This window comes from Povalibacter sp., assembly GCF_036520495.1.
Classification (GTDB): Bacteria; Pseudomonadota; Gammaproteobacteria; order Steroidobacterales; family Steroidobacteraceae; genus Steroidobacter.
In genome coordinates this window covers 1-57671 of record NZ_DATDJO010000035.1, presented here as the reverse complement: position 1 = coordinate 57671, position 57671 = coordinate 1, and the positions used below count along the sequence as shown (strand labels likewise).

Here is a 57671-nt window from a genome sequence, read left to right as displayed (position 1 = left end):
GGCGTCGTGATGCGATCGGCGTGCAGCAAGGGATAGGAATTGCGCAGATAGGCCTCGGGATTCTTCCAGGGCGTGCCCAGTTCGGCCTCGTATTCGCGCACGTACATGTCCGTCCCGTAGCCGGCGAGGGCATTGCCGATGGACGCCCCGCTGGTGGCCGCCTTGAAGCGCGAGTCCCTGCTGATGACGTAGTCGGTGAGGATGCCGCCGTAGCTCCAGCCGCCGACGCCGAGGCGTTGCGGATCCGCGATGCCCTTGCTGACGGCGTAGTCCACGACGGCGAGCACATCGTCCGTGTCCTTGCCGCCCCACTCGGCCCAGATGGCGCGCGCAAAATCTTCACCGCGGCCAGAGCTGCCGCGTGGATTCGCGGCGACGACGACGTAGCCCTGCGATGCGAAGATCTGCCACATCGGCATGAACGAATTCGCGTACTGCGACACCGGTCCGCCGTGAATCTGCAGGATGGTGGGATAGCGCTTTCCCGCCACATAGTCGGGCGGCGTGACGAGGAAGCCGCTGATCTGCGTGCCGTCCTTCGACGTCGTGGAGATCTCCTCGACCGGCGCAAGTTGCAACGTCGCGAGCCACGCGTCGTTGTGTCGGGTGAGTTGCCGCGCTTTGCCGCCCTCGAATGCAAAGACCTCGGCTGGGCGATCCACCGTGCTGTCGACCAGCACGATGCGGTTCTTCGGCCCGATATCGAACTCGGTCGTCTCGCGTCGTCCGGCGAGCAGGCGTTCCAGTTTGCCGGTCGCGGCATTCACGCGCACCAGGTGCTGATTGCGATCGTCCTCGATGAAGGCGTAGATCGACTTGCCGTCCGTCGACCAGCGGGGCGAGATCAGATTGCGATCGATGTCGTTGCTGATGATCCGTGCCGGACCGTCGAGCGGCGCCACCATGAGATCCTGCTGTCCGTAGTAAATGAGCTTCGGATCGCGGTTGACCGAGAGCACCAGCGCGCGGCTGTCGGGCCGCCAGGACGGCGTCGTCATCCAGCCGGAATCGCCGGCATCGCCATGGAACACGGTGACCAGGCGCGGCTCGCTGCCGGCCTGCGGGGCGATGACATACAGGCCATTGTCGTTGCTGCGATCGGGATCGGCAGCGCGCTTGCTGACGAATGCGATCAGCGCACCGTCGGGCGACCAGGTCGGCAGATCCTCGTTGAACGTGCCGGGCGTCAGCACGTCGGCCTTACGTGAGGCGACGTCGAACACGTAGAGATGGCGACGCAACGCGCCGAGGTAGCCGGTCTCGTCTTCCTTGAAATAGAAACGATCGATGACGATCGGCGGCGGCGTCTTGTCCTTGTTCGCTTCGGTCGGACGATTGGGATCCTCGTCCATCACGATGAGCGCGATGCGTTTACCGTCTGGCGACCATTCGTAGTCGAGCACGTCGCCCTTGAACGAAGTGACCACCTGCGCCTCACCGCCGGCACGGTTCATCAGCCACAACTGATCGGGGTCGTCCTCACCGCCGCGCGCCGACAGAAATGCCAGGTACTGGCCGTCGGGACTCCAGCGTGGGGTGTGTTCGCTCTCCTGCGAATTCGTGAGCTGTACGCTGCGTTTGCCGTCCCAGTTCGTCATCCAGACATGCGTGGTGCGCTTGTCCTTGTCGAGGTTGGCGGTGCGCACGGTATGGGCAACCCACTCGCCGTCGGGCGAGAGCTGCGGATCGGATACATCATGGATACCGTTGATGTCTGCGGCTGTCATCGCCCGACGCGCGGCGTCTGCAGCCAGACCGCTGTTGGATACAAAGGTGAAGGTGATCAGCAAGCAGCAGAGGATGCGACAAAGCATGTTCTAGTTATCCTGATGCAGATTTCGATCGAGCCTGTCGCAGCGCGCGGGCCGAGTCAATCTCATCGGGCGCCCGGCCATGTCCAAACTTACCGTGACCGTTCCAGTTGCTTCGTCGCGGCAGCAAATGCGCAGCCAGCGGTTTTCAGATAGGTTCCTGCCTATCCATGGAGACATCAACCGGAGGACTCGCATGCGTTCATCGTTCTTCGCGGCAGTGATCGCCAGCACGCTGTTCGCGCCGGTGGTCTGGTCCGCCGACCATTGCAGGTCGCTCGCGGTTGCCGACTGGTTGCTCGGCACCTGGGTCGCCATCGCAGGCGACAAGACCGTTACCGAGACATGGAGCAGACTGAGCGACGCGACCTTCGAGGGCAAGGGCGTTACGACGAAGGGTGCATCCCGTGCGATCGTCGACGATGAAGCGCTGCGCCTGCTGCAGATGGCGAATGGTGTGTTCTATGTGTCGAAGGTTGCGCACAATCGACTGCCGGTGGCGTTCGAGCTGGCGGACTGTTCGCCGTCGCAACTGGTGTTCGAGAATCCGCAGCATGATTTCCCGCGTCGCCTCGAGTACGTGGCGAACAGCGCCGGTCAGATGACGGTGCGGGTCAGTGACGGCAAGGACAAGGGATTTACGCTGACGTTCAAACGTCAGCCGGAGAAAACATCGTGAGCATCGAAGCCGCAGGCACAAATCATTCGCCGGTTGTTGGTGCAGTAGTCGTCGAGACGCCGCGCCTGGTGCTGCGGCGGTTCACGCCAGAGGATGCGGCCTTCCTGCTCGGTCTGCTCAATGAGCCTTCGTTCATCGCCAACATTGGTGATCGCGGTTTGCGCACGATCGAGGATGCACGCCGCTTCATCGTCGAGGTGCCGATGGCGAGCTACGACAAGCACGGCCATGGCCACTTCCGGGTTGAGTTGAAGGAGACGGGCGCGGTCATCGGCACCTGCGGTCTGATCCGGCGCGACTACATCGGAGAAACGGACGTGGGATTTGCCTATCTGCCCGCGCACTGGGGAAAGGGCTATGCCTACGAAGCCGCCGTGGCAGTGATGGAGTTTGGCCGCACCACGCTGGGCCTGCAGCGGATCGTGGCCGTCGTGTCGCCTCACAACACCGCCTCCATTCGGGTGCTCGAAAAGCTTGGCCTGCGTTACTCGGGGCCGACGCAGCTGGCCGCGGATGCCGAGACCGTACATCTATATGTGTAGATGTGTGAGCTACGCCCGTGGCGATTCGACTGATACGCCGGGCCAGGCGATTTTCATCACTCATTATGTGACGCGATCCACCCCGTCCGTATTGCTTTGCGGCGAAATCGGCCAGTAGGCTACTTTCGACCGCACGATTCGCGACGGGTTGGGCGACTCCGCGACATCGTGCCAGAGGCAACCGTGCATCATTTGCTTGCGGTGTGGCTGCTGTATTGCACCGCCGGACTGTTCACCGTCGTTCACGCGACTGCCGCGCAGCCGGAGCTGACTCTGCAGATGCTCGCGTCCGGCGTCGATGCAAGCGCCGATGAAATCGTCAGCGGCGCCCTCGATTCACACCTCCATCCGTTCGATTTTCGCCAGGCCCGCCAGACCGGCGGCGTCTTCTGGCTCAAAGTGCAGCGCACGGACGGTCACGGTGATGCGGACAGGATGACGACGCTCAACGTCACCAGGAGCCGCCATTTCGATGTTCAGCCGTTTACGTTGCGCCAAGGACGCGGCGTGAAGCTGGCTCTTGCCACCGCGCTGCCGGGCTTTCGCGGTGCGACCGAACATGTGTTCCTCGTCCCTGACGGCCTGCAGGCGGCACAGCCGGTCTATCTGCGCGTCGAGCCGCAGCCGCTGCGAGGCAACGAAACGTTCAAGCTGCGGGCGTCGACGCTCGATGTGACGCTGGCGCGCGGCGCCGAGCACGCGCGCATGATCGCGCTGACGTTCGGCGCCCTGGTGGCCATGTCGCTGTCCGGCTTTCTGATCTGGTTCGTGCTCAAGGACAAGCTGCTGCTGCTGTATGCGTCGCTGTTCCTGTTACAGGCGTTGTACATGTCGTTCCTGTCGGGTGAGGCATTCGGCTGGCCGTTGCTGTGGCATCTCGTACCGGTCGCGTCGTATTCCTGGAACGTAACGGCGGCGTTCAGCGGAGCCGTCGCTTGCCTGTTCGTGCGGGAAATTGCGGATCTGAAAGATTTCTCGCCGCGCGTGTACGCCATCTTCGGCTGGCTCGCGTGGGTGTTCGCGGCGCTGGCGTTCGCCAATGTATTGCAGCTCGTCGGGCTCGGTCCGCGCGTCGCCGCGATCGGCAACCTGGTGTTCCTCGGTTCTGCAGTATTTACGCTGGTCGTGGCCTTCATGGCCTGGCGACGCAGCAACCGGGCGGCAGGCTGGTTCCTGCTGGCGTGGGGCCTGCTCGAGGCATTCACGATTGCGACCTCGCTGCGGTTGCTGTTCACCGATCCGGAAGGCGCCGAGTTGCTGCTGTTCTATGGACTGCCGCTGTCGATGGTCGGCGCCGCCGTGCTGATCGCACTGGGTGTGGCCGATCGGCTGCGCGATCAACGACTGGCGCTGAGCGATGCCGAGCGTCGGGCGCAGACCGATCCACTGACGGGCGTGCTGAATCGCCGTTCGCTGGTCGAACGACTCGATGCAGTCTGCCTGCGCGCACAGGCTCGCGGTCTGCCCATCGCGCTGCTGTTCATCGATCTGGATCACTTCAAACAGATCAACGATTCCTTCGGCCATCTCGCCGGTGATGCCTGCCTCAAGGCCATCATCGCCCCGATCCAGACGGAGCTGCGCCAGTCGGATGTGATCGGCCGCTACGGCGGCGAGGAATTCGTGGTCATCCTGTCGAGCGCCGATGCGTCGGCCGCGGAACCCATCGCCGAGCGTATCCGCAAGCGCGTCGCCGACGTGCGCGTCGATGGCTTCGGTCCGCCTATCCAGCTCACCTGCAGCATCGGTATCGCGACCAGCGATGTGCTCGACGTGTGGGGTGAACATCTGATCGCGCATGCCGATACCGCCGTCTACGCCGCGAAGCGCTCGGGGCGCAATCGCGTGCAGCTCGCACTGGCGGCGTAGAAGAGCGAGAGAAGAATTTCCACGGGGGACACGGGGACCACGGGGTCAGGAAATCGGACCGAGACTGGGCACTGCATCTTTCAGTCTCGCCCCGTGTCCCCTGTGTCCCCCGTGGAGATCTTCTTAATAGTCTTGCCTTGGCGAACTTCAGTGACTGAAGCAGGATGCTGCGCGGTGGCAATCAATAAGAACAGCAGGAGCGAGACGCCATGCAGGCGGATAAAGAACCTTCGTCGACGGGGATGACATGGACGTTGGCGATCGTGTTTGCCATCGTCGTCGCCGGGATCCAGGAGAATGCGGCAGGTTTCATCGTCGGCGCGATGCTCGGCGTGTTGCTGGCGCAGGTGCTGCATCTGCGCGCGCTTGCGAAAATTCACCGCGACCTGATCGAGTCTCTGCAGCGGCAACCGCCGCCGCAAGCGGTGCAGCCCGAGGCTGCGGAGGCGGTCGCGCCGGAACCTGCAAAAACGCGTCCCACGGAGCCGCGGCGCGCACCGATTTTCGATCGGACGCCGGATGCCGCTGTACCACCCGTGCGGACGGTGTCTGCGGAACCGATGCGGCCTGCAGTCGCGGCTACGGGACCGGCGCCAACAGTATCCAGACCGGCGCCTGCGCCGCGTCCGTTGCCCGAGCCGTCGTGGATCGAACTGCGCATCGGCGATTTCATCGAGTGGTTCAAAGGCGGCAATCCGCTCGCACGCATCGGCATCATCATTCTGTTCTTCGGTGCGGCGTTCCTGGCGAAGTACGCGGCAGAAAACAGCCTGTTGCCGATCGAGCTGCGTTTCACCGCTCTGGCGATCGGTGCGTTCGCGCTGCTGACCATCGGCTGGCGCCTCAAGGACAAACGGCCGGTCTACGCACAGCTGCTCCAGGGCGGCGGTATCGCAGGGCTGTATCTCACGGTCTTCGCGGCGAGCCGGCTGTATCCGCTGTTGCCGCTGGGGCTCGCCTTCGGTCTGCTGGTGGTGATTGCCATTACGGCGGGCGTGATCGCAGTTGCGCAGAATTCACTCTCGCTCGCCGTGATCGGTACCGCAGGCGGTTTTCTCGCGCCGATCATGGTGTCGACGGGCAGCGGCAATCACATCGGGCTGTTCACGTACTACGCGATTCTCAATCTCGGCATCTTCACCGTCGCGTGGTTCCGTACCTGGCGGGTTCTGAACGTACTGGGCTTCCTGTTCACGTTCACGATCACGAGTCTGTGGCGCGCTTCGGGCTACGAGTCGAACGATCTGTTCAGCGCCGATGCGTTCCTGATCCTGTTCTTCCTGCAGTACGTCGCGGTGTCGATCCTCAATTGCGTGCGGCAGCCGCCGGACCTCAAGGGTTATGTCTCGGGTTCACTGGTCTTCGGACTGCCCGTGGTCGCATTCACGCTGCACGCGACGTTGGTGTCGAAGATCGAATACGCCCTCGCGTGGAGTGCCCTGGCGCTCGGTGCGTTCTACCTGGTGCTGGGATGGACGCTGTGGCTGTCGCGTCGCGATCCGTTCCGTCTGCTGGTGGAGGCCTTCGCGGCGCTGGGCGTGATCTTCGCCAGCCTCGCTATTCCATTGGCGTTCGATACGCGCATGACCGCGGCGATGTGGGCGGTCGAAGGCGGGGGGCTTCTCTGGCTGGGTGTGCGGCAGCAGAGAAAACTGGCGCGTGCGTTCGGGGCCTTGCTGCAGGTCGCGGCCGGCGTGGGCTTTCTGCTGGGTCTGCCGAACGCTCACGGTTCACAGCCGGTGCTCAACAGTCTTTACATGGGCGCGCTGCTGCTGGGCGTGTCGGGCTTTCTGACCAGTTACTTGCTGCATAGGAATTGTGAGCGGCAGGCCGCGTACGAGACAGGAGGCGAGATCGTGTTCGCAGTGTGGGGCCTGGCGTGGTGGATGTTCGCCGGGTTGCATGAGATCGATCGTCATCTGTCGACGGCGGCGACAGGTGCGACGCTCGGCTACGCGGCGCTCACCGCCATGCTGCTGGCGACCATCGGCGCGAAAGCGAAGTGGCGTCTGTCCCACACGCTGGGCCTGTACCTGCCAGCAATCGCAGCGCTCGCCTGCCTGCTGTACTCGGCGGATGCCTCACATCCCTTCGCACGATGGGGCGAGTCGGGTTGGGTGGCCCTGTTCGCTGTCCATTACGGATTGCTGTACCTGCAGGATCGGCAGCGCCTCGACGCGAATGCCATCGGCGTGAATGCATTGCACGCGGGTGGGTACTGGGTGCTGGCGCTGGTGATCGCCTGGGAAACCAGCTGGCAGGTCGACTATCACGCCAGCGGCGTGTGGCCGGACTTGTCGTGGGGACTCGCGCCGGCGCTGTTGCTGGCATTCCTCGGTCGCAGACGATTGCTGCCGGCGTGGCCCGTCGCGCGATTCGCTGCGGTATATCGAATCCTCGCGGCGGTGCCGCTCGCCGTGGCGACCGGCGCATGGATCGTCGTCATCAATGTCACGAATGCAGGCGATGCCGGCTGGCTGCCATACGTGCCGCTGCTGAACCCGCTCGATATCAGTGTCGCGCTGAGTCTGGCGGCGATTGCCTTGTGGTGGACGTCACTCGATCGTGAACAGCAGTCCGGATTGTGGAGCGATGAGCGCGGGCCACTGATCGCCATGGCGGCGTTGACGTTCCTGTGGCTGAACTCGGCGCTGATCCGCGCCCTGCATCACAACTTCGGTGCGCCGCTGACGCCGCACGGGATTGCCAATTCGACCCTGGTGCAGGCATCGCTGTCGATCTTCTGGGGCCTGCTCGGGTTCGTCGCGATGACGATCGCTGCGCGTCAGAAGTGGCGCCCCGTCTGGCTGGCGGGTGCAGCGCTGATGATCGTGGTCGTGGCGAAACTGTTCCTCGTCGATCTGTCGAGCATCGGCACGATCGCGCGCATTGCGTCGTTCCTGACGGTGGGTGTGCTGTTGCTGGTGACGGGCTATCTCGCGCCGCTGCCCCCGAGGCACGCGGACGACGAAGTAACGGAGTGATGGAGATGAAGGTAATGCAACACACGCAACTCGCGGCGACGCTCGCACTGGGTGCGCTGACCATCGCTGTAAACGCCGCGCCGCGCAGCGACGATTTCCAGCGCGGTATCGAAGTCACCTCCTACGACGGCCGACCACTCGTCGAACTCGTCGTGCCTGACGAGGTGTATCAAGGCGTGACGCGCGCGGACCTGGGCGATGTGCGTGTATTCAATGCCGACGGCGCTCCGGTCCCGCATGCGTTCTGCGCTGCGCCCGCGACGGTGGCTCCGGTCGTCACGCAGGAGTCGTTGCCGATCTTCGATCTGCAGGCGGGCACACCCGAGGCCAGCGGATCGTCGACGAGCGTCCAGGTGGAAACCGCCGGTGGCACGCAGGTGCGCATTCAGGAGGGCGGGCCGGCGACGGACCCGACCGCGTCGCGCACACAGACCTGGGCGCACGTAATCGATGCGCGCGGCGTGCAAGACGATCTGCGTTCGATCGAATTCGACTGGAGCAGTCCGGACGGCGCGTCACAGGCCAGCGTGCGCATCGAAGCCAGCGACGATCTGGATCGCTGGCGGACGGTGGTGAGCTCGAGCACGCTGTTGCGTGTCACTCGCGATGGCCAGCAGCTGCAGCGCAAGACCGTGCCTCTGGTGGAACAGCGTTACTCCTATCTGCGCGTGGTGCGCACCGATGGTGGCCCGCCGCTGCAGATCGCGCAGGTGATCGGCGAACGTGTGGCGCGTCCTGGTCAGATAGAGCCGGTCTGGTTCCATGCGAATGCGCAGGGCATCGATGGCGGGCAGCTGCGCTTCGATGCGACGCGGCTGGCGCCGATCACGTACGCGCGATTGGTAGTGCCCGACCTGAACAGCTCGGTTCGTATCCGCCTGCAGAGCCGCGCGGATGAACAGGCGTCCTGGCGCGAGCGCTGGTCCGGCGAGGCGTATTCCATCGTGAAGGACGGGGAGCGGCGGGTGAGCCCGCCGGCGCAGATGGATGGGGCGCAGGATCGCTTCTGGCAAGTCACCGCGCTGGAGCCGTCCCAGGCCCTGAATCCTGCGACTGGGCTGGAACTCGGCTATCGGCCGGCGCGGCTGCGATTCCTGGCGCAGGGGTCGGGGCCGTATACCCTGGCATTCGGCAGCCGCCGCGCGGAGCCCGCTCCCATACAGCAGTGCAGCAGCCTGTTGTCCGACGTGCGGGGCGAGGATCTCGAACCATTCATTGGCACCGGACTGCTTGGAACGCCGCGCAACCTCGGCGGCGAGACGGCGCTGAAACCGCTGCCGAAGCCGACCCCGGTGCGGCTGATCGTCCTGTGGGGCGTGCTGATCCTGGGGGTTGGCCTGCTCATCGGCATGGCGGTGTCGTTGCTGAAGCGGGTGCGCTGAGCACCCGCGGGGCTTAGGCATTTCCTGAACTCTTCCGGGCTTTGTTTGGGCTGGCGGGGCCATTGGCCTAGAATCCCTGCCCCCGGCCTGCCTGATGCCTGCTTCCAATGCGCTTTCCCGATCATTTCGATGTCATCGTCATCGGCGGCGGCCATGCCGGTACGGAGGCTGCGCTCGCGGCTGCCCGTATGGGTTCGCGCACGCTGCTTCTGACCCAGAGCATCGAAACGCTCGGCCAGATGAGCTGCAATCCCGCCATCGGCGGCATCGGCAAGGGTCACCTGGTGAAGGAGATCGATGCGCTCGGCGGCGCGATGGCGGCAGCGGCCGATCGTGGCGGCATCCAGTTCCGCACGCTCAATGCGAGCAAGGGCCCGGCGGTGCGGGCGACGCGCGCGCAGGCCGATCGCGTGCTCTACAAGGCGGCGATTCGTGCCGTGCTGGAGAATCAGCCGAACCTCACCCTGTTCCAGCAGGAGGTGGCCGACCTCATCGTCGAGCACGATCGCGTCCACGGTGTCGTGACGCAGACGGGCATCGAATTTCGCGCACGCACGGTCGTGCTCACGGTCGGCACGTTTCTCGGCGGCAAGATCCACGTCGGCCTCACGAATTATCAGGGCGGTCGCGCCGGCGATCCGCCGTCGAACAAGCTCGCTGAAAAACTGCGAGCGCTGCCGTTTCGCGTCGGTCGTCTCAAGACCGGCACGCCGCCGCGCATCGATGGCCGCAGCATCAACTACGAAGGCTTGCTCGCGCAGCCGGGCGATGAACCGACACCGGTGTTCTCGTATCTCGGCCGTCGCAGCGATCACCCGCGCCAGATCGTCTGCCATCTCACGGCAACGAATGAGCGCACGCATGAAATCATTCGCGCCGGTTGCGATCGTTCACCGATGTTCACCGGTGTGATCGAAGGCGTCGGTCCGCGTTACTGCCCGTCGGTCGAAGACAAGATCCATCGCTTTGCCGACAAGAACTCGCATCAGATTTTCATCGAGCCCGAAGGCCTCACGACGCACGAGATCTATCCAAACGGCATTTCCACGAGCCTGCCGTTCGATGTGCAGTTCGAGCTGGTGCGTTCCATCCAGGGCTTCGAGAACGCGCATATCACGCGGCCGGGCTACGCGATCGAGTACGACTACTTCGATCCACGCGATCTGCAGTCGAGCCTGGAAACGAAGTTCATCCGCGGACTGTTCTTCGCCGGCCAGATCAACGGCACGACCGGTTACGAGGAAGCTGCCGCGCAAGGCATTCTCGCGGGCATCAACGCATCGCTGCAGGTGCAGGGCCGCGAGGCATGGTCGCCACGGCGCGATGAGGCATACATCGGCGTGCTGGTCGACGATCTGATCACGCGCGGTGCCAGCGAGCCGTATCGCATGTTCACGAGCCGTGCGGAATATCGGCTGCTGTTGCGCGAAGACAATGCGGACCTGCGTCTGACGGCGAAGGGTCGCGAACTCGGCCTGGTCGATGACGCGCGCTGGAGTTTCTTCGAGCGCAAAGCGGCCGCCATTACCGAAGAAGCGGCGCGTCTCGATGCCACCGTCGTGCATCCGCATCAGATCACGGCTGAGCAGGCCATCGCGGCTCTGGGTGTGCCGTTGCCGCCTGACACGCATGCGCATGCATATGCATTGCTGCGCCGTCCGGAAGTGACATACGAGGCGCTGACGAGCCTGCCGGCGGTCGACCGTCCACAATGGATGAAGGACGTCGACGCCGATTCACGCCTGATCGAACAGGTGCAGCTGCAACTGGAAGTGCAGGCGAAGTACACCGGCTACATCGATCGCCAGCAGGACGAGGTCGAGCGTCACCGACGTCACGAAGAAACGCGATTGCCCGCCGACCTGGACTTCGCCAACGTCCGCGGTCTGTCCAATGAAGTGCGTCAGCGCCTGCAGTCGGCCCGACCAGGCACACTGGGACAGGCGGCGCGCGTGCCCGGCGTCACCCCGGCGGCGATCTCGTTGTTACTGGTTCACCTCAAGCGCCATTCAGCGGGCGCCCCCTCGCAGCTCGCGAGCTGAGTCGTCAGCCTGCGTAGGCCGATGACTGCAGCGGCGGTTCTGTCTGCAGTGATTCCGTCAAATGAAGCTCATGACTCGCCCAGGAGTTGTGATTGCCTTCATCGTTTGCTGATGCATCCCCCTGCTAGGCTGCGTTTCGCGCCCCGCTTCCCCTCGCGTTTCGGTGATACGACGATCATGGTGTGGTTTCTGATTTTTGCCGCCAGCGTTTTCTCGCTGTACTTCTGGTTTCAGTACCGGGAGCGTCAGCGTGAGGAAAACAGCCCGCTCGCCAGCCATCGCTCCGGCCACAGCCATATCGGCCAGGTGGTCGTGCTCGAGCAGGGCCTGCAGAACGGCACCGGTCGTATCCGGCTTGGCAATCGCGACTGGCCCGTCCGCGGCCCGAACCTGCCGGCAGGTTCCAAGGCGAGAGTCACTGGAGTCGACGGGACGATTCTGCTCGTGGACCGAGTGGCGGCATGAGAACAGGCCTCAGGCTCCAGGCAGCAGGTTTGGGTCTGCGACGAGCCTAGCGCCTAGTCCCTAGCGCCTTCCTACCCGCATCCCTGCTCTTTCTTCGCCCGTTCGCCATTTCCTTCCCATAGCGTTTCGGCCTGGGTTCTCGCCTGTTCGAGCTGCGTGGGTGATTGTCCTTTCTCCAGCGTGGCGACTGCCTGCGCGAACATCACTGCATTCTGTATGTAGGCATCGCCGGTGCAGCCGGTCTCGTTCAGCTGGTCACCGTAGTACTGCCAGCCGAGCATCTGCGTGCGGGTCAGACGATTGCCCCAGGGCATGCGCATCATCGAGGTGAAGGCGAGCGGCTCACCGTCCTTCGCGGCATCGAAACCGAACGGTGCCGCACCGCCGGCGTCGGCGGGATGGCCATCGCAGCCGGTGGCCATGCAATTGGCGAGATCGACCTTGGCGCGCGGTAGCGTGCGGCCGGCCTGTTTGAACAACAACCGGATCGACGACACGTTTTCCGTCGTCTGTCCCCGCTGCACGGCCAGCAGTCGTTGCGTTGCCAGCGCCTGGATCGCGGGGGCGTAGTTCTTGTCCGCTGCCTGCTGCAGGAATTGTTCGCGCTTGGCCGGATCACGCACGAACAGCGCCAGCTCCGTCGTGCTCGCAGGATCGCCGGCCTCGGCCGCCTGCCGCAGCCGCGATTCGATCCCCTGGTAGTCGAACGCCGCCTGACCGCAACTTTGTCGCGCACGTCCCTGGTAGGCACGCTCGGCATTGATTACGCCGGCGATGCGTGCAAGTCGCTCCGGTGAAACCAGCTGCGTGAAGCGTGCGAGCTGCGCCTGTGCATCGGCGGGCCGCGCCGACGAGATGCGATTGCACCAATGCTGAATCCGTACCAGAGCGATGGTGGCGTTGCGATCTCCCGCGACGCTCTGCTGACTCAAGCGGCCGATCGCAGCGTCGGCAGAGCCTGCCGCCAGCGATTTCAGGGTGTCGTCGCTGATGCCGAGTCCAACCAGCATCCGCTTGTGCGCTACGAACTGCAGGCGCTCGTAGAACGCGGTCTCGTCGTTTGCGGTGACGTTTGTTTGCGGAGGAGGAACAGCGGCTTCCGCCGGCGCCGCTGCGGGTTTCGGTGCATCGATGGCATTCGCCGCGAGTGCATTGAGGACGAGCAGTGCACCGCTCAGGCGCGAGACTCGATCGACAATGCGTCGCGTGATCATGCGATTACTGTGCGCTGACGATCAGGTCGTACTCGATCTGCACGTTGCCGTTGAAAGTCATCTGGCCGCTTTGATAGCTCTCGGCGGCACCGGCGGAGTCCGCCATCGCCATGGACTTCATGCGCGACATCACGGGCACAGGCACGTAACCCGAGCTCGCGGAAATCGTGCGTGCGGCGCCCAGTCGCGCGCCGGCGGCTTTCGCCACCGCCTCGGCATTGAGACGTGCGTCGTCGACTGCCTTCGCCAGCGCGCTGCGTTCCAGCTCGCGGCGCTTGCTGGATTCCAGACGCGGATCGCCGAGCTGATTCACACCGAGATCGGTCGATTTCTCCAGCAGGGTGCCAAGCTTGTCCAGATCGCGCAGATCGACTTCGACCTGCCGCGAGACGAAGTAGCCGATCAGATTGCGTTCTTTGGCGTTGGTGTCCCAGTTGTACTCGGGCTGCACGCTGATACGGGTGGCACGAACGTATTTCTGGTCGATCTTCAGATCGCGCGTCAGCTTGAGCACGGCCTCCACGGTCCTGGTGACCTCCGTGCGGGCATCTTCCAGTCGTGGCTTACGCGATTCGACGCCCAGCGTGACGATGGCCTGATCCGGCTCGGCCTGCACCTCGCCCTGGCCCGAGACGGCGATCAGACGCGGCCGCTCTGCTTCGGCAGCGAGCGCGGATGCGGAGACGATGCAGGCGCCGATGACCAGACTGAGTGCGGGAAGCAGGTGACGGGACACGGGTTTCTTCATGATGGATTCCTGTTCTGTTACTGGAGCGGACTGCGCAATCGCAGGACCGTTGCAGCTTGGTCCGTCGTTACCGATCGCAAGTTCAACACCAGACGCAGTATCCGGGGGGACTCGAAAAAAATCAGTTGCGGTTAACCCAGCAGTGCGGGGATCAGCGTTTGCAGTCCGGATCGGTCCCGCCGCAAGGCCTCGCCACGTCCCGACAGGATCGCCGCCAGATCGGCCACGGCCTGGGCAAACTCGTCGTTAACGACCACGTAATCGAACTCGTTCCAGTGCGACATGTCGGCGATGGAATCGCGCAAACGACGCGCAATGACCTCGTCCGAATCGGTCTTGCGGTCACGCAGGCGTCGTTCCAGCTCGGCCCGTGACGGCGGCAGGATGAAGATGGACACGGCCTGCGGCATCGAACTACGGATCTGCTGCGCACCCTGCCAGTCGATTTCCAGCAACACGTCGTCACCGGCATCGAGCATCTGCTGAACCTGCGGCTTCGACGTGCCGTAAAAGTTGTCGAAGACCTGAGCGTATTCCAGGAATTCACCGCGGTCGATCATCTCCTGGAACTGCTCCTTCGCGACGAAGAAGTAATCGTGCGTGTGCTGCTCCGTAGCCCGCGGCTTGCGCGTGGTATAGGAAATCGAAAAACGCAGCTCCGGCATGCGCTGCATCACTTCGCGTACGAGTGACGTCTTGCCGGCGCCAGACGGCGCCGCAATGACAAATAATTTGCCTGTTTTTCCCTGCATCTTCTGATTGTCCGCTCTGACCCGACACTAGCGACCAAACGCAGCGGGACGCTTACTCGACATTCTGTATCTGCTCGCGCATCTGCTCGATCATGACCTTCATGTCCACGGCGGCGCGGGTGGTCTCGCTGTCCTGCGACTTGGACGACAGTGTGTTGGCTTCGCGATTCAGTTCCTGCATGAGGAAGTCCAGGCGACGGCCAGCAGGCTCGGCCGAATCCAGCACGCCCGTCACTTCCTCGAGGTGTCCGGCCAGGCGATCCATTTCTTCATCGACATCCATCTTGTGGGCGTAGAGCACCAGTTCCTGTTCGAGACGTTCCGGGTCCGGCGTCACGCCCAGCTGGGAGATTTTTTCGGAGATACGGGTGCGCAGGCGCAGCGAAACTTCCGGCAGGCGCGCGCGCACCTGTTGCACCTGAGTGCGCATGGCGATGCAGCGGCTGAGCAGCAGTTCGCGAATACGCTGGCCTTCGCGCAGGCGCGTGTCGTTCAGTTCCGTAAGGGATTCCTTCAGCAGTTCGAGCGCCGCGGCGAGCACCGGCGTGCTGTCGATGCTGGCATCGCGAATGACGCCCGGCCAGCGCAGCAGATCGAGCGGGCTCGGCTGCGCGGTGTCGGGAACGCGCTGGCGAACTTCGTTGATGCGCGCAGCCAGTTCATCAAGCAGCGCCGTGTCGATCTCCAGCGATTGCTGTGAGCCACCGCTCGATTTCAGGTACAGGTTGGCGTCGACCTTGCCGCGGCGCAGCGCCCCCGTGATCGCCTGCCGCAAGTCATTGTCGAGGGACTTCAGGTCGTCGGGCAGACGTAGCGATATTTCGAGATAGCGGTGGTTCACCGTGCGCAGTTCACAAACGAGAGTGCCCCACGGACCCTGCCGCTCGCGCCGGGCAAAGCCTGTCATGCTGCGGATCATGTAACGGAGAGTTCCTGAGAAATACGAAGGGAATTAAGGCAAAAGCTGGCTTACGTACCCGCGGTTGCCAGTGTATAAAGCGGCGCCAAGTGTAACAGCTTCAACCAGCCGACCGGCCCGGAGCCCGCGCTTGCGGATTGAGCATGCAGAAGTCAGCCTGATTGGCGACCGCGAGGACAATCAGGACCGCGTAACAGTGGCAGCCACCGACAAGGCGGCGCTGCTTGTCGTCATCGATGGCATGGGCGGGCATTCCGACGGCAGTCGTGCCGCAGATACTGCGCTCAAGAGCCTGCTCGATTCATTTCATCAGTCGTCGCAGCCGCTGTTCGATCCCCTCGGCTTCCTGCACCTGTCATTGAGCAAGGCGCATGACGACGTCGCGAGGCTCGGCAGCACACAGAGTCTCGATGCGCGACCGCGAGCGACGATTGCCATCTGTCTGGTGCAGGATGGTGCGGCGTACTGGGCGCACGTCGGCGACAGCCGCGTGTACTGGATCCGCAACGGCGCCGTGCAGACACGCACACGCGATCACAGCCATGTCGAACTGCTGCTGCGCGAAGGCAAGATCACTCAGGACGAGGTGTCGACCCATCCGATGCGCAACTTCGTGGAATGTTGCCTCGGCGGCGACCCCGCTGTTCCGGAGATGTCGATCAGCGGCCGTAATATCCTGCGACCGGGCGATGTGCTGCTGCTGTGCTCGGATGGCATCTGGGCCAATCTGCGCGATGAGGATATCGCTGCCTTCTTCAAGGGTGATCCCGAAAATCTCCGCGCCTGGCTGGAAGCCCTGGGTCGACGCGCGGTGCAGGCGTCCGCACCCTTCAGCGACAATTCGACGGCCGCGGTCCTGCGCTGGCAGGCCGGCTAGCCGCTTCCCCGTCCCTATTTGACCGGTTCGCGGTTCATACTTGCCGCGGCCGTCTGCTGTCTGGCGCGCTGCACGGCGCCGGCAATTCATTCGAGGTGTTCATGAAAAACCGACCCAGCGGACGCGCTGCCGACGAGCTGCGACCGATCCGGATCACGCGCAATTTCACTCGCCACGCCGAAGGGTCGGTGCTGGTGGAGTTTGGCGATACGCGCGTGCTGTGCACCGCCAGCGTCGAAGAAACCGTACCGTCGTTCCTGCGCAATAGCGGCGGGGGCTGGGTCACTGCCGAATACGGCATGCTGCCGCGAGCGACGCACACGCGTTCGAGGCGCGAGGCCGCGCAAGGCAAGCAGGGTGGTCGCACGCTGGAGATCCAGCGGCTCATCGGTCGCGCGCTGCGCGCGGTGGTTGATCTGAAAGCGCTCGGCGAACGCACCATCACGCTGGATTGCGATGTACTGCAGGCCGATGGCGGCACACGCACCGCGGCGATCACGGGCAGCTATGTCGCATTGGTCGATGCGGTGAACAAGCTGGTCCGCAAGCGCGTCCTGCGCGACAGCCCGATTCATGGGCAGGTAGCTGCAGTGTCGGTGGGAATCTGGGCCGGCATGCCCGTCATCGATCTCGACTACAAGGAAGACTCTGACGCCGAGACGGACATGAACGTCGTCATGAACAATGGCGGCGGCTTCGTCGAAGTGCAGGGCACCGCCGAGGGCCATGCCTTCCGTCGCGATGAACTCGATGCGCTGCTGAATCTGGCGGCGAATGGCATCGGGCAGCTGTTGGCGAAGCAGATGGAGGCATTGAATGAGGACTGATCTTTACGGCCAACCGGCCAACCAGCCAACTGGCTTACTGGCCAGTTTGGAAGACGCTTGCTCGGTTCTGGCCAGCCGACCAGTTGGCCAGTTGGCCAGTTAGCCCGTTTGCATCATGCGCCTCGTCCTCGCTACCAACAATCGCGGCAAGCTGCAGGAACTGCAGGCATTGCTTGCGCCCCTGAGCATCGAAGTTCTGCCGCAATCGCAGTTCACGTCCGTTGCCGCAGAAGAAACGGGATTGTCGTTCGTCGAGAACGCGATCCTGAAGGCCCGGCATGCGGCTCGTGCTTCCGGATTGCCGGCCATCGCGGATGATTCGGGTATCGAAGTCGATGCGCTTCGCGGTGCGCCCGGCATCTACTCGGCCCGCTACGCCGGGATTGACGCGAGCGATCAGGAGAATCTGGAAAAGATGCTTCGTGAACTGCGCGATGTGCCCGCGGAGCGACGTACGGCGCGTTATCGCTGTGCGCTTGCGTTCATGCGATGGGACACCGACGCATCGCCGCTGGTGTGCCAGGCGAGCTGGGAAGGGCGCATCCTCGATGCGCCGCGGGGTACCGGCGGGTTCGGCTACGACCCGATCTTCGAAGTCGAGCCGGGCGTGACGGCGGCGGAACTGTCGGCGCAGGAGAAAAATCGCCGCAGCCATCGCGGCAAGGCGTTGGCGATGCTCGTCAACGAATTGAAGCTGCACCCGTGAGCGGTTGAAGCCACCGTGTTCACGACATTGCCACCGTTGTCCCTGTACGTGCACCTGCCCTGGTGCGTGCGCAAATGTCCCTACTGCGACTTCAACTCGCATGCAGCGCCCGAGAACGTGCCGCAACGCGACTATGTCGATGCGCTGCTCGAGGATCTGGATCTCGATCTTGCGACTGCCGCCCCGCGACCGCTGATCTCGATCTTTTTCGGCGGTGGTACGCCCAGCCTGTTCAGTCCGGAAGAAATCGGACGCTTCCTCGCAGGCGTTGGCCAGCGCATGGCCTGTGCGAGCGACATGGAGGTCACGCTGGAAGCCAATCCCGGCACGATCGAGCACGGCCGCTTCCGCGGCTATCGCGACGCCGGTGTAACGCGCGTGTCACTGGGCGCCCAGACATTCAACGATCAACACCTCAAGGCGCTCGGGCGCATTCACGGCAGCAACGACATCCAGCGCGCGGTCGACGAGCTCAGGCAGGCGGGACTCGACAACTTCAATCTGGACCTGATGTACGGACTGCCGCAGCAGAGTCGCGAACAGGCGGTTGCCGATGTGGCGACGGCGATTGAATTGCAGCCCGCACACCTGTCGCACTACCAGCTGACCCTGGAGCCCGGCACCGTGTTCTACCACCGTCCGCCGCCGCTGCCGGATCATGATGCGACGTGGGACATGCAGCTCGAATGTCAGGCGCTGCTCGCGCAGCATGGCTACGAGCAGTACGAGGTGTCCGCATACGCCCGCGCGGGACGGCGCTGTCGTCACAACATCAATTACTGGCAGTTCGGCGACTACCTGGGAATCGGCGCCGGCGCCCATGCCAAATTGACGAACGCCGGTGTCGAACGGACTGTGCGATGTCGCCAGCCTCGCGATTACCTTGGTCGCGCGCCAGCCGATCGAGTCACCGAGCGACGGGCGGTCAGTGGCTCGGAACTGTCGTTCGAATTCATGCTGAATGCGCTGCGGCTGCGCGACGGGTTTGCGATCAGCCAGTTCGAGGAGCGGACCGGCCTGCCCATGGCCGCCATCGATTCCGAATTGCGGTCGGCCCAGGCCAGGGGGCTCATGAAGCCGGTACCGGGCGCGTGGGAGCCGACCGAGCTCGGTTTTCGCTTCCTGAACGATCTGCAGGAGATGTTCCTGCCCGGCGCGTAGTCGATCCGCGCACGCCTGAAGACGCACGATGTTGGTGCGGGACGCGTGCAAGTTCGTGAACTGACGCACAAAAATCCCGTCCCAAGGAGCGGTTCGTGCAGACCGTGACAACGGGGTTATGCACACCGGCCTATCGGTCGAGGACAGACGGGAGCTTGATGACGAAATTACACGCAGTGGATGATGTTAAGTCATCAAGTCATTGATAAATAAGGTCGAAAATGGGTGGCTAAAATTTAACCAATGTGACGATGTGCCATTTTCGCTGCCTGTGCCGACCCTGACCGTGGCAATCATCCACAGAGTTATCCACAGGTTTTGTGGATAACCGAAGCTGCGATCCAGGGGTCGCATTGGGTCATTGCTTGAAATGCGGACCGACGGCGCCATTTACCTTGCGACCAGTCATGCGCGCCGTTACACTGCGCGCCCTTTTCGAGGGGGCACATTTAGAGCCCTTACAGAGCATGAAAGCCGCAATCCATCCCGACTACAAAGAGACCAACGTCACCTGCAGCTGCGGGAATGTCTTCCTGACGCGGTCGACGCTCGGGCACGATCTGCAGATCGAAGTCTGCTCGAGCTGCCACCCGTTCTACACGGGCAAGCAGAAGATCGTTGACACGGGTGGTCGCGTCGACAAGTTCCGCAAGAAGTACGCTGCGCGCTGAGCGCGACAGCCGCACGCGACGTCCTCGTCGCGGCACGATTCAAAAAGGGCGCCTCGGGCGCCCTTTTTGTTTGTCTGAACCTTGCCTGAACTGAGTGCGTTCGACGCAATCGCGCGACGCATGAGATCAACGCGTCTTGTAGGTGTGTCGAACCGCGGTTTATAACCGAGCGTCGCTCTCAGCCTGCAGGTCGCGGTCATGCCTTCCAGTTGCCTCGCACGCGTCGCATTGCTCGCGGTGATCAGTGTCATCGGCTTGAGTTCGTGCGCGACCAATCCCGTCAGCGGCCGGCCCGATCTGGTCTTTTCTTCGGAAGAGTCGGAGATCAAGCGTTCCAAGCAGGTTCATCCGCTGCTGCTGCAGCAGTTCGGCGGTGCGTACGACGATCTCCGATTGCAGCAGTACGTGAACGAAGTGGGGCAGCGCGCGGCGAAAGTCGGTCAGCGGCCGGAGCTGCAGTATTTCTTCACGGTGCTCGACAGCGACGAGATCAACGCGTTCACCACCGGCGGCGGTTTCGTCTACATCACGCGCGGCATCATGAATTACCTGAACTCCGAGGCCGAACTGGTCGCGGTGCTCGGGCACGAAATAGGGCACATCACCGCGCGGCATCCGGTGAAGCAGCAGACCCAGTCGACACTTTCCGGAATCGGCGCCGCAGCGATCGGCATTTTCACCGGCAGTGGCGATATCGCCGGACTCGCGGACTATGCCGGCGCCGCTCTCATTCGCGGTTACGGGCGCGACAACGAACTGGAAGCGGACCGCCTCGGTGCAGAGTATCTGGAGGCGATCGGACTTTCGCCGGAGCACATGATCGATGTCGTAAGGCTGCTCAAGAACCAGGAGATGTTCGAAGTCGCGCGGGCTCGTGAAGAGAATCGGCAGCCGCGCATCTATCACGGTGTGTTCTCTACGCATCCCGACAACGACCAGCGCCTGCGTGAGGTCGTCAAGGCGGCGGAGAAGCTCAAGGCGGAAGGCGACAAGGTGGATCCGGGCCGCGAGCGGTATCTGCGGGCAATCGAGGGATTGCCGGTGGGATCGAGTCGCGCGCAGGGAGTGCTCAAAGGCAACCGGTTCTATCACGGCAATATGGGATTCACGGTCGCGTTCCCTTCCGGCTGGACCGTCGAGAACCAGGCCAATCGACTGATGGCCGTCGCGCCGAAGAAAGACAGCGTGCTGCAGATGCAGACGCAGGCGCCCCCGCCGAACATGGGGCCCAAGGAATTTCTCTCCCGTCTGTTGGCACGATCCAATGCGGGGCCGGGCGAGGCGATCGAGGTCAACGGTTTGCAGGGCTACACCGCGGTGGTGCGTTCAGCGAACACGGATTTCGGTGTGGTGCCGGCGCGCTATGCGGTCATCTACTACAACAATCTCGCCTATGTATTCGCGGGTGCGAGCCGCGGCTCCAGCGGAGCGCCATCCGCCGACGCGTTGTTCATGTCGACCGTCAAGACATTCAGGCGTCTGAAGGACAATGAATTCGCCCTCGCCGAGCCCTATAAAATCCGCACGGTGCGCGTCAATCAAAACATCCGCATCGAAGATCTGGCCAAGGATTCGCCCATCAAAAAATATCCGGTCGAACAGCTGCGGCTGCTGAACGACCTGTACCCCGACAAGCAACCAAAGCCCGGGCAATTGCTGAAAATCGTTCAGTAACGGCCCGCGATCTGCGGTGCGCCGTGCCCCGATTTTCAGGCCACTTCCCGGCTTGATTCAGGGGCGGTGTCGTGTAAGTCTGCGCGTCCCGTTTGCACCTGCAAAATGCCAGCGCCTCCGGCGCCCCGACCGTCGACGGAATCCGCAAATGTCCGAGAAGAAGTTTGAGCTGACCGACCTGTCCACCGGCAAGAAATCGATTGCCGAAGTCAAAGATGGCACGCTGGGCCCTAGTGTCCTGAGCGTCGCCAATCTCAACAAAGAACATGGTTTGTTCACGTTCGATCCAGGCTTCATGGCCACTGCGGCCTGTGAGAGCAAGATCACGTTCATCGACGGCGACGAAGGCGTGCTGCTGCATCGGGGCATTCCGATCGAGCAACTCGCGGGCAAGAGCAATTTCCTGGAAGTGGCCTACCTGCTGATCAACGGCGAACTGCCGACCGACGATCAGATCGGTGAGTTCACGCACGCGATCCAGTACCACACGATGATCAACGAATCGCTGCTGCGATTCTTCAACGGCTTCCACTACAACGCGCATCCGATGGCCATGCTGTCAGGCGTGGTCGCGTCGATGGCCGCGTTCTATCACGACTCGATGGACATCCATAACCCGCGTCATCGCGAGATCTTCGCGCATCGGATCATCGCGAAGATTCCGACGATCGCGGCGGCCGCCTACAAGCACGCGCTGGGTCAGCCGTTCGTGTACCCACGCAACGATCTGGATTACTGCTCGAACCTGCTGCACATGTTCTTCGCGGTGCCGTGCGAGCAGTACAACGTCGATCCGGTCACCGCGCAGGCACTGGACCTGCTGTTCATACTGCACGCCGATCACGAGCAGAATGCCAGTACCTCGACGGTGCGCCTTGCTGGCAGCACCGGTGCGAATCCTTATGCTGCGATCTCGTCAGGCATCTCGGCGCTGTGGGGCCCTGCACACGGTGGTGCCAACGAAGCCGTGCTCGCGATGCTCGAGCAGATCGGTACGGTAGAGAACGTGCCGAAGTTCCTCGCGAAGGCAAAGGACAAGAACGACAACTTCCGCCTGATGGGCTTCGGCCATCGCGTCTACAAGAACTTCGATCCGCGTGCCACGATCATCCGTGCGATGTGCCACAAGGTGCTCGCGAAGCTCGGCAAGTCCGACAATCCGCTGTTCGAACTCGCCCTCAAGCTCGAAGAAATCGCGCTCAAGGACGAGTACTTCGTCGAGCGCAAGCTGTATCCGAACGTCGATTTCTATTCCGGCATCATCTACAGCGCAATCGGTATCCCGCAGTCGATGTTCACCGTGATGTTCGCCATCGCGCGCACCGTCGGCTGGGTGGCGCACTGGCAGGAGATGATTGCGGATCCGGCGATGAAGATCAGCCGTCCGCGTCAGCTGTACACCGGTCCGACGCGTCGCGACTACGTCGAGATGAGCAAGCGCTGATCTGCGCTGGCTGGCAAAGGGAAGAATTTCACACGGAGTTCACGAAGAACACGGAGGCCTGGAAAAGAGGCTTTCGACTCCGTGAGTTCCGTGTGAGCCTCTTTCTTCCTCCGTCTTCAGGAAAGCCAGCCAACTCGTTCTGGCGATTTTGCCGCCAGTAGCTCCTGCAATTCCCCGCTATCCGCCCGTCGCATCGGCTTGCTGTCCACCGGACTGGATGGCGATTGGCGAATGCCGTCGATTGGAAACACCACGGCGTCGATCTTGCGATTACCCGCCACGAAACGCACGACGGGATAGCTGACCAGCCGATCGGGTTCGTAACGCAGGCGCCGTTCGCCGATCTCATGGGGAATACCCTGATCCACGAGATGCAGCGCAACGCTTTCCGCGCCGTCCGCAAATAAATGCAGATTCACTTCCGAATGCGCCGATGCCGTGCCACTCAGTACGGGACCGACCAGGCGAGGTTCGAATTTCTTGAGCAGACGCATCGCCTGTAGGGCCGTGCGGCGTGCGGACTCGAGCACGGAGGAATGCTTGTCCGCTTCGAACAACCGCTGGTGTGCAGCCAGAGCGGCCTCAATTTCGGTGTTCTTCGGGAGGACGGCAATGTCGGTCGCACCGAGACGCTCCGCCGCCTTGCGTTTGGCGAGACGATAATCGTCGATACCCTGTTCCGACATGATGCGCGCCGCCTCCTGCGCCAGTGCCTGTCGCAACTGGTCGGCGCGGGGGTTCAGTCGTTTGCTCATGTCGCCTCCTGCAGGCCGGCAGCAGCAATCTTCTTGTTCGCAGCCTGGGCGCGTCTGCTTCAGCGGTGAGAGTACCCGTCAGAAGATCGGATCGTCACTACTTTGTTCGTTCGGATCTGCGCCATCGGATCCATCGCCTTCGGACTCTGGCGGCAGATGTCCTGCCATGAAGGTCTCGAAGATCGCATTCGGTTCTCCGGGGCGGGCCGCCATGCCCGTGTCGGCCGAGACGCGCATCGTGACCAGTCCAGGCGGAGGTGTCCGGCGTTGCTGCGGCACACCTTGCAATGCATCGTGCATGAAATAGATCCACATCGGCAGCGCCGTGCGGCTGCCTTCCTCTCCTGGACCCAGCGAGCGTTCCTGGTCGAAACCCACCCAAGCCGTGCCGACCAGTGACGGCGTGAAGCCGCCGAACCAGGCATCGCGACGATCATTGGTGGTGCCGGTCTTGCCGGCGAGATCGTCGCGTTTCAGCTGCATGGCGCGCGTTGCGGTACCGCGGCGGACCACGTCGGCCATCATGTCGTTCATCAGATAGGCGTTCTGGGGGGAAATCGCCACGGGGGCAATCAGCTTCTCCGGCAGATAGCCGAGGCCACCCCAGCTGCGCTCGTCGACCGTAGGCGCTGGCGGCGCTCCCTCCGGAGCATCCATGACAGCCGTGACAGCCGCGTCATCCACGGGCTGTTCCATGCACTCACGGCAGACCACGCGAGGTTGCGACTCAAAGGCCGTACCGCCATCGGGTCCGATGATCCGATCGATGTAATACGAGCCGACCTGGTAGCCGCCATTCGCGAAGACGGAGTAAGCGCTGGTCATTTCGAGCGGCGACACCTGGGCCGTTCCCAGGGCGAGCGTCAGATTGCGTGGCAGGCTGGCTTCGGGGAAACCGAAGCGTTCGATGTACTTCGTGGTGTACGCAGACCCGAGCGCATGCATCACGCGGATCGACACCAGGTTGCGGGAGCGCACGAGCGCTTCGCGCAGCCGCATGGGACCGCGGAACTCGCGCGAATTGTTCTGCGGACGCCAGGCGGTTTCCAGAGACGCATCGTCGATCACCAGGGGTGCATCATTGATGACAGTCGCCGGTGTGAATCCGTGATCCAGCGCAGCCGAATAGAGGAAAGGCTTGAATGCCGAACCGGGCTGGCGCTTCGCCTGGACGGCACGATTGAAGTTGCTCGAGAAATAATCGAAGCCGCCGACCAGCGCGGTCACCGCGCCGTCCTGCGGATCCATCGCGACAAACGCGCCCTGCGCTTCGGGCACCTGAACCATGCGCCAGGTGCCGGAGCGTTCCTGCGCCACGTAGATGACATCGCCGACGGACAGGATGTCAGCCGCCCGCTGCAGTGGCGGTCCGACGCTGCCGTCAGCTCGCGGAGCGCGCGCCCAGCTCAAGCCCGTCCAGGGTAGATTGATGCGTCCGTGGACCTTCGACCACGCGACGGCGCTGCGATCTTCAACGGTGCGAATGAGCGCCGGTTCGAGTCCGCCGCGCAACGGATAGTCATCGAGCAATCGCGACCAGTCAGACTCCACTGATTGCGCAGGCACGGTGACGCGGCCCACGGGTCCGCGATAGCCGTGTCGTGAATCGTATTCGATGAGTGCTGCACGCACGGCTCGCACCGCTGATACCTGCAGTCGGCTGTCGATCGTGGAGATGACCTCGTATCCCGCCGTGTAGGCATCGGTCCCGAGACGGTTGTACAGATCGGCGCGAACCATCTCTGCGATGTACGGCGCTTCAACCTCGACGGCGGGTCCATGCAGTCGCGACTCGACCGGTGAGTTGTTCGCAGCCGTCTGCTCGTCGGCGGAAATGTAATTCTTCTCACGCATCCGGCGCAGCACGTAGCTGCGACGATGTTTCGCCAGCTCCGGATTCGCAACAGGGTTGTCGCGGGAAGGAAGGCGGAATGTTCCTGCAATCAGCGCGATTTCCGGCAGGGTCAGTTGATCGACGGTCTTGCCGAAATACACCTCGGATGCCGCGCCCACGCCATAGGCGCGCTGGCCGAGGAACATCTTGTTCATGTACAGCGCAAGAATTTCCTGCTTGCTGAACTGCTGCTCGATTCGCAGCGTCAGGAAGATCTCCTGCAGTTTGCGGCGGTAACTTTTTTCGGAGCTCAGGAAAATGCCGCGCGTGAGTTGCATGGTAATGGTGCTGCCGCCTTCACCTTTCTCGCCGGACATCAGATGCCGGACGACGGCCCGCGTCAGACCGGGATAGTCGACACCGCTGTGCTGAAAGAAGCGATCGTCTTCCGCCGCGAGCACGGCGTTGACCAGTTGCTTCGGCAGCGCATCGAACGACAGAGGGATACGCCGCTGCTCACCGAACTGAGCGATCAGCTTGCCGTCGCGGCTGTACACGCGCAGCGGCACCTGCAGCCGGATGTCCCGAATGGCCGCGACATCCGGCAAGGCCGGTTCGAGATACAGGTAGGCGCCGCAAAAGCCGAGAACGAGGGCGGTGCCGATCAGAATGAGGGTCGCCAGTCCGAAACGAAGCCAGGCAGGAAGATAATGTCGCATCACAACAAATGAACCTAAGTCCTTGCTTTAAAAAATACCAATATGCAATAGTACCCGCGAATTAAGTGGGCAAGCTCATCGAAAGGTGAGGACTCAAAGCTTCCGGTCTACGGGTAGAACCTCCTGATGAGGAGGATGAGTTCAGGACAGCGGGGTCGCCGGCGGAATGATACGGGCATCCAGGAAGTGCTGCCCTGTCCTAAACTGGCCCTAGGCAGCAGATCACCGGGCGTATCGCTGCCCACACGCTCCAGGTCCGTGACGCCGTCGCTTGCGTTCTCGCCACAGCCAAATAATTGACTCAACAAGGGCTGAGCTGGACTGACGCTGGGCGCAGGAGTTCCGAATCGCCTCGATGGTATTTCGTGAGACTCCTCACATTCAACTTAACTCGCGGCTTATATATTTGCGACTCGTGTTGAGTGCCCAATCTCAGATTATCCCCTAAGTATCTGATGAAAAAAGGGAAATAGAGTGCTTTTTTCAGCCAAATCCCGACCGGTGCTAGGACTGGATATCACCACGTCCTCCGTCAAGCTGATCGAGATCAGCATGAGCGGCGGGCAATATCGCGTGGAGTCGTACGCTGCCGAGCCGACACCGCCGAATTCCATCAATGAGAAAGCGATCGTCGACGCCAATGCTGTCGGCGATGCAATCAAGCGCGCCGTGAAGCGTTCCGGTGCGCGCGCCAAGGAGGCGGCAGTCGCCATCAGCGGTGACGCGGCTATCACGAAAGTGATCCAGATGCCGCGCACGTTGAACGAGAACGAATTGGAAGGCCAGGTCGAAATGCAGGCCGACCAGTACATCCCGTTCCCCATGGAAGAAGTGAGCTTCGATTACGAAGTCATCGGCCCTTCCGAAAAAGATCCTGAGATGCTCGATGTCCTGCTCGTCGCCACTCGCACCGAGAACGTCGAGCAGCGCGTGGCTGCCTGTGCTGCCGCGGGACTGACGGCGCGCATCGTCGATGTCGAAGCCTTCGCGCTGGAGAATGCCTGCCGCTTGCTGACGCATCAGATGCCCGATGGTGGCCTCGGTCGTGTGCTGGCCGTCGTCGACTTCGGCGCGAGCAGCACCACGTTCAGCGTGCTGCGCGATCTCAAAGTGATTTACACGCGCGACTTTGCCTTCGGCGGCCAGCAACTCACCGAAGAAGTGATGCGCACCTACGGCCTGAGCATGGAAGAGGCGGGTCGCGCCAAGAAAGAAGGCGGACTGCCCGGCAACTACGAAACCGAAGTGCTCGGTCCGTTCATCGACGACATGTGTCAGCAGGTCAGTCGCTCGTTGCAGTTCTTCCTCGCCTCCGGCGCCGGTCGCGAACAGCCCGAGCAGATTCTGATCTGCGGCGGCTGCGCCAACATTCCGGGCGCTGCCGAAATGATTCAGAGCCGCGTGGGTATCGAAGCGCTGCGTGGCGATCCGCTGGGGCAGATGAAGGTCAGTCAGAAGGCGAAGGCCCAGTCGGTGAAGAAGGATGCGACTGCGTTGTTGACCGCTTGCGGTCTGGCGTTACGGAGTTTCGACTGATATGCCAAGAATCAATCTGATCCCATGGCGTGAGGCCGAGCGCAAGCAAACGCGCCAGGAATTCGCGGTCGGTGCGGTCGGTGCATTGGTGCTGGCCGGCGCCATCGCATTCGCGGTCAATCTGCAGATGAGTTCGGCCATCAGTCATCAGAACGAGCGTAATCAGTACCTGAAGGATGAGACTGCGAAGCTCGACAAGCAGATCGCCGAAATCCTCGAACTCGATCAGGAAAAGCAACGCCTGGTCGCGCGTATGCAGGTCATCGAGCAGCTGGAGCGCAGTCGCGCCGAAGTGGTTCACCTTTTCGACCAGCTCGTGAAGACGTTGCCTGAAGGCGTCTATCTGACGTCCATCAAGCAGAACGATCGCAAGCTGCAGCTCAAGGGCAATGCCCAGTCGAGTTCGCGCGTGTCCAACTACATGCGCAACATCGACGCTTCTGTATGGTTGGCTGAGCCATCGCTGGATATCCTGGAAACCAAGTCCGGCAGTACCGCAGGCGCCGACTTCACGTTGAACGCCATGCAGGAAAATCCGAATCTCAAGGCGGGCACGGATGGCGCTTCGGGCGCCGCGCAGGGAGCCCGCTGATGAGCAACTTCCTGGAAGATGTCCGTAATCTGGATCCGAACGACGTTGGCCGCTGGCCGCCGATTTTCCGGCTGGGCGCCATTGGCCTGATTTTCCTCATCGGCGCCTGTTTGATGGTGTACTTCCTTGCGTGGAAGCCCAACAAGCCCGACCTGGACTCCGCGCGCGCGGAGGAGGCGAAGCTGCTCGATACCTTCACGGCAAAGGCGCGCAAGGCCGCGAACCTGGATGCCTACAAGGCTCAGCTCCAGGAAATCGAGCGTTCGTTCGGCGCAATGCTGCGCAAGCTCCCGAACAAGACGGAAGTACCGAATCTGCTGACGGATATCTCGCAGCAAGGCGCGGGGGCAGGCCTGGATCAGAAGCTGTTCCAGCCCAGTGCCCAGGTCAACAAGGATTTCTACGCTGAGTTACCGATCAAGATGCGGTTGACGGGTAGCTTCCATTCGATAGGCGCTTTCGTCAGCGGCATCGCTGCGCTGCCCAGAATCGTAACGCTGCACAACGTCGAGATAGCGCCATTGGCGAAGACCGGGGGCGTCGATCAGCTCCAGCTGGATGTGGTGGCGAAGACCTATCGCTACCTCGACGACGAAGAGCAGGCAGCAGCCGCGCCCGCCGCCAAGCCAGGGACCAAGAAGCGTCCGCCCGCAAAGAAGTAGACCGAAGGTATACAGGCGTCGTATCACATGATGCAGAGCAAGCTACCTGTGGCCGCACTGGTCCTGTTTTGTCTGGGCGGATGCTCAGGCGACATGGATGAGTTGCAGCAGAAAGTCGCCGAGATCAAGAGCCGGCCGGGCGAACGTATCGAGCCGCTGCCCGAGATCAAGCCGTACGAAACCTATGCGTACAACGCCAGCAGCCTGCGCTCGCCGTTCGTACAAAGCGCGCCGGCGGGCAGCGATATGGCCAATGCGCTGCGTCCGGATTCCAAGCGCCCGCGCGAGTTCCTCGAGCAGTTCCCCATCGACAGCATGAAGATGGTCGGCACGCTGGCTCAACAGGGCAAGAACTACGGCCTCGTGCAGGGCAAGGACGGTCTGGTCCATCGCGTGCTGCCGGGCAGCTACATGGGCCAGAACGACGGTCGCGTCGTCAGCATCACGCCCACCCGGATCTCTGTCATTGAAATCGTGCCCGACGGCGTCGGCGGGTACATCGAGCGGCCGGCTGCTCTGGCGCTTACCGAATGAGTCTCAGGGAGAAACCAATAATGTCGTCGTCAATTTCGATCCGGACTGCGTTTCTGCCGAGCGCTGGCATCGCCACGGCAGTATTGCGGCGGCTTGCATGCGTGTTCCTGGGGCTCGTCGCTGCGCACACGGCAGTCGCGCAGGGCGCGAATCGCCTGGAGGACATCCGGGCCAGCGTCACCGCCGGCAACAAGATCGAGTTGACGCTGCGTCTCAGCGACACCGCGCCGCAACCACTCACATTCACTGTCGACAATCCTGCGCGCATCGCGCTGGATCTGCCCGACACCTCCGTCGCCATGACGTCGCGTCGCGTCGACGTGAAGCAAGGCGCGCTGGACACCGTCAATGTCGCCGAGGCCAACGGTCGCACGCGCGTCGTGCTGAACGTCGACAGCCTGGTGCCTTACGAGACCCGGGTACAGGGCAATACCATCGTCGTGACCCTCGGTGCAGGACGTGGCGGCGCAGTCAGTGCGGATTCCGGTGCCGTCGCCGCATCGTCGGCCCGAGTGTCGGCTGCGCCGGTCTCCGGCGTGCGTTCAGTCAACAACATCGACTTCCGTCGTGGCAGTGACGGTTCGGGACGCGTCATCGTCGAGCTCACCGATGCCAGGGTTCCTGCGGATCTGCGTCAGGAAGGTGGTCGCATCGTCGTCAACTTCGCCAAGACCACGCTGCCCGAATCACTGATGCAGCGCCTGGACGTGGTGGACTTTGCCACGCCGGTAAATTCAGTCGATGCCATGCGCGTCGCCGATGGTGCCCGCCTGGTGATCGCCGCGACAGGCGACTATGAGCAGCTTGCCTATCAGTCCGACAACATCTACACGATCGAGATCAAGCCGATCGTCAAGCTGCCGCCGGAGTTGCAGGAAAAGAAGGAATACACGGGCGAGCGACTGACTCTCAATTTCCAGGACATCGAAACCCGCGCCGTGCTGCAGCTCCTGGCCGACACGAGCGGACAGAACATGGTCATCGCGGACACGGTGGGCGGCAACGTCACGCTGCGCCTGCAGAACGTTCCGTGGGATCAGGCCCTGGACGTGGTGATGCGCAACAAGGGCCTCGACCTGCGCAAGGAAGGCAATGTGATGCTCATTGGCCCCGCCGACGAGATTGCAGCACGCGAGAAGCAGCTGCTGGCTGCCCGGAAGGAAGTTCAGGAACTGGCGCCTCTGCGCAGTGAGTTCCTGCAGGTCAATTACGCCAAGGCGGGCGATCTCGCCTCGCTCATCAAGTCAGGTAACAACAACTCACTCCTGTCCGCGCGCGGCAGCGTCGCGATCGACGAACGCACCAACACCCTGCTGTTGCAGGACACGTCGGACCGGCTTGCAGACATCCGCCGCCTGGTCGCGACGCTGGACATTCCGGTGCGTCAGGTTCGTATCGAATCGCGCATCGTGATCGTCAACGACGAGTTCAGTCGTGAGCTGGGCGTGCGCTTCGGTGTCAATGCAACGACGACGAATGTCGGGGGTTCCGATGGTCAGGGATTTCTGAGCAACCGTGGCCTCGATGCAGGCGACGATGTGGTGCTCTTCCCCGGCGCCAATGATCCGCGCGGCGGGCTGGAGATTGGCGAAGCAATCGATCGTTACATGGTCAATCTGCCGGTGGCCAATCCGGCCGGCGCGCTCGCCCTGACCTTCCTGGATTCCGACTTCATCGTCGATCTGGAGCTCTCGGCTGCACAGGCCGAAGGTCGTGGCGAGATCGTGTCACAGCCGACGCTCGTGACAGCGAACCAGCGCGAGGCATCCATCGAGCAGGGTGTGGAAGTTCCCTATCAGGAATCCTCCTCCAGCGGCGCGACGACCACCTCCTTCAAGAAGGCCGTGTTGAGCCTCAAGGTCACGCCGCAGATCACGCCTGACAATCGCGTGATTCTGGATCTGGTGGTTTCGAAGGACAGCGTGGGCCAGGTGGTGCCGAGCGCCACGGGCGGGTTCGTCCCGAGTATCGATACCCGGGAGATCACGACCCAGGTGCTGGTGAACGATGGTCAGACCGTGGTTCTGGGCGGCATCCTCGAGACCGAGCGCCGCGATGCGGAGAGCAAGGTGCCTTTCCTGGGGGATATCCCGGGTTTGGGTTACCTGTTCAAGTCGACGACCAAGACGGACAACAAGAAGGAGCTGCTGATCTTTGTGACGCCACGCATTCTGCGCGAAGGGTCGAACCTTTACTGATCCTGCGTTAACGATCATCTACCGATATCCAAGCGAGAGTGGAAACTCACATGGGAATTCGATTTTTATCCGTAGCGACGGCTCTTCTGTTGCTCGGCGCCTGTGGCGGCAGCGGCGGCAGGCCACCACCGGGTCCTCCGGCACCTGGTAGTCGGACTGCCTCGTCGCTAGTCGTGACTGCGGACGTTCCCAGCATTCCGGCCGATGGTTCCGCGCAGGCCATAGTTACTGCGATTGCACGCGATGCGAGCAACCGTCTGCTGGCTGACGTGTCAGTGGATTTCTCCGCAACGTCCGGCGGAATCGCGGGTTCGCCCGCCATCACGAACGAGTTCGGGGAAGCGAGCGTCATGTTGACGACTGCGGGCGACGCGACTTCGCGAGTCATCACTGTCACGGGGACGACGACCAAGAACGGATTGACCCATTCCGTGAACGTCACCGTTCAGTAAGCAGGGTCGGGCTGCCGACCTGAGGGACATTCCGATTCGGCGCCTGGCACTGAGCCTCGCGCAGGACCTCATTCAAGGCCGCCCTCACGGGCGGCCTTTTCTTTTGTATGCTGCGTTCATGTCCGGCAGCACCAATGTCTACCTCATCGGCCCCATGGGTTCCGGCAAAAGTGCCGTCGGCAAACAGCTGGCACGGCTGCTGCGTTTGAAGTTCTACGACAGCGACACCGAGATCGAACGCCGTACTGGCGTCGATATCCCCTATATCTTCGAGAAAGAGGGTGAGGCGGGTTTTCGCGAGCGCGAGCGCGATGTCATTCACGCGCTGACGGAGCTGGACGGCGTCATCATTGCCACTGGCGGCGGTGCGGTGCTGAGCGAGGAGAACCGCCTCAGGCTGTCGCAACGCGGTCGGGTGGTGTACCTCAAGACAGGCGTGGCGCAGCAATTGGAGCGTACGCGCCATGGCCGCCAGCGACCGCTGCTCTACACTGACGATCCCGAGGCAAAGTTGCTGGAACTGATGACGCTGCGCGCCCCTCTTTACGAATCCATTGCCGCCGTGACGGTGGACACCGACGGACGCCAGGTCCGCGCCGTGGCCGATGAAATCCTGCAATTGCTGCGCGATCCGGTGGTTTCCTGATGACCCGGCGCGTCGAGCAGGTCGATATCGAGCTGGGTGAACGCAGCTATCCGATCCTCGTCGGTACCGGGCTGCTGAAGGACGGCGCGCTGCTGCAGTCCCATGTCCGTGCGCGTGACGTGCTGGTGGTGACCAACGAGACCGTCGCGCCGCTATACCTGCAGACGGTCACTGCGTCGCTGGGTGATCGCCGCATCGTTCCCGTCATTCTGCCCGACGGCGAGGAGCACAAGACGCTGGAGTCCTACGCCCGCATCCTCGATGCGCTGGTGCAGGCGCGGATGAACCGCGATGCGGCCGTGGTCGCACTGGGCGGTGGCGTGATTGGCGACATGGCCGGTTTCGCGGCCGCCAGTTACCAGCGCGGCATCGACTATGTGCAGGTGCCGACCACGCTGCTGTCGCAGGTGGATTCGTCCGTCGGGGGCAAGACAGCGGTCAATCATCCGCAGGCCAAGAACATGATCGGCGCGTTCTACCAGCCGCGTTGCGTCATTGCCGATACGGCGACGCTCGCCACGCTGCCGGATCGCGAATATCGCGCAGGTATTGCCGAAATCGTGAAGTACGGGCTGATCTACGACGCGGCCTTCTTCGACTGGCTGGAGTCCAACGTCGAGGCGCTCAGCTCGCGGACGGATCATGCAGTCATGCACGCGATCAAGCGGTCCTGCGAAATCAAGGCAGCGGTTGTAGGCGTCGATGAGCGAGAGCACGGCTTGCGTGCCATTCTCAATCTCGGACATACCTTCGGTCACGCGATCGAAACGGCGATGGGTTACGGCACCTGGTTGCACGGCGAGGCCGTGGCCGCGGGAATGGTGATGGCTGCTGATATGTCGACACGACTTGGCTGGCTGCCCGCCGCGGATCGGGATCGTTCCCGAACCCTGCTGGCACGCTTCGGGCTGCCCATCGAGGCACCGCGTATCGGAGCCACACGTGCCCGCGAACTCATGGGTATGGACAAGAAGGTCCTCGATCGCAAGCTGCGGCTCGTGCTGATGCGCAAGCTCGGACAGGCCGACATCGTCGGCGACTATCCAGTGGATGCGCTCGACGCTACCCTGCAGCAACACTTTGGCTGATCGGGATACCCGATGACCTCCGCTGCGACGAATCTGGCTGTCTGGGCCGCGACGGATGAACAATCCCGCGGCCGGCGCTTTCCGGAGCCGGCGCCGACATTCCGCGGCGAATTTCAGCGCGATCGCGATCGCATCATTCACTCCACCGCATTCAGGCGCCTGGTCTACAAGACCCAGGTATTCGTCAATCATGAAGGCGACCTGTACCGCACACGGCTGACGCATTCGATCGAAGTTGCGCAGATCGCCCGGACGATCGCACGCGCGCTGAATCTCAACGAAACCCTCGTGGAGGCGATCTGTCTTGCGCACGATCTGGGCCATACACCGTTCGGTCACGCGGGCCAGGACGCTCTCAACGCCTGCATGCAGGCGCACGGCGGTTTCGAACACAATCTGCAATCGCTGCGGGTGGTCGACGAACTCGAAGAGCGTTATGCCGCATTCCCGGGCCTGAATCTGACGTTCGAAACCCGTGAAGGTATCCTCAAGCACTGCTCGCTCAACAATGCGCGACAACTCGGCGAGCTGGGCGAGCGGTTTCTGCGGCGCGAACAGCCCTCGCTCGAAGCGCAGATTGCGAATCTGGCCGACGAGATCGCCTACAACAATCACGATCTCGACGACGGCTTGCGTGCAGGACTCCTGACCATCGAGGCTTTGCGCGAGGTGCCGGTGTTTCGACGCCAGCACGATGTCGTGCTCGCTGCCTATCCGGAAGCCAGCGGGCGGCGCCTCATTCACGAGGTGGTGAGGCGCATGATCAACTATGTCGTGACCGATCTGATCGAGACGTCCTCCGCCGCTATCGAGGACGCCTCGCCAGCAGATGTCGATGCGGTCCGCAAGCACTCGAGCGGGCTGATCCAGTTCAGCGATCCGGTGCGTGCGGAGCATCTCGAGCTCAAGCGCCACCTGCGCGATCATGTGTATCGGCACTATCGTGTGCTGCGCATGACCAACAAGGCCGACACAGTGATCTCCGGTCTGTTCGAGACCTTTTTCAAGCGTCCGGATCTTCTACCGACGGAACACTCCGAGTCGGCGCGAGATATGGAAACGCAAGCCGGCGAAGCGGGACGCGCACGAGCCGTTGCCGACTACATTGCCGGCATGACTGACCGCTACGCCATCACGGAATACGAACGTCTGTTCGATCCGGCCAAACGCAGCTGACGAAGGAGCTGCCATCCCATGACTCTCAAGAACGACCTGTTCCTGCGCGCGTTGCTGCGCCTGCCTACCGACCGCACCCCTGTGTGGATGATGCGCCAGGCGGGTCGCTATCTCCCCGAATATCGGGCGACACGTGCGCGCGCCGGCAGTTTTCTGAAACTGTGCATGACGCCGGAGCTGGCCTGCGAAGTGACATTGCAGCCGCTCGAGCGCTTTCGCCTCGACGCCGCGATCCTGTTCTCCGACATCCTGACGATTCCGCATGCGCTGGGACTTGGCCTGCAGTTTGAAACCGGCGAGGGACCGAAGATCGAGCGTCCGGTTCGCTCTGCTGCCGATGTGGCGCGGCTGGCGGTGCCAGATCCGGCATCGCAACTGCGCTATGTGCTGGATGCGGTCAGTCTGATCCGCCGCGAACTCGCGGGGCGTGTGCCCCTTATCGGTTTCGCTGGCAGCCCCTGGACCGTCGGCACGTACGTCGTCGAAGGCGGCAGCTCGCGCGACTTCGCGCGCATCAAGGGCATGATGTTCGATGAGCCGCAGACGCTGCATCGCCTGCTGCAACTGCTCGCCGATTCGACGACGCTCTACCTGAACGCACAGATCGAAGCCGGCGCGCAGGCCGTGATGATCTTCGATACCTGGGGTGGTGCACTCGCGCCCGCTCAGTATCGCGAGTTCTCGCTGCACTACATGGCGAGCATCGTCGATGGCCTGATTCGTGAACGCGACGGACACCGGGTGCCGATCATCCTGTTCACGAAGGGTGGCGGTGCGTGGTTGCCAGAGATGGCAAAGACGGGTTGCGATGCGCTCGGTGTCGATTGGACCACCGATCTCGCCGATGCGCGTAAAGCGGTCAACGATCAGAAGGCGCTACAGGGAAATCTCGACCCAAGTGTGTTGTACGCGTCACCGCAGAAGATTCGCGAACACGTCGCCGGCGTGCTGGCGAGCTACGGACAAGGCCATGGCCACGTGTTCAACCTGGGCCACGGCATCCATCCGGCCGTCAATCCCGAACATGCAGGCGCCATGATCGAGGCCGTGCACGAACTCAGCCCCGCGTATCACACGTAAGAGAAGACGACGAGTAACCGCATAGAGCGCATAGAACGCATAGAGCAAGAGCGAATAGGTGGCCGCAAAAAGCACAGGACGCGCAAGGTAAGAATATAGGAGGTGTGTCCTGTTCTGACCTTTGCGTCTTGCGGTTATTTCTTTCTATGTGTTCTATGCGTTCTTTGCGGTTACTCCGATTTCTTGGGCAACTGATCGCGCAGCGCGCGACGCAGGATCTTGCCGACATTCGTTTTCGGCAGCTCATCGCGGAAGTAGACGTGTTTGGGCACCTTGTAGCCGGTGAGTTCGGTGCGGCAGTGATCGATGAGCTGCTTCTCGGTCAGGGCCGGATCCTTGCGTACGACGAACAGCACGACGACTTCGCCTGAGCGTTCATCGGGCTGCGCGACGGCTGCGACTTCGAGCACGCCAGGGTGCGTTGCGGCCACGCTCTCGATCTCGTTTGGATACACGTTGAAGCCGGATACCAGGATCATGTCCTTCTTGCGGTCTTCGATATAGACGAAGCCTTCTTGATCGACGCGCCCGATATCGCCGGTACGCAGCCAGCCGTCATCGGTCATCACCTTGGCCGTCTCGTCGGGGCGATTCCAGTAACCAAGCATGACCTGCGGCCCCCGCACGCAGATTTCACCGATCTCTCCGATCCCGAGCTGCCTGCCGGTATCGTCCTGAATGCTGATCTCGGTGGATGAGATCGGCAGGCCGATGGCGCCATTGAAGTCCGCGCCGAAGGGATTGATGCATGCGGCGGGAGACGTTTCGGTGAGACCCCAGGCCTGCGTCAGCACGTTGCCAGTGACTTTCTTCCACTGTTCGGCCACGGAACGTTGCACGGCCATACCGCCGCCCAGCGTGATGCGCAGCTTGTTGAAATCCACATCGGCGAAGCCCGGTGTATTGAGCAGGGCATTGAAGAGCGTGTTGACGCCGCTGATGTAGCTGAAGCGATACTTCTTCAGTTCCTTCACGAAGGCCGGGAAGTCGCGCGCATTGGGGATCAGGATGCTGCGTGCGCCGAACTTGATGAACACCATCCAGTTCGCCGTCAGCGCGAAGATGTGATACAGCGGCAGCGCCGTGATGATCACGTCCTTGCCGAGTTGCGCTTCCGCACCGATCCATGCGGCGGACTGCAGCACGTTCGCCACCATGTTGCGATGAGTGAGCATCGCGCCCTTCGCGACACCCGTCGTGCCCCCGGTGTATTGCAGGAAGGCGATGTCCGTGTGATCGAGTGGCACCGGCGTGAACGGCAGGTACTTGCCCTGGCTCAAGACCGCGTTGAATGGAATCGATCCCGGCAGGTTCCAGTGCGGCACCTGCTTGCGGACATGCTTCACGACCAGGTTGACGATCGACGATTTCGGCCAGCTGAGCCGATCGCCGACCTGTGTGGTGATGACAATGTCGATGTTGGTCTTGTCGATGACCTCATCCAGCGTATGCGCAAAATTCTCGAGGATCACAATGGCGCGGGCGCCCGAGTCGATGAGCTGATGTTCGAGCTCGCGCGCCGTGTACAGCGGGTTGGTGTTGACGACCGTGAGGCCGGCCAGCAATGCGCCGTAGAGCGTGATCGGATACTGCAGGACGTTCGGCAGCATGATGGCAATGCGATCGCCCTTGCGCAGCCCCGCGTCCTGCAGCCACGCTGCGAACTGCTGCGCCTGGTCGCGATACTCGGCATACGTCAGCGTGGTGCCCATGCTGGTATAGGCCGGCAGGTCGGCGAACTGCTCACATGCAGCACCGATCAGCTGCTGCAGCGATGAATATTCGCCAGGATTGATTTCGGCCGGCACGCCAGTCGGGTAATTCTTGAGCCAGATTTTGTCCACGATGATCCCTCGGTCATTGGCAAAAGCGGCCTGCGGCCCTTTTGCGGATAGCAGCTTCGTTGCCGCCGGCAAGAGGCGTGACTCTTGCCGGCGGCGGTGCGACGAATATCAAGGTCCATCGCAAGTCCAACATGGCTGCTGGCGATCCGGTTACTTCTTGAGCTGACGCGATACGGTCGGCCAGATGACGTCGAGCAGGATGGGCTGTGCCTGTGCATTCGGATGAATGCCATCGGCCTGCATCAGCTTGTCATCCAGCGCGACGCTTTCCATGAAGCCATCGATGACGGGAACCGAGTACTTCTGTCCGAGTTCGCCATAGATCGCGTGAAACTGCGTCGTATACGCAGGTCCATAGTTCGATGGAATACGCATCGCAACCAGCACGGGCCGGACGCCGGCGGTCCGCGCCTGTTCCAGCATGGCATCGAAATTCGCGCGTACCTGTTTCAACGGCAGGCCGCGCAGCCCATCGTTGCCGCCGAGCTCGATGATGACCAGCGCAGGTTTGTGCAGTTCGAGCGCGCGCGGCAGGCGCGCCCGCGCGCCGCCCGTGGTCTCGCCGCTTACGCTGGCGTTCACTACCCGGTACCCGTACCCTTGCTTCGCCAGGCGCTGCTGCAGTAGTGCGACCCACGTAGCATCGACGCTGACACCGTAACCCGCGCTCAGACTATCTCCGAAGACGAGAATGACGGGGGCAGGCGCGGCGCCGAATGCGGTCGATAACGACAGCAATCCGAACCAAACCGCGAGTGCGCACCTGAGTAGTAGCGGTTTCACAGTCGTTCTTTCGTCAACCAATCGATCCAGAACACAGCATGAGTCTTGCGACAGTAAGCGGCATGAATATCGAGGCTCCCGTTCTCAGAGCGGAAAAGATCACCAAGCAGGTTAGCAGCCCCGAGGGAACGCTGACCATACTCGCAGAGGTCGATCTGGCCATTGCAGCGGGAGAAACCCTGGCCATCATCGGCGCGTCGGGCGCCGGCAAATCCACGCTGCTGGCGCTGCTCGCCGGCCTCGATGAACCTTCCAGCGGCAAGATCTGGCTGAACGGCGCAGAGCTTTCTGCTCTGAACGAGGATGGCCGCGCTGCCGTCCGTGCCCGCCATGTCGGCTTCGTGTTCCAGAGTTTTCACCTCGTGCCGTCGCTGACCGCGATCGAAAACGTCATGCTGCCGCTCGAACTCGCCGGTCAACGCAATGCGCGCGAAGCTGCCAGGGAGGTCATGGCGCGTGTCGGCCTCTCGCATCGCCTCGGTCACTATCCCCGGCAACTGTCAGGCGGTGAACAGCAGCGCGTCGCCATTGCGCGCGCGTTCGTCACGCGACCCGCCGTTCTCTTCGCCGATGAGCCCACCGGCAACCTCGATGCGGTGACCGGCGAGCGCATCATCGAACTGCTGTTCGATCTGAACCGCGAAGTACAGACCACGCTCGTCATCGTCACGCACGACCAGGCCATCGCACAGCGTTGCGGACGCATCGTGCGCATTGAGGCGGGGCGGGTGGCCGCATGAATCCAGAGAGGAAGATCTCCACGGGGGGCACGGGGACCACGGGGTCAAGAAATCCGTGTCAGTGGTTCGTGATTCGCTTCGTCCCAGTGTTCCCCGTGTCCCCGGTGGAAATTCTTATCTCGATTCCGGAGTTCGGTGCATGAAAGCATTGAAGCTCGCACTGCTGGCGCTGGTGCGCGATGCCAAGTCCGGCGAACTCGGCGTGTTGCTGTTCGCGTTGCTCGTCGCGGTGTCGGCGCTGACGGCCGTGGGATTCTTCACCAGTCGCGTCAGCGGCGCTGTCGAGCAACAGGCCGGCGAAGTGCTGGCCGCCGACTTGCGCGTGCGTTCGTCCAGCGTGATCGATCGCGCGTACTTCGATCTGGCGCAGAGCAAGGGGCTGGCGACGGCGGAGCTTGCAACCTTTCCGAGCGTGGTCATGCTTGGAGAGGACAGCGCTCTGTCGGCCATCCGTGCGGTCTCCGACAGGTACCCCCTGCGCGGCCGCATCAAGATCGCGGATGAGCCATTCGGCGTGGCGTATGAAGTGAGCACGCTGCCCGGTGTCCTGGAGGTCTGGCCGGAAGCGCGGCTGCTCGCGCAACTCAACGCGAAGGTCGGAGATCGGGTCACGCTCGGCAGTGCCGAATTCACTATCACGAAGGTGCTCGACTATCGTCCCGACCAGGGTGCGGCGTTCGTCGATCTGGCGCCGTCGCTGCTGCTGCGGCTGGAGGATCTGCCGGCAACGGGACTCGTGCAGCCTGGCAGCCGGGTTTCGTATGCGGCGCTGTTCGCTGGCGACGCCGCTGCCGTGGCTTCGCTCAAGCAGGACCTGATCGCGCGCAAGAAGCCGGGTGAGCGCATCGTCGATCTCGACGAAGCGAGTCCGCAGATACAGTCCGCGATGGATCGTGCCGGTCGGTTCTTGAACCTGTCGGCGCTGGTGACACTATTGCTCGCGGCCATCGCCGTGGCCATCGCTGCGCGGCGTTACGTCGCGCGCCATCTCGACACGGTCGCTCTGATGAAAAGCATGGGTGCGCCGCAGGCCCTGGTGCTGCAGATCAGCGTGCTGGAGCTGCTCGCGATCGGACTCGTCGCCGGCATTATCGGCACCGCCATCGGTTATGGCGCGCAGGCCGCGATTGGCATTCTATTGAAGGATCTCGTTCGCGGTGTGCTGCCGCCGCCGTCGCTCGACGCCATGTGGCTCGGTGTCATGACGTCGGTGCTGATCCTGGTCGGCTTTGCGCTGCCGCCGCTGCTGCAGCTGCGTCGTGTGCCGCCGGCCCGCGTATTGCGTCGCAATCTCGAGCCGCCACCGCTGCGCTACCTGACCGTCTATGGGATGGCAGTCGCCGCACTGCTGGCACTGCTCGCGTGGTTGCTGCGCGATCTCAAGCTGCTGATGTATGTGGTCGTCGCGACGGCTGCGACCTTCGCCGTGCTGGCGCTCGCCGGCTGGTTGCTGGTACGCGTCCTCGCGCGACTGCGTGGCAGCGTCGGTGTCGCCTGGCGTTATGGTATGGCGAACATTGCCCGCCGTGGCCGCGACAGCGTCATCCAGATCGTCGCGTTCGGGCTGGGGCTGATGGTGCTGCTGTTGCTCGCGCTGGTGCGCAACGACCTGATGCAGGACTGGCGCGCGAGCCTGCCGGCCGATGCCCCCAACTACTTCATGATGAACATGCGGCCCGATCAGGGTGAAGGCGTGCAGAAATTTCTCGGCGATCGTGGCATTCCGGTGCCCACACTGGTGCCGATGGTCCGCGCGCGTCTCACGGGTATCAACAAGGAAGACACCGCGCAGATGCAGACCGCCAATGAACAGGCGCGTGATTTCCTCGACCGCGAGGCCAATCTCACCTGGGCGCGCGATCTGCAATCCGACAATCGCATCGTTGCGGGCGAATGGTGGTCGCCGCAGTCGAGCGATCCGCAGGTGTCGGTCGAGAGCGAGATGGCCAAGTCGCTGCGCCTGAAGCTCGGCGACATGCTGACCTATGACGTGGCGGGTGAAACCGTGCGAGCTCGCGTCACCAGTTTTCGCGAAGTGAAGTGGGATTCATTCCGACCCAACTTCTTCATGGTGTTTTCGCCCGGTGTGCTCGATTCGGCGACCGGCACCATGATCACGAGCGTGCATATTTCGCAGGAGCAGCGCCCCATTCTCGGCGAATTCACCCGGCAGTTTCCCGAAGTCGTGGCCATCGATCTGGAAGCGATCCTGACTCAGGTGCGCGGCGTCATGGACAAGGCGACGCTGGCAGTGCAGTACGTCTTCGGCTTCACCTTGCTGGCTGGCATCACCGTGCTGCTGGCGGCGATACAGTCAACGCGCGATGAGCGCCGCTACGAAAGCGCGATGCTGCGCACGCTGGGTGCAAGTCGCATGACGGTGCTGCAGGGTGTCGCGGCGGAGTTCACGACGCTCGGATTGCTTGCGGGCTTGCTCGCGGCATGCGGTGCGTCGGTTGCGGGCTACTTCCTGGCGACGCAGTTGTTCAATCTGAAGTACACGCCCGATCCGCTGGTGTGGATCGTCGGATTGATTTCCGGGGCGGTGCTCGTCGGCGTCAGCGGAACGCTCGCGACTCGATCCGTCGTGAATCATCCGCCGGTGGCGACGCTCAGGGGAGGGTGACGAGGGTCACGAAAGTGACGGGGATGGACTTACCTTGCGACGCACGTGACTTTCGTTATCCGCGTCACTCGTATCACTCGAAGCCCAGACTCGCCCACCCGACCGGCTGCAACTGTCCTTTCCACGTGTAGCCCTTGATCTCGAGCAGGTAGTCGCCGGGGCCGAAAGCCGAGGAGTTCAGTCGGAACTGCACGTCCTTGTTCGAGTCACGTGCGATTCGATTCAGCTGCATGACGAACGTACCGTCGGCCTTGTTGACGGTGATCTGGTAGGTCGCGAAGCGTTCTTCCGTCGAGTCGATGGTCAGCTCGAGCAATTGCGGCGGCTGCATCCAGCCCAACGCCAGCGTAGGTTGTGTGGGTTTTGAACCCACGAGCTGCAGTCGATATTTCTGCACGCTCGCCGGCGCCTGCATCTCCGTGACCTTGATCTTGCGCTGCGCATCCTGCAGCTGCTTCGACAGCGCGCCTGCGTGCATGCCGTACGCCACCAATCCACCGATGGCTGCGATCAGCGCGATGGCGAGGCCCATGACGACGAGACGGTTACCGCCCGCAGCAGGACTGCTGCTGCGCTCCCATTTCCCGTCCTCTTCAGCGGCGTCGAAACCTTCGTCGTTCACTTCCAGCGCCGTGCGCGTCGCGCTGGAAGGAATGGCCGGGAACATGCCGGTCTCGCTGGCTTCTAGCGGCTTGCGCGCGAGGCGCGCCTTCAGGCGCACCGGGATCGGCAGCTGCTTCAGGAAGGCTGGATTCTCGAGACAGAACTGCTCGAACTCGCGTGCTTCGCGCACCGTCAATTCGCCCGCCAGATAGCGATCGACGATGTGTTCGTTCTGGATGTAGTTACGGTCCATCTTGCGATTACTCAGCCGGCAGCGGCTCGGCCGCACACAACTTGCACTTGGGCCAGTAGCGCTTGGCCGCCTGATCCAGCGTGCCGCGACTACTCTCGGCAAACAGCTTGCGCAGGGCCTGCGATGACGGATCGTCGCGATAACCCAGTCCCACGATACGAACATGCGTCATGTCCGCGCCCGACGGCGTGAAATAGATCACGGACCACGTGCCCGCCACTGCGTCCGGGTAAGGAATGCTGGCGGGCTGTTGCCTGGTGCGCAGGGCGAGCATTCGTTCGGGGTCGTAAGCGAGGAGTTCCTCGATGCGGGTCTCGGGGTCGCCCAGTACGCCCTTCGGAACCGAGTGACTGCGAATCAGGCCGCCGACCCGCAGGTCGATCTGCGACTGGGGCACTCCCAGCACCTTGTAGCCCTCGGGCGTGGTGAAGAGCTTCCAGACCTCCGCAAGGGGCGCGTTGATGAACCCTTCGATGACCTGCGGATTTGAATCGTCCGCCGCCGCGGCCCAGGTACTTGCCGCCGTTGCGACCAGCAGGACCAGAATTCGAACCGGTGTTGCAAGTCGGCCAACCATCAGTCTTTCCCCGTATGATTTGTGGGCTGGGGCGCATTATTGCCCGCTGGCACTGGTCGATACTGCCATGCCTGCGGCTTTAGTCCATTGCAGCGCACCGGCCACATAATCGAACAATGACCGGCCGGATTGGCACGCGGAACTGGGGTCCGATTTCATGAGCAGTGGTTACTGGTGAAGGGTGGTGCCCAGCTTGCGTGTTGAAAGCCCGCGAACATTGGTTTAGTAAGCTCGCATGATCCTGACACTTGAAGTGATAGGGGAGCAGGCTGCGCAGCTCGGTGCCGGGCGACGCAAGGTATTCCATTCGATCGGCGGCACGATCGGACGCCTGCCTGACAATGATTGGGTGCTCCCGGATCCGTACGTATCCGGCCGGCACGCGCTCATCCGCTACTTGAACGGCCGGTTCTTCGTCGAAGACACCAGCACCAACGGCGTCTTCGTCAATTCTCCCGATTCGCGCCTGTCGAAGACGCAGGCCCATGCCCTCAAGAACGGCGATGTGCTGTTCATCGATGCGTACGAAATCAAGGTGTCGCTCGAGAAGGAATCGGCTACCGAAGCGGAGTCGCAGGATCCTCTCGCCGCGCTGCAGGGTCGCGCCGAACGCGGCAATCAACCGAGGCAACCTGCCAGACATCCTGACCGTCACGAGCCACCGCGGGCCGCACGCGCCGGGCGCGAGACGGAAGAGATCATTCCGCCGCCGCCCGACGACGACCGCACCGCCAGCATGGGCTCCCGCGCAGCCAAAGCCGCTGCCGAGCGCAACAACGAAACCCAGTGGTTCGGCCTGAGCGAAATGGAGCTGCCTGACCCGCCGCCCGAGCCGCCGCGGCCCAAGGTCGTCGCAGTGCGGCCGCCGCCCGAGGTCCGACGCAGCGAACCGAAGCCACCGGCACCGCGTGCCGCACCACCCGCGTCCCGCAGCAAATCGGCCGACGCTGCTGCGTCCACGGGAGATGCGGCGCAGATGCTCAAGTTGCTCGAGGCCGCCGGCGTCGAGAATGTCGATCCGTCCGATGAACTTGCCCGTACCTGCGGCGAGATCCTGCGCGTGACGGTCGGCGGGCTGATGGAAGTGCTGCGGGCTCGCGATCAGATGAAGGACGACCTGCGGATCCGCAGTACGACGTTCAAGCCCGCGAACAACAATCCGCTCAAGTTCTCCGCCAACGTCGAAGATGCCTTCCACAACCTGCTGGTGCGACAGAATGCCGCGTACCTGGAACCGGCCGCCGCCTTCACTGAAGCATTGCACGATGTCCGCGATCACCAGACAGCCGTGCTCGCGGCGATGCGCCTCGCGTTCGAGACCATGCTCGCGCAGTTCGATCCCAATCACCTGCAGCAGGAATTCGATCGCCACATGAAGAAAGGGTCGATCCTCGGCGGGCCCGCGAAGCTGCGTTACTGGGACCTGTATCGCGAGAAGTACGGTGAGACGATCAAGGATGCCGACGGCAGTTTCCGCACGTTGTTCGGCAACGAGTTCGCGAAGGCCTACGAAGCACAGATCGAGCGGCTCAAGTCACGCGGCCGCGGCCGCTGAAGCAGGACAGCGCCAGGGGCACCTCATTGTTGGACGACACACTGGTCGAAGAAGATATTCATCCCGTCTATGTGTCGGCCGCGCTGACCCATACCGGCCGGGTTCGCGAGTCGAATCAGGATGCTTTCGTCGATCACGCTGCCGCCGGTGTGTGGGCGGTGGCCGATGGCATGGGCGGTCACATGCAGGGTGACGTTGCCAGCGGCCTGGTCCGCGACGCGCTTGCATCCATCGTGCCCGGAAAAACGCTCGATGCGACCGTCGATGCAATCCAGCGCCGCGCGAGCGAGGTCAACACCCGGCTCTACGCCGCTGCGATTCGCTTGGTCAACCCGATCCAAAGCGGCAGCACCGTCGTTGTCTTCGCAGCACAGCGCACGGCCTGTGCCATCCTCTGGGCCGGCGACAGTCGCGTTTACCGGCTGCGCCACGAGCAGCTGTCGCAGATGACGACCGATCACACCTGGGCGGCACAGATCGCACCGATGCTCGGGCCGGACGAACTCGAAGAAGCAGATCACTCGATCATGCGCGCGGTCGGCGGCGAGCAGACCCTCGCGCTCGAAATACGTCGCGACCGTGTGCGCCTGGGTGATCGCTACCTGCTGTGTTCCGATGGCCTCACTCGTGAACTGTCGGCGGAGCGTATCGCTGCACTGCTGGGCGAGGGCACGGTGCAGGAGGCAGCCCAGGCGCTCATCGATGCAACCCTGGCCGCTGGCGCCCGTGACAACGTCACAGTCGTCATCATCGAAGCGACGTAGAATCGGTTTGATGCGGCGTCTGCGCCGCAGCGTCCCAGTCACAACGGTATGCCTGTGTCCCACACCATCGATCAGCTCCTCGCGGGGCTCGCGCGCGGTACGCTCACATCCGCCGACGCCGTCGCCGGCATCGAACAGCTCGCACGCGAAAATCCCACACAGACGTCTGCCCTCATTGCCCGCGTGCAAAGCGACGTCGCTGCGGGACGCCTGGCCGCTCCGGCAGGTCGCGCGCTGTTGGCGGGGATCGAACGCGTCATCCGCGAAGCTGCCGACAAGACCATCGCGATGTCGGATGCCACGCAGCCGGAAGGAGACATGACGGCCATGCGACCCGGCACGGTTGACGCGACGGTCGCCTCGGAGTCCACCGTCGGCATGTCCCGGCCGCCGATTGCAAAAACGCTGGTGCGACCGGCGCCGACCGATGTCGACGAAACCCACATGCGTCCGGACGCCGGCAATACATTGCGAACGCCCGCGAGCCCGCAAGTGAGCTCAGCGACGGTCGCCGCGACGCTGGTCCAGCCGGACGACCCGGATGCGACGCTGCGTACCGAGCGCCAGTTTCCTCCGACCTCGGCCCGTACCGTTCAGATCGAACTCGGTACCCAGGCCCTCGCGCCGTACGCACCAACGCTGCAATCGACCGACAAGACGCAGGTCATCAGCGACCGTCTGGTGCAATCACTCGATGACGCAGATCAGTCGCAGCGCGGCCCGCTGCAACCGGGCTCCATCGTCAAGCGCCGCTTCGTCCTGGAATCGCTGCTCGGCAAGGGCGGCATGGGCCTCGTGTTCGGTGCGATCGATCGCCGCAAGGAAGAAGCACAGGACCCGAATCCGCGCGTCGCGTTGAAAGTGCTGAACGCCGATTTCGAGCGGCATCCGCAGTCCTTCATCGCCTTGCAGCGCGAGGCGCGCAAAGCGCAGACGCTCGCGCATCCCAACGTCGTCACCGTGTTCGATTTCGACCGCGATGGCGATTCCGTCTTCATGACGATGGAGATGCTCAAGGGCCGTCCACTCGAAGCGATCGTGCGCGAGGCGCGCGGCAAGGGCGTGAAACCCGACATCGCCCTGCCAATCATCCGCGGCATCGCCGAAGGCCTGGCCTACGCCCACCGCAAAGGCATCGTTCATTCCGACCTCAAGCCCGGCAACGTCTTCATCATCGACGACGGCACGCCCAAGATTCTCGACTTCGGCATCGCGCGCGCCGTGCCCAGCTCGATCACGCCCGAGAACCAGGACGTGTTCGATGCCGGCAGTCTCGGCGCCTACACCGAAGCGTATGCCACCGATGAAATGATCGATGGCATCGACCCGCATCCCGCCGATGACATGTACGCGCTGGGCATCATCGGCTACGAACTGCTCACCGGCTTTCATCCGTACCAGCGCCACGGCGCCCCCGCAGCCCGCAAGCTCGGCATCAAGCCGCCGCCGCTCAAAGGCCTCAAGATGCGTGAGGCCAAGGCGCTGGAGCGATGCCTATCGTTCGACCGCAAACAGCGGCCGAAGGACGCAGCGGAATTCCTCAAGCTGTTCCGCGGCATTTCGACGGTGCAGAAGGTATCGGTCGCGGCGGCGGCGGTGCTGGCTGTCACTGCGGGATATTTCTGGTACGAAAACTACGTCGAGACGAGTCCTGCGATTCCGTTCGCGCAGCTGCCGGCGGAAACACAACAGGAAATTACTGCGGAGCTGACTGATGGCGACAAGGAATGGGCTTTCTACCAGCAGGGCATGACTCCTGCCGTGGAGCAGTCGCTGACCCACTATGCGAAGGCCTATGAATTGCATCCTCGAAATCGTGAGGCCGTGAAAGGGTTGAAGAAGACCGCCGACGAAATGCTGCGACTCTCCGCCAGCGATCCCGAGATGCAGCGCCAGGTTGCGGGGAACCTGCTGGCCAGCAATGAGTTCCTGCGCAAGTACTCGCCGGTGGTTGAGGCCGCGAAGTAGGTGGTGTGAGCGTTCTTCTGTGGGTCCGACTTCAGTCGGACATTCCTGAGTTTCAGATGTCCGACTGAAGTCGGACCCACAGAAATCACACCGACTGTCCTTAAGGAATCTCTGATTAATCCGACGAATCTGCAATTCATCAGACCTTCCTTAAATCAGTTGCCATTTGGCTTTGAGCCGGCGGACAAAGGGCTCCAGAATCCGGGCTTGCGCGCTACAGTCAGAGGCCACTGCGTTGACAGCCAGCCTTAGGGGATCGGCAATCGGACACAACCGAATGGAAGCCGGGCTTCACCGCCAGTTTGCGCACGACAACGAAGTGATTCCCTCATCAGGACCGCCCCGATGCCCAATCATCCTGCCGTCACCGTCCGCGAACTTCACGCGACCGACCGCGCGCGCTGGGACAAACTCTGGGCCGGCTATCTCGAGTTCTATCGGCACGAGTTGCCGCAGCACATCACCGACGCGACGTGGCAGCGCCTCATCGATCCGGCGCAGCAGCCCTACGCCTTCGTTGCGCTCGATGCGAGCGATCGTGTCATCGGTTTCGTTCACTACCACTTCCATCTGTCGACGTGGTCACTGAACGGTTACTGCTACCTGGAAGATCTGTTCGTCGATCCGACGGTGCGTGGTCTTGGCGCTGGTCGCGCGTTGATCCAGGCCGTCTACCGCGCCGCGGACGAACGCGATGTCACGCGCGTCTACTGGCATACGGAAACCGACAACGCGCGCGCTCAGGCGTTGTACAACCAGATCGCGACCCTGGCGCCGTACGTTCAGTACCGCAGATGAAGCGGCCATACGACGAATGATCGTTGCGTGCCCGGCTCACGCCGCATTGCGTGCACGGTCGAAACGAATGAACTCGCGGACAATGGCGATCAGCAGCAGCGTTCCCGTGATCGATTCGCACAGGATCGTCAGGTTCATGACCGTGGTGTGCGCGGCGATCGACGCCAGGGTGTAGTGATCCAGCCCGCCGAAGCCGAGGATGCCGTAAAGAATCAGCACACCCAGGCCGAGTCGCGTGGACACGTAGCGCAGCAACGCGAGGCCCGCGAGCCCGACCGCTGTCAGCGCGCACCACGACGCATAGACGCCTGCCGCAGTGAACCAGGATGGCAGGTTCGGGTAGTCACTGAGGTATATGCCGTTGTGCACGAAATGGGTCAACGTGGCGATGACATGCGCAAGGAACGCGGCCAGCAACTGCCATGACGGCGTTGTGGCGAGCGACGTGACGGATCGATCGGACATGTCACGCTCCTGGGCTTGATGACCGGCGTATGGTTGCGCAGCAACGTCCGGGATGCCATCCGGCGGCTGGCGATGCGGTCAATTTGCCGATCCTCCAGTGGATTTAGGGAATGCCGCAGTGCAAAGCGCCGCGATTCCCTGTAGAGTCCGCGCCGCCTACACAAGCTGCCGTCCGGTCAGCTCGTTCATTTCTCGAGAATTCAACGGCTCTGCCCGTCTCGAACTTGTCTCCCGCCTTTACTGGACCCGCGATGCCTCAGGGCTCGCGAGCAGGTGCGGTAGAGGAACGTATACATATGCCATTCGCTGCTCTCGGGCTCCTGCCCGAACTCACTCGTGCGCTCGCCGATCGCAACTACACGGAGCCGACGCCCGTACAGGCGCGCGTGATTCCGGAGATTCTCGCGGGACGTGACATTCTTGCCGGATCGCAGACCGGCACCGGCAAGACGGCCGGTTTCACCTTGCCGCTGTTGCAGCGCCTGCAGGCGACGCCGAATGTATCGCGTACGCCTCGCGCCATCGTGCTCGTGCCGACGCGCGAACTGGCGTCCCAGGTGGCGGAAAGCATCAAGAGCTACGGCAAGTACTTGCAGCTGCGTACGCTGACCATCTTCGGTGGCGTCAGCATCAATCCGCAGATCGAAGCACTGCGTCGCGGCGTCGACATCCTGGTGGCAACGCCGGGCCGTCTGCTCGACCACGCGCAGCAGCGCACCGTCGATTTGCGCCAGATCGAAATCCTGGTGCTGGACGAAGCCGACCGCATGCTCGACATGGGCTTCATCGCCGACATTCGCCGTGTCATCAAGCTGCTGCCGCGCGAGCGTCAGAACCTGCTGTTCTCGGCCACGTATTCCAGCGACATGCGTCAGCTGGCCCAGAGCCTGCTGCGCCAGCCGGTCGAGATCGAAGTCGCCCGTCGCAACGCCGCGGTCGAAAGCGTCGAGCAGGGCGCGTACATGGTCCAGAAGGATCTCAAGCGTCCATTGTTGTCGCACCTGATCCGCGAAGGCGATTGGTCGCAGGTGCTGGTCTTCACTCGCACCAAGCACGGCGCAAATCGCCTGTGCAAGCAGCTGCAGGACGACGGCATCGAAGCCGCCGCCATTCACGGCAACAAGAGCCAGTCGGCGCGCACGAAAGCGCTCGCTGATTTCAAAGGCTTCAACATCCGTGCACTGGTAGCGACCGAAGTCGCCGCTCGCGGGCTGGACATCAAAGAACTGCCGCACGTCGTGAATTACGAGCTGCCCAACGTCCCCGAAGACTACGTGCATCGCATCGGTCGTACGGGCCGCGCCGGCGCGACCGGGATTGCGCTGTCACTGGTGTCGCAGGACGAAGTGGGTCTGCTGAAGGACATCGAACGCGTCACCGGCAAGCGGGTGCCGAGCCTGCAGGTGCCGCAGATTTCACCACCGCCAGTCGGCCGCAGCGTCGCACCGCCCGGCGCGCAGGAATACGCACCGCATCAGGATCCACGACGTCAGCCGCAGAATCGCAATCGACCATCCTCGGGCGGCGGCAATCAGAACGCACGCCGCGGTCGTCCACAGAACTCGGGTGGGCAGCGTCAGGGGCAAGGCCAGGCGAGCGGCAACTCGATTGCACGCACGGATGGCAATTCACAGAATCGTCCGCAGCAGTCGCAAGGCAACTCGCAGAACGGCAACAGCGGCCGCGGTCAGTTTCGGTCGGGAAATTTCGGGAATCGCTGAGCTGGCGGTAATCGCTGTCCGTGTCCCGGACATTCCCGCCTGATCGACTGTGACGAATCTCCGGCACAGTCGAATTCCCAGGAAGGTCGAGCCATCAGGATGACCTTCCTGGGGTTCCATCGTTGAATAAACTCGTGGTCAGTCCAGGTCCATTGGGCTGACCCGCTTCCTTCCTGCGCTACGGTTGCACCCCACGAGTGATGGGCAGGACGCCCGAATGTCGCGAAGTGCATGGACGCACAAGAGCGGCCGCGGTCTTCGCGAAATATCCGATCACCCTGAGTCTATCGAATGGTCGTCAACCCAGATCAACAGGGCTGACCACACCTCGCCCCGCGATTCGGGACGTATGTGTAGGCCATCGTGGTCTTCACAGCGGCGTGACCGAGCAGTTCTTCCACGGTTCGAATGTCGTAACCAGACTCAAGCAAGTAAGTCGCTAATGGGCGCCGCGGGCGTCCGCAAAAAAATCCGGTAGGCAGCGTGAGGGCAAGGGTCAGCCGAACGGCAACTCGATCGCACCCACGGATGGCAATTCACAGAGCCGTCCGCAGCATTCGCCGGCACCTTCGCAAGGCAAGTCACCGAATGTCAGCAGCAGGCGCGGTCAGTGGCACTCGGGAATCAGGGGGGAGGTAGGGCTCCAGTGATGGGCCTGCAGGGCGCATCACGCCATAGGCTGCGTATGCCTCCCGAACCTCGCCGCCGATGCCAGATTCAATCGGCTGCATTTCGGGCAGCGCATCTATGGGGCTGGCCGTGCCAGCCGCAGACGATGACAGCACGTGGGTGTAGATCATCGTCGTGCTTACGTCGGCATGCCCGAGCAGTTCCTGTACGCGACGGATGTCGACCCCGGAATCGAGCAGATGCGTCGCGAAGGAGTGCCGCAGCGTGTGCGCCGTGACTTTTTTCTCCAACCCTGCGCGAGCCACCGCACGGGAGATTGCCCGACCGATGGTCTGCTCGAAACGATGGTGACGCCGACGGATCCCGCTGCGCGGATCCGTCGAGAGATGGGCTGCTGGAAATACCCAGTGCCATGACCAGGACGTCGGCGCCCGCGGATATTTCCGCGCAAGCGCATCGGGCAACCAAACACCGGGATGGTTCGCCGCACGGTCCCCTGCCCAGATCGAGCGGGACAATGCGATCTGTTCCCGCAGCGGTTGCGTCAGCGCGGCTGGCAGCATCACGACGCGATCTTTCGCGCCCTTACCCTCGCGAACGATCACGATCTTACGATCGAAATCCACGTCCTTGATGCGTAGGCGCAGGCACTCCATCAAGCGCAAGCCCATTCCATAGAGCGTCTGAGCGATCAGCAGATCACCCGCATTCATCGCATGGAGCAGGCGTGTGACTTCCACGCGCGAGAGTACGACCGGAATGTGGTCCCGGGCCCTCGGTCGTCCGATGTCATTCATCCATGGCAGTTCGATGTCGAGCACCTGCCTATACAGGAACAACAAACCAGAGAGCGCCTGCCGATGCGTCGATGGCGCAACATTGTTCTGGGTAACGAGATGCGCAAGGAATTGCTCCACCTCTGCCTTCCCCAGTTCGCGCGGGTGACGTAGGCCATGAAATTTGACGAAGCGTCGCACCCAGTAAACGTACGACTCTTCCGTGCGCAGGCTGTAGTGCATGTAGCGCACCCGTTCACGGACCTGATCGAGCAGACGTCTCGACTGCAGGGGCGGTCGCTCCGGTGACCTGTATTGCATGGCCGCAAGCTCAGTCCATTGATGCTGTGTTTATATACAGCCACCGGCGAATAAGTCAACGCAGATGAGCGGCTTGTGTGGGGGCGGGTGGCCTGGTTATCGGGCAGTCGCTGGTTATCTGGCGATCGAAAAGTCACGCCCCTCAACAAGACGTGCATCCGACGCCAGATTATCCCGATATTGATGGGGTGGATAGATTGCAGCCGGCAACATAATACGAGCGGCGACAATCGCTTGCCGCCGGCACCCCTCCCTGGTTATCTAGCAGGGTCCCTGGTTATTCGTCAGACTGCTGCGATCTAAATCAAGTTAGGCCTGCCTGTGAGCGACGACGCCGACCTCGAACGTAAAGCCCACGACGCCTGGGAATCTGGGCGTCGCACCGCCGCGTTCCGTTTGTATAGCCAACTTGCGATTCGCGGCAGCGGCGCCGGAGAGTTGAACCTCGGCTACTGCTACGACTGCGGTATTGGTGTTCGCAAGAATCGCGCGTTGGCACTGAAGTGGTACCGCAGAGCATATCGCCGGGGGAGTGGCGCCGCTGCGTCGAACATCGCCACGATCTATCGGGACGAGGGTAAGCATCGACTAGAGGCGCAGTGGTACGTGCGCGCAGTGCGTCTTAAGGATGGCGATGCCGCAGTCGAGCTTGCCAAGCTCGTACTGGCTGGCCGAGGCATTCGCCAGAGCAGGTCGCACGCCTCAAGGTTGCTCAAGCGCGCCACGGGTAGCCGCTTCATCACAGAGAATGGCCGCGATGAGGCCAGAACAATGCTGCATGCACTAAAGGGCAGGCCTAACAAATCGTTCGAGCGGACGCGTGAGGGATAAAGTGCCAAGCTCATACGCCGGCGTGCGCGCCGCTCAACTCAACCGTTAGCTTGTAAGAGGAGGAATCGTGATCGACTGGAGTGACCTGTTCGACCTCTACGAGACGCAAGTTGATATTGCGGATCGCGTTGTCACTGGCGGCAAGCTCGGAGAGCTCGGAGCACTGCAATCCAACTCCAATCGCCGCCTCACCGCCACAAGTGACAGAGTGCGGGATCTAGAGAAGAGATACGAACGCATGCAATTGGTCACGGCTGCTCTATGGCAGCTGCTTAAGGTCCACACCGGGCTCACTGATGCGGATCTGAAGAAATACATCGAGAAAGTGGATTTGTCGGACGGAAAGCTTGACGGCAAGGCCTCACGAAAAAGCAGCGCAATGGATTGCCCCAAGTGTTCTCGCCGCATTCTGAAGAGCGCAGTTGTGTGTCCGTGGTGTAGCAAGCGGCTGAGCTCCGGCGACCCGTTCGAGGCAACTTGAGACAAGCTAACAAGTTGTTCAAGAACCGACGTGCGAAGACGCACGCGGCTTAACAACAGCGTTAGGCGAGGAACATATGGCTCTTGGATTCTCGTCAGCCGTTCTTGATGAACATATCGCGCCCGGTGCTTCTCAGTTCAATCACGCGGAAATTCCTGACGCCTCTGAGTTCTCTGCCGAATCTGCTCATTGGGTAAGTAACTACTTTCTGAACTGCACCTTCAGAGGGAAGTTCAAGCCTCCGATGAACGCGTATGCATTCAACTATCTGCGCCGCTGCCAGGTTGCATTTTCCGAACACACTTTGGCACGCACTAGCACGCAGTCTTTCCTATCTGCCGGCGGGCAGTCTCCTCGTGCTTATGCAGATGCATTGTTTCATTGGGAGAGCTTCCTTGGCCAAGCCTGGCACGCGTTTGCAATCTTGATGAAGGCGTGGAGTGGTACGGCATTCAATAAGGATGACGGCTCGGTGGAACAACGCCTCAATGCTTTGTACAACCAGATGAAGCACGTTGAGTCTCGAATCGAGAATGGCCAACTGCTTCCTGGAGCCACAGTCCCGGTGTGGCTGGAAAATCAGGGAATTCGGAGCACTGATGCACACCTTTCGTTCAAAGAAACAGCAGAGGTACTCAAGGAGCTGGCCAAGTATGCTGACGCGCTGTGCGACCCCATAACCGCGAAGGACAAATTCAAGGACGAAGATGCCTAACAAAGCGATCGAGTCCGCTCCCGTTGGTCGCCCGACTCACAAAGTGCGCTGCACTTTGTTCGCGGCTCATCGCTGGCGTTAGGGCGCTTTACGTGAATCGCGTCATCAAAGGTTTTCTCCTCGCCCCATTGGCTGGTTTGGTGGTCGGTGCTTTTGTGTCATCGCTCGTGTTTGCTTTCGGCAATCTCGGGGGTTTCGGATACGCGTTTCTTATGGTGCTCGGCGGAGCGTTCTTTACTTACCCATTTCTTATTGTGGTTGGCGTTCCGCTCTTCTTTGTGCTGCGTCGCTTTGGTGCTTTGTCTTTCCCTGTTCTTCTCGTTGTGGGCGCTCTATTTGGTGCTATCGGCTGGCTAGTTGCTGCATCGCCAATACCTAGTCCAGAGTTTTACTTGCGTGCCGTCAGCGAAGGTGTTTTTGGGCTTGCGTCCGGGTTGGTGGGAGCAGCTACATTCTGGGTAATAGTTGTCCGTGAAGAAGCGCCCTAACCGGTCGTTCGAGCCGACGTCCGTCGGCAAGCCTCCGTCCGCGGCTCAACTTCAGCGTTGGGCATGAGAGAGAACGAGAATGAAACGACAGGCTCTCCTTTCAGTGACTGCGTGCCTATGCGCATGCGTGTCGACTCACGAGCCGCTGCCACAGTTCTCTGGCAGATATATCGGAGAGAGCGGCCCAGCAACCATGACGCTCGATCTCATTGGTGAACTTCCGCGTACACCAGAATCTGGTTGGCTTAACTCTGCCGAGCAGCAATCTGCGACCGGCAGATTTCGAGCGATTCGACGTGGTCGGCCGAAGTTTAGACTCGAACCAAACTACGTCGTGTTCCAGGCGACGAAGGACGACGAACGCCCTGCAGGGAGATACTTCTGGAATGATGATGGCTTGACCATTTGTATGCTGAACATGACTCCAACGGCAATAACCCGTACGAACGACATTACTATGGCTTTTGACTATGACTTGTGTGCCGTAATGCGGAAGACAGATTAAGTGAGACAGAGGCCCAACAAGTTGTTCAAGAGCCGACGTGCGAAGACGCACGCGGCTTAACAACGGCGTTATATCGCCTATGGCTAAGCGCCGCGTCCGGCTTGCTCATTACTACGGCATTGTCGCGGCCGTGTCTTTTTTCGTCTTCCTGACAATTGTCCTTTTATTTGGTGGAACTGCGTTGACGAGCATTCCTGCACGAATGTGGTTGCTGCCGTTTGCTGGCGCAGCGATGGGTTGCTTCTTTACTTTTGTCTGCATCGTGCGCTTCGGCAGCATGGGGGGCTCAACTTACTTCACGCCTACTGTGCTTCATATCGCTATGATCCTCGCTATCGTTTGGGCCGGGGTCATGACGGCATATGGCAAGTAGGTGACATGTCCGATGTACAACGACGGCGATATAACAAGCGCATGAAGTTCGCGCACTGCGTGCGCCCGACTCGCAACGGCGAAGCGCCGTTGCTCGCGGCTTATGCGCGGCGTTAGCTCTCAAGAACATGTCAGACGACTGGCTCCAACTTGTTCCGAATGATCCCCAGTTCCAGCCTGATCGAGAGCGGGCTGAGAGCGCACGACAGCTGCTCGCTTCATTGGTGCCGGAAGCCGATGAAGTAACGGCCGAGGACAAGGACGGGATCGAATTCATTCACCCAGGCAGCAATTGGTCTGGTGTCCAATGCTCGGCTTGTGGCGCTGATGCGGAAAGCTGGTGGGAAGAGGCGCTGGATTCCGCCGAAGCCGGTGAATTCCGCAACCTGCAGTGTGTTGCAAGCTGTTGCGGGGCTGATGTCTCTCTGAACGACCTGCGGTATATCTGGCCAGCGGCATTCGGAAGGTTCGTGCTATCGGCCATGAATCCGAACATCGAGGACTTCCCTGCAGATCAGAAACACGAACTCGAACAGCGGCTTGGCTGCACGCTTCGGGTTGTGTGGACGCATTTGTGAGGCAAGAGGAGCTAACAAATTGCTCCACGCGACGTGCGAAGACGCACGCGCGTGAGCAATGGCGTTCGGCTTGAGAGCGCGCAGACAAAGGCATTGAACATAAGGTAATGAGGCAATCGTCGGCGACAGTAAACTCGTCTACTCTCTAATCGAGTCAGAGAAGTAAGCATGTCCGGCCCAACAAATGCATCAAAGTACGCGCGCACTGCGCGCACGACTGGCAAATCGCTACGCGCTTTGCCAGCGCTTTATGCATGGCGTTGGGCATGAAGAAGGCATTCGCAGGAGCGCTCATAGTTATGGGATTTAGTCTTTTCGGAAACTCGGCCAAGGCTAGTAGCGAAGACCGGTTCTGGAAATGGTTCGCGGCTAATGAGGCGCGACTATTCGAACTCGAAAAGGACCAGGAAGCGATCTTCGACGCGCTACAGGCGGAGTTGCAAAGGATCAATACGGATCTGACATTTGAGTTTGGCCCAGTCAAGGACGGGGCGCGGGAGTTCGTCATCAGCGCTGGCGGAACCAAGTCTGCCTTCGCCGCCGTCGAATCGACGTATGCAAGGGCCCCGTCCTTGAAGCGTTGGGTGTGGGTCAAGTTCAGACCTCGCCGATGGCCGCTCAGCAACCTTGAGTATGGCGGCAAGAAGGTTCGGGCCGAAGAAGTTCGTTATCTACTCGCAAAGGATGGGGATAGAGCCGGCATTGTCTTGTTCTTCGACGGCTACAATGAGCAAGAGAAAGCGGCCTACGGACAGATGGGCTATCTGTTTCTGGACGAAGCGCTGGGCGAATACGCTGTCGAGACCCATGTAGGCTTCATTGAGTTTCACTCCACGGAGTCGAAGTACTTTTCGCAATCATCTCCGCTGCCAGAACTACCCCAGCATTTCGACGAATACTTTCGTAGCCGTGCTCATTAGTGCCCAACAACACGCTGGTTCCGACTCGCACAGGCGAAGCGCCTGTGCTCGCGGCACAGCGTGAGCGTTGGGCCGTTCAATGAGCTACCTGGAGCACGAGCCGATCTATCGTGATCTCGTCGCGGGCTTCTTGGCCACAGAGACTCAGGTTGACGCATTCGTTGAACAATACTTCGCTCAATGGCGCAGAGATCGAGATGAGCAATGGAACCGGATACATTCCGGACAGAAAATTTCCGGAGAAGAGAGCGAGCTTTGTAGGAAGCTTGATGCCATCTTCACAGCCTGTGATTCATATAGTCCGACCCCGACCGCGGC

The 57671-nt window shown here is 61.9% G+C and carries 51 protein-coding genes, 2 pseudogenes and 1 riboswitch (1 of these 54 running past the window's edge); of the genes and pseudogenes, 39 read left to right on the top strand and 14 right to left on the bottom strand.

Annotated elements, in window-relative coordinates; genetic code table 11:
- On the bottom strand, positions 1 to 1814 hold the 5' portion of the coding sequence (locus tag VIZ63_RS12875; protein ID WP_331610053.1) for a S9 family peptidase. 202 nt of this gene lie to the left of the window's left edge; only the first 1814 of its 2016 coding nucleotides appear in the window; it begins with the start codon at positions 1812 to 1814; its stop codon lies off the left edge, out of view.
- Positions 1815 to 2007: 193 nt separating this feature from the next.
- Here VIZ63_RS12875 and VIZ63_RS12870 point away from each other — a divergent pair, with 193 nt between their 5' ends.
- From VIZ63_RS12870 to VIZ63_RS12840, 7 genes are all read left to right on the top strand, one after another.
- Positions 2008 to 2490, top strand: coding sequence for a DUF6265 family protein (locus VIZ63_RS12870; RefSeq protein ID WP_331610052.1), 483 nt, complete (start codon positions 2008 to 2010; stop codon positions 2488 to 2490).
- Entirely contained in the window at positions 2487 to 3032 is a 546-nt protein-coding gene (locus VIZ63_RS12865) for a GNAT family N-acetyltransferase (RefSeq protein ID WP_331610051.1), read from the top strand. Before VIZ63_RS12870 ends, VIZ63_RS12865 begins: the two co-directional genes overlap by 4 nt.
- Before the next feature lie 183 nt (positions 3033 to 3215).
- A complete protein-coding gene (locus tag VIZ63_RS12860) occupies positions 3216 to 4901 on the top strand; it encodes a diguanylate cyclase (protein WP_331610050.1) in 1686 nt (561 codons plus the stop codon).
- 209 nt (positions 4902 to 5110) lie between these two features.
- A complete protein-coding gene (locus VIZ63_RS12855) occupies positions 5111 to 7885 on the top strand; it encodes a DUF2339 domain-containing protein (RefSeq protein ID WP_331610049.1) in 2775 nt (924 codons plus the stop codon).
- 5 nt (positions 7886 to 7890) lie between these two features.
- Complete coding sequence (locus tag VIZ63_RS12850) at positions 7891 to 9267, top strand: DUF3999 domain-containing protein (RefSeq protein ID WP_331610048.1); 1377 nt, start codon at positions 7891 to 7893, stop codon at positions 9265 to 9267.
- 107 nt (positions 9268 to 9374) lie between these two features.
- A complete protein-coding gene (gene mnmG / locus VIZ63_RS12845) occupies positions 9375 to 11309 on the top strand; it encodes a tRNA uridine-5-carboxymethylaminomethyl(34) synthesis enzyme MnmG (protein WP_331610047.1) in 1935 nt (644 codons plus the stop codon).
- Between the two features lie 177 nt (positions 11310 to 11486).
- Positions 11487 to 11774 (top strand): NfeD family protein, encoded by a 288-nt coding sequence (locus tag VIZ63_RS12840; RefSeq protein ID WP_331610046.1) that lies wholly within the window; start codon positions 11487 to 11489, stop codon positions 11772 to 11774.
- Between the two features lie 71 nt (positions 11775 to 11845).
- Here the strand turns inward: VIZ63_RS12840 and VIZ63_RS12835 are convergent, their stop codons facing one another.
- From VIZ63_RS12835 to VIZ63_RS12820, 4 genes are all read right to left on the bottom strand, one after another.
- A complete protein-coding gene (locus VIZ63_RS12835) occupies positions 11846 to 12988 on the bottom strand; it encodes a hypothetical protein (RefSeq protein ID WP_331610045.1) in 1143 nt (380 codons plus the stop codon).
- 4 nt (positions 12989 to 12992) lie between these two features.
- Positions 12993 to 13736 (bottom strand): SIMPL domain-containing protein, encoded by a 744-nt coding sequence (locus VIZ63_RS12830; protein WP_331610044.1) that lies wholly within the window; start codon positions 13734 to 13736, stop codon positions 12993 to 12995.
- A 131-nt stretch (positions 13737 to 13867) separates the two neighbouring features.
- The gene (gene gmk / locus VIZ63_RS12825; RefSeq protein WP_331610043.1) at positions 13868 to 14488 is read right to left on the bottom strand and encodes a guanylate kinase; all 621 of its coding nucleotides are present in this window, start codon (positions 14486 to 14488) and stop codon (positions 13868 to 13870) included.
- Between the two features lie 52 nt (positions 14489 to 14540).
- On the bottom strand, positions 14541 to 15407 hold the full coding sequence (locus tag VIZ63_RS12820; protein ID WP_331610042.1) for a YicC/YloC family endoribonuclease: 867 nt from the start codon (positions 15405 to 15407) through the stop codon (positions 14541 to 14543).
- Positions 15408 to 15537: 130 nt separating this feature from the next.
- Between VIZ63_RS12820 and VIZ63_RS12815 the strand changes: the two genes are divergently transcribed.
- The 7 genes from VIZ63_RS12815 to VIZ63_RS12785 all read left to right on the top strand — a co-directional run bounded on the left by VIZ63_RS12815 (position 15538) and on the right by VIZ63_RS12785 (position 22767).
- Positions 15538 to 16284, top strand: a complete 747-nt coding sequence (locus tag VIZ63_RS12815; RefSeq protein WP_331610041.1) for a PP2C family serine/threonine-protein phosphatase — start codon at positions 15538 to 15540, stop codon at positions 16282 to 16284.
- Between the two features lie 101 nt (positions 16285 to 16385).
- Complete coding sequence (gene rph / locus VIZ63_RS12810) at positions 16386 to 17111, top strand: ribonuclease PH (RefSeq protein ID WP_331610040.1); 726 nt, start codon at positions 16386 to 16388, stop codon at positions 17109 to 17111.
- A 115-nt stretch (positions 17112 to 17226) separates the two neighbouring features.
- Entirely contained in the window at positions 17227 to 17817 is a 591-nt protein-coding gene (gene rdgB, locus VIZ63_RS12805) for an RdgB/HAM1 family non-canonical purine NTP pyrophosphatase (RefSeq protein WP_331610039.1), read from the top strand.
- A gap of 15 nt (positions 17818 to 17832) precedes the next feature.
- Positions 17833 to 18978, top strand: coding sequence for a radical SAM family heme chaperone HemW (hemW, locus tag VIZ63_RS12800; protein ID WP_331610038.1), 1146 nt, complete (start codon positions 17833 to 17835; stop codon positions 18976 to 18978).
- Positions 18979 to 19445: 467 nt separating this feature from the next.
- Entirely contained in the window at positions 19446 to 19649 is a 204-nt protein-coding gene (gene rpmE, locus VIZ63_RS12795) for a 50S ribosomal protein L31 (RefSeq protein WP_331610037.1), read from the top strand.
- Positions 19650 to 19847: 198 nt separating this feature from the next.
- The gene (locus tag VIZ63_RS12790; RefSeq protein ID WP_331610036.1) at positions 19848 to 21323 is read left to right on the top strand and encodes a M48 family metalloprotease; all 1476 of its coding nucleotides are present in this window, start codon (positions 19848 to 19850) and stop codon (positions 21321 to 21323) included.
- Between the two features lie 148 nt (positions 21324 to 21471).
- The gene (locus VIZ63_RS12785) at positions 21472 to 22767 is read left to right on the top strand and encodes a citrate synthase (RefSeq protein ID WP_331610035.1); all 1296 of its coding nucleotides are present in this window, start codon (positions 21472 to 21474) and stop codon (positions 22765 to 22767) included.
- Between the two features lie 116 nt (positions 22768 to 22883).
- On the opposite strand, the gene VIZ63_RS12780 is transcribed toward VIZ63_RS12785, so the two are convergent.
- Together VIZ63_RS12780 and VIZ63_RS12775 are read right to left on the bottom strand one after the other, a co-directional pair.
- A complete protein-coding gene (locus VIZ63_RS12780; protein WP_331610034.1) occupies positions 22884 to 23522 on the bottom strand; it encodes a hypothetical protein in 639 nt (212 codons plus the stop codon).
- A 78-nt stretch (positions 23523 to 23600) separates the two neighbouring features.
- The gene (locus VIZ63_RS12775) at positions 23601 to 26075 is read right to left on the bottom strand and encodes a penicillin-binding protein 1A (protein ID WP_331610033.1); all 2475 of its coding nucleotides are present in this window, start codon (positions 26073 to 26075) and stop codon (positions 23601 to 23603) included.
- Between the two features lie 58 nt (positions 26076 to 26133).
- A riboswitch (cyclic di-GMP riboswitch) is annotated at positions 26134 to 26238 on the top strand.
- A gap of 311 nt (positions 26239 to 26549) precedes the next feature.
- Here VIZ63_RS12775 and VIZ63_RS12770 point away from each other — a divergent pair.
- The 10 genes from VIZ63_RS12770 to hemE all read left to right on the top strand — a co-directional run bounded on the left by VIZ63_RS12770 (position 26550) and on the right by hemE (position 36039).
- Positions 26550 to 27611, top strand: a complete 1062-nt coding sequence (locus VIZ63_RS12770) for a pilus assembly protein PilM (protein WP_349261185.1) — start codon at positions 26550 to 26552, stop codon at positions 27609 to 27611.
- Between the two features lies 1 nt (position 27612).
- On the top strand, positions 27613 to 28203 hold the full coding sequence (locus VIZ63_RS12765) for a PilN domain-containing protein (RefSeq protein WP_331610031.1): 591 nt from the start codon (positions 27613 to 27615) through the stop codon (positions 28201 to 28203).
- Positions 28203 to 28865 (top strand): type 4a pilus biogenesis protein PilO, encoded by a 663-nt coding sequence (locus VIZ63_RS12760; RefSeq protein WP_331610030.1) that lies wholly within the window; start codon positions 28203 to 28205, stop codon positions 28863 to 28865. Before VIZ63_RS12765 ends, VIZ63_RS12760 begins: the two co-directional genes overlap by 1 nt.
- Before the next feature lie 27 nt (positions 28866 to 28892).
- Positions 28893 to 29399, top strand: a complete 507-nt coding sequence (locus VIZ63_RS12755) for a pilus assembly protein PilP (protein ID WP_331610028.1) — start codon at positions 28893 to 28895, stop codon at positions 29397 to 29399.
- Between the two features lie 20 nt (positions 29400 to 29419).
- Positions 29420 to 31597 carry a type IV pilus secretin PilQ gene (pilQ, locus tag VIZ63_RS12750; RefSeq protein ID WP_331610027.1) on the top strand — a complete coding sequence of 726 codons (2178 nt, stop codon included), beginning with the start codon at positions 29420 to 29422 and terminating at the stop codon, positions 31595 to 31597.
- 173 nt (positions 31598 to 31770) lie between these two features.
- Positions 31771 to 32049: an Ig-like domain-containing protein gene (locus VIZ63_RS12745; RefSeq protein ID WP_331610026.1), complete on the top strand. Its 279-nt coding sequence runs from the start codon at positions 31771 to 31773 to the stop codon at positions 32047 to 32049.
- Positions 32050 to 32167: 118 nt separating this feature from the next.
- Complete coding sequence (gene aroK / locus VIZ63_RS12740) at positions 32168 to 32695, top strand: shikimate kinase AroK (protein WP_331610025.1); 528 nt, start codon at positions 32168 to 32170, stop codon at positions 32693 to 32695.
- Positions 32695 to 33783 carry a 3-dehydroquinate synthase gene (gene aroB / locus VIZ63_RS12735; protein ID WP_331610024.1) on the top strand — a complete coding sequence of 363 codons (1089 nt, stop codon included), beginning with the start codon at positions 32695 to 32697 and terminating at the stop codon, positions 33781 to 33783. Before aroK ends, aroB begins: the two co-directional genes overlap by 1 nt.
- A gap of 12 nt (positions 33784 to 33795) precedes the next feature.
- Positions 33796 to 34959 (top strand): deoxyguanosinetriphosphate triphosphohydrolase, encoded by a 1164-nt coding sequence (locus VIZ63_RS12730; RefSeq protein ID WP_331610022.1) that lies wholly within the window; start codon positions 33796 to 33798, stop codon positions 34957 to 34959.
- An 18-nt stretch (positions 34960 to 34977) separates the two neighbouring features.
- Positions 34978 to 36039, top strand: a complete 1062-nt coding sequence (gene hemE / locus VIZ63_RS12725; protein WP_331610020.1) for a uroporphyrinogen decarboxylase — start codon at positions 34978 to 34980, stop codon at positions 36037 to 36039.
- A gap of 170 nt (positions 36040 to 36209) precedes the next feature.
- On the opposite strand, the gene VIZ63_RS12720 is transcribed toward hemE, so the two are convergent.
- Together VIZ63_RS12720 and VIZ63_RS12715 are read right to left on the bottom strand one after the other, a co-directional pair.
- On the bottom strand, positions 36210 to 37883 hold the full coding sequence (locus VIZ63_RS12720) for an AMP-binding protein (protein WP_331610019.1): 1674 nt from the start codon (positions 37881 to 37883) through the stop codon (positions 36210 to 36212).
- A gap of 150 nt (positions 37884 to 38033) precedes the next feature.
- Entirely contained in the window at positions 38034 to 38621 is a 588-nt protein-coding gene (locus VIZ63_RS12715; RefSeq protein WP_331610017.1) for an arylesterase, read from the bottom strand.
- Between the two features lie 113 nt (positions 38622 to 38734).
- Here VIZ63_RS12715 and VIZ63_RS12710 point away from each other — a divergent pair, with 113 nt between their 5' ends.
- Together VIZ63_RS12710 and VIZ63_RS12705 are read left to right on the top strand one after the other, a co-directional pair.
- Positions 38735 to 39406, top strand: a complete 672-nt coding sequence (locus VIZ63_RS12710) for an ABC transporter ATP-binding protein (RefSeq protein WP_331610125.1) — start codon at positions 38735 to 38737, stop codon at positions 39404 to 39406.
- 139 nt (positions 39407 to 39545) lie between these two features.
- Positions 39546 to 42032 carry an ABC transporter permease gene (locus VIZ63_RS12705; protein WP_331610016.1) on the top strand — a complete coding sequence of 829 codons (2487 nt, stop codon included), beginning with the start codon at positions 39546 to 39548 and terminating at the stop codon, positions 42030 to 42032.
- Positions 42033 to 42105: 73 nt separating this feature from the next.
- On the opposite strand, the gene VIZ63_RS12700 is transcribed toward VIZ63_RS12705, so the two are convergent.
- Together VIZ63_RS12700 and VIZ63_RS12695 are read right to left on the bottom strand one after the other, a co-directional pair.
- On the bottom strand, positions 42106 to 42888 hold the full coding sequence (locus VIZ63_RS12700; protein WP_331610015.1) for a hypothetical protein: 783 nt from the start codon (positions 42886 to 42888) through the stop codon (positions 42106 to 42108).
- Positions 42889 to 42895: 7 nt separating this feature from the next.
- Complete coding sequence (locus VIZ63_RS12695) at positions 42896 to 43465, bottom strand: SRPBCC domain-containing protein (protein ID WP_331610014.1); 570 nt, start codon at positions 43463 to 43465, stop codon at positions 42896 to 42898.
- 235 nt (positions 43466 to 43700) lie between these two features.
- Here VIZ63_RS12695 and tagH point away from each other — a divergent pair, with 235 nt between their 5' ends.
- From tagH to VIZ63_RS12675, 4 genes are all read left to right on the top strand, one after another.
- Positions 43701 to 45020 carry a type VI secretion system-associated FHA domain protein TagH gene (gene tagH, locus VIZ63_RS12690; RefSeq protein WP_331610012.1) on the top strand — a complete coding sequence of 440 codons (1320 nt, stop codon included), beginning with the start codon at positions 43701 to 43703 and terminating at the stop codon, positions 45018 to 45020.
- Positions 45021 to 45046: 26 nt separating this feature from the next.
- The gene (locus VIZ63_RS12685; protein ID WP_331610011.1) at positions 45047 to 45784 is read left to right on the top strand and encodes a PP2C family protein-serine/threonine phosphatase; all 738 of its coding nucleotides are present in this window, start codon (positions 45047 to 45049) and stop codon (positions 45782 to 45784) included.
- 54 nt (positions 45785 to 45838) lie between these two features.
- Entirely contained in the window at positions 45839 to 47752 is a 1914-nt protein-coding gene (locus VIZ63_RS12680) for a serine/threonine-protein kinase (RefSeq protein WP_331610009.1), read from the top strand.
- A 345-nt stretch (positions 47753 to 48097) separates the two neighbouring features.
- Entirely contained in the window at positions 48098 to 48550 is a 453-nt protein-coding gene (locus VIZ63_RS12675) for a GNAT family N-acetyltransferase (RefSeq protein ID WP_331610008.1), read from the top strand.
- A gap of 36 nt (positions 48551 to 48586) precedes the next feature.
- On the opposite strand, the gene VIZ63_RS12670 is transcribed toward VIZ63_RS12675, so the two are convergent.
- The gene (locus VIZ63_RS12670) at positions 48587 to 49015 is read right to left on the bottom strand and encodes a hypothetical protein (protein WP_331610007.1); all 429 of its coding nucleotides are present in this window, start codon (positions 49013 to 49015) and stop codon (positions 48587 to 48589) included.
- A gap of 296 nt (positions 49016 to 49311) precedes the next feature.
- On the opposite strand from VIZ63_RS12670, the gene VIZ63_RS12665 reads away from it, so the two are divergent.
- Positions 49312 to 50736: a DEAD/DEAH box helicase gene (locus VIZ63_RS12665; RefSeq protein ID WP_331610005.1), complete on the top strand. Its 1425-nt coding sequence runs from the start codon at positions 49312 to 49314 to the stop codon at positions 50734 to 50736.
- A gap of 298 nt (positions 50737 to 51034) precedes the next feature.
- Here VIZ63_RS12665 and VIZ63_RS12660 read toward each other — a convergent pair.
- Both VIZ63_RS12660 and VIZ63_RS12655 read right to left on the bottom strand, forming a co-directional pair.
- Positions 51035 to 51182 (bottom strand): annotated as a pseudogene (locus VIZ63_RS12660) (tyrosine-type recombinase/integrase); the annotation flags it as partial.
- A 282-nt stretch (positions 51183 to 51464) separates the two neighbouring features.
- Positions 51465 to 52463: pseudogene (locus tag VIZ63_RS12655) on the bottom strand (integron integrase); the annotation flags it as partial.
- Between the two features lie 321 nt (positions 52464 to 52784).
- Between VIZ63_RS12655 and VIZ63_RS12650 the strand changes: the two are divergent.
- The 8 genes from VIZ63_RS12650 to VIZ63_RS12615 form a co-directional block, all read left to right on the top strand.
- The gene (locus VIZ63_RS12650; protein ID WP_331610003.1) at positions 52785 to 53294 is read left to right on the top strand and encodes a hypothetical protein; all 510 of its coding nucleotides are present in this window, start codon (positions 52785 to 52787) and stop codon (positions 53292 to 53294) included.
- Positions 53295 to 53361: 67 nt separating this feature from the next.
- A complete protein-coding gene (locus VIZ63_RS12645) occupies positions 53362 to 53775 on the top strand; it encodes a hypothetical protein (protein ID WP_331610002.1) in 414 nt (137 codons plus the stop codon).
- A gap of 76 nt (positions 53776 to 53851) precedes the next feature.
- Positions 53852 to 54490, top strand: coding sequence for a hypothetical protein (locus tag VIZ63_RS12640; RefSeq protein ID WP_331610001.1), 639 nt, complete (start codon positions 53852 to 53854; stop codon positions 54488 to 54490).
- A 92-nt stretch (positions 54491 to 54582) separates the two neighbouring features.
- The gene (locus VIZ63_RS12635; protein ID WP_331610000.1) at positions 54583 to 54978 is read left to right on the top strand and encodes a hypothetical protein; all 396 of its coding nucleotides are present in this window, start codon (positions 54583 to 54585) and stop codon (positions 54976 to 54978) included.
- Between the two features lie 584 nt (positions 54979 to 55562).
- The gene (locus tag VIZ63_RS12630; protein WP_331609999.1) at positions 55563 to 55856 is read left to right on the top strand and encodes a hypothetical protein; all 294 of its coding nucleotides are present in this window, start codon (positions 55563 to 55565) and stop codon (positions 55854 to 55856) included.
- A gap of 127 nt (positions 55857 to 55983) precedes the next feature.
- Positions 55984 to 56433, top strand: a complete 450-nt coding sequence (locus tag VIZ63_RS12625) for a hypothetical protein (RefSeq protein ID WP_331609998.1) — start codon at positions 55984 to 55986, stop codon at positions 56431 to 56433.
- Positions 56434 to 56699: 266 nt separating this feature from the next.
- The gene (locus VIZ63_RS12620; protein ID WP_331609997.1) at positions 56700 to 57353 is read left to right on the top strand and encodes a hypothetical protein; all 654 of its coding nucleotides are present in this window, start codon (positions 56700 to 56702) and stop codon (positions 57351 to 57353) included.
- 79 nt (positions 57354 to 57432) lie between these two features.
- The coding region (locus tag VIZ63_RS12615) for a colicin immunity domain-containing protein (RefSeq protein ID WP_331609996.1) at positions 57433 to 57671 on the top strand (239 nt) is incomplete at its 3' end.

Coding starts and splice junctions, on each gene's coding strand:
- VIZ63_RS12870 (WP_331610052.1), top strand. CDS start 2,008: ATGCGTTCATCGTTCTTCGCGGCAGTGATCGCCAGCACGCTGTTCGCG.
- VIZ63_RS12855 (WP_331610049.1), top strand. CDS start 5,111: ATGCAGGCGGATAAAGAACCTTCGTCGACGGGGATGACATGGACGTTG.
- VIZ63_RS12850 (WP_331610048.1), top strand. CDS start 7,891: ATGAAGGTAATGCAACACACGCAACTCGCGGCGACGCTCGCACTGGGT.
- mnmG (WP_331610047.1), top strand. CDS start 9,375: ATGCGCTTTCCCGATCATTTCGATGTCATCGTCATCGGCGGCGGCCAT.
- VIZ63_RS12840 (WP_331610046.1), top strand. CDS start 11,487: ATGGTGTGGTTTCTGATTTTTGCCGCCAGCGTTTTCTCGCTGTACTTC.
- VIZ63_RS12835 (WP_331610045.1), bottom strand. CDS start 12,988: ATGATCACGCGACGCATTGTCGATCGAGTCTCGCGCCTGAGCGGTGCA.
- VIZ63_RS12830 (WP_331610044.1), bottom strand. CDS start 13,736: ATGAAGAAACCCGTGTCCCGTCACCTGCTTCCCGCACTCAGTCTGGTC.
- gmk (WP_331610043.1), bottom strand. CDS start 14,488: ATGCAGGGAAAAACAGGCAAATTATTTGTCATTGCGGCGCCGTCTGGC.
- VIZ63_RS12820 (WP_331610042.1), bottom strand. CDS start 15,407: ATGATCCGCAGCATGACAGGCTTTGCCCGGCGCGAGCGGCAGGGTCCG.
- rph (WP_331610040.1), top strand. CDS start 16,386: ATGAAAAACCGACCCAGCGGACGCGCTGCCGACGAGCTGCGACCGATC.
- rdgB (WP_331610039.1), top strand. CDS start 17,227: ATGCGCCTCGTCCTCGCTACCAACAATCGCGGCAAGCTGCAGGAACTG.
- rpmE (WP_331610037.1), top strand. CDS start 19,446: ATGAAAGCCGCAATCCATCCCGACTACAAAGAGACCAACGTCACCTGC.
- VIZ63_RS12790 (WP_331610036.1), top strand. CDS start 19,848: ATGCCTTCCAGTTGCCTCGCACGCGTCGCATTGCTCGCGGTGATCAGT.
- VIZ63_RS12785 (WP_331610035.1), top strand. CDS start 21,472: ATGTCCGAGAAGAAGTTTGAGCTGACCGACCTGTCCACCGGCAAGAAA.
- VIZ63_RS12780 (WP_331610034.1), bottom strand. CDS start 23,522: ATGAGCAAACGACTGAACCCCCGCGCCGACCAGTTGCGACAGGCACTG.
- VIZ63_RS12775 (WP_331610033.1), bottom strand. CDS start 26,075: ATGCGACATTATCTTCCTGCCTGGCTTCGTTTCGGACTGGCGACCCTC.
- VIZ63_RS12765 (WP_331610031.1), top strand. CDS start 27,613: ATGCCAAGAATCAATCTGATCCCATGGCGTGAGGCCGAGCGCAAGCAA.
- VIZ63_RS12760 (WP_331610030.1), top strand. CDS start 28,203: ATGAGCAACTTCCTGGAAGATGTCCGTAATCTGGATCCGAACGACGTT.
- VIZ63_RS12755 (WP_331610028.1), top strand. CDS start 28,893: ATGATGCAGAGCAAGCTACCTGTGGCCGCACTGGTCCTGTTTTGTCTG.
- pilQ (WP_331610027.1), top strand. CDS start 29,420: ATGTCGTCGTCAATTTCGATCCGGACTGCGTTTCTGCCGAGCGCTGGC.
- aroK (WP_331610025.1), top strand. CDS start 32,168: ATGTCCGGCAGCACCAATGTCTACCTCATCGGCCCCATGGGTTCCGGC.
- aroB (WP_331610024.1), top strand. CDS start 32,695: ATGACCCGGCGCGTCGAGCAGGTCGATATCGAGCTGGGTGAACGCAGC.
- VIZ63_RS12730 (WP_331610022.1), top strand. CDS start 33,796: ATGACCTCCGCTGCGACGAATCTGGCTGTCTGGGCCGCGACGGATGAA.
- hemE (WP_331610020.1), top strand. CDS start 34,978: ATGACTCTCAAGAACGACCTGTTCCTGCGCGCGTTGCTGCGCCTGCCT.
- VIZ63_RS12705 (WP_331610016.1), top strand. CDS start 39,546: ATGAAAGCATTGAAGCTCGCACTGCTGGCGCTGGTGCGCGATGCCAAG.
- VIZ63_RS12700 (WP_331610015.1), bottom strand. CDS start 42,888: ATGGACCGTAACTACATCCAGAACGAACACATCGTCGATCGCTATCTG.
- VIZ63_RS12695 (WP_331610014.1), bottom strand. CDS start 43,465: ATGGTTGGCCGACTTGCAACACCGGTTCGAATTCTGGTCCTGCTGGTC.
- tagH (WP_331610012.1), top strand. CDS start 43,701: ATGATCCTGACACTTGAAGTGATAGGGGAGCAGGCTGCGCAGCTCGGT.
- VIZ63_RS12675 (WP_331610008.1), top strand. CDS start 48,098: ATGCCCAATCATCCTGCCGTCACCGTCCGCGAACTTCACGCGACCGAC.
- VIZ63_RS12670 (WP_331610007.1), bottom strand. CDS start 49,015: ATGTCCGATCGATCCGTCACGTCGCTCGCCACAACGCCGTCATGGCAG.
- VIZ63_RS12665 (WP_331610005.1), top strand. CDS start 49,312: ATGCCATTCGCTGCTCTCGGGCTCCTGCCCGAACTCACTCGTGCGCTC.
- VIZ63_RS12640 (WP_331610001.1), top strand. CDS start 53,852: ATGGCTCTTGGATTCTCGTCAGCCGTTCTTGATGAACATATCGCGCCC.
- VIZ63_RS12630 (WP_331609999.1), top strand. CDS start 55,563: ATGGCTAAGCGCCGCGTCCGGCTTGCTCATTACTACGGCATTGTCGCG.
- VIZ63_RS12625 (WP_331609998.1), top strand. CDS start 55,984: ATGTCAGACGACTGGCTCCAACTTGTTCCGAATGATCCCCAGTTCCAG.
- VIZ63_RS12620 (WP_331609997.1), top strand. CDS start 56,700: ATGAAGAAGGCATTCGCAGGAGCGCTCATAGTTATGGGATTTAGTCTT.